Source organism: Mesorhizobium sp. M8A.F.Ca.ET.057.01.1.1 (assembly GCF_003952565.1).
Lineage (GTDB): Bacteria > Pseudomonadota > Alphaproteobacteria > Rhizobiales > Rhizobiaceae > Mesorhizobium.
The window spans coordinates 5,806,573-5,864,243 of the sequence record NZ_CP034454.1; the positions used below are offsets into that span (position 1 = coordinate 5,806,573).

The following is a 57,671-nucleotide window of genomic DNA, read 5'->3' on the forward strand; positions in this document are numbered from 1 at the left end:
CGCGCACGGCATTGGTGCGGCTGCGGAAACTGGTGCAAACCTTCAAACCCGATACGGTCATCGTCGAGGGGACCGGCCTGTTCAAGCTGCTGCGACATTTGCGGCCGCTGACCAAGCAGCTCATCCTCGACATGCACAATGTCGAATCCGACCTGGCGGCACAGCTGCGGCATATCAGTCCAGCGCGATCCCCGGCGGTGCTTGGCATCCGGCGGCTGGAGAGAAAAGCGCAATCCCTCGTCGACAGGGTGTGGGTCTGCTCGAACCAGGATCGCGAAAGGTTGATGGCAACATCCCGGCACAAGGTGCCGATCGATGTCGTTCCCAATGGAATCCCCAACGCCGAGGACATTCCGAGGGTGCTGCCCGCCGAAGCCGCTACCGACAGCGGTTATCCGACGATCGTGTTTATCGGGCATCTCGGCTATCCGCCGAACGTCGATGCGGCCGAGCGCCTGGCGGGCACCATATTGCCCCGCATTCGGCAGGTCTTGCCGGGCGCAAGACTTACTCTTGCCGGACGCAGCCCCAAGGCAACCGTGCAGGCGCTGACCAGATTGCCTGGTGTGGAGCTTGTCGAAGATCCCGAAAGCGTGGCGCCGCTCCTGTCCGGCGCGCATCTCAGCATCATCCCGCTCAGGGCCGGCGGGGGCACGCGCATCAAGATCCTGGAGGCGATGACTTGGGGGGTGCCGGTGATCGCGACACCGCTCGCTGCCGAGGGGCTGGACATGGTCGAGAATGACCAGGTGATGCTGTCGACCAGCGACGAAGGACTGGCCGACATGGCCATCGAACTCTCTCTCGACCCCGAACGCCGGGCACGGCAGCGCAAGCGCGCGCATCAGGCCGTATGGGCAAGGTTTGGCCCGCAAGCGATCCGGGATGCCGTCCGCGCCGGACTTGCACTGGACAATGACGGCAAGTGACACCAGGCCACCTCCATCACCCCATGAGCCGTCGATGATCCCGCCGATCCTGCACCAGACCTGGAAGACCGACAGCGTTCCCGCACGCTTCCAAGCCTATGCCAATAGCTGGAAGCGGCATAATCCACACTGGACGGTCATGCTCTGGAGCGACCGGATGCTGCTCGAATTCGTGGCCGAGCACTACACGGATTATCTGCCGATGTTCTGTGGCTACACCAACGGCGTGCAGCGGTCGGACGCGGCCCGCTACATGCTTCTGCATCACTTCGGCGGGGTCTATGCCGACATCGACTGCGAATGCGTCGCCCCCTTCGATGCGATCATGAGCGAGACCCGGGTCGTACTGTGCAAGGAGCCGGCTTCGCATGCGGCCGTCCAGGCGGATTTCCGGGGCCTGCCCTACCTTCTGTTCAACGGGACGATAGCGAGCCCGCCGGGTCATCCATTCTGGTTGCATCTCCTGTCGATGATGCCCGGGCTCGCCGCCGCCAAGGACGTGCTCGACGCGACCGGCCCTTGCCTGCTCACCTCCGCGCAGCGCGGGTACAGCGATCAGGCGGCCTTCGCCATTCATCCTTCCGCCCTGTTCGTGCCGGTGACGTCGGCCGGGAGCACGGAGCGCGACGCCGGCGACGACACGGCCGCGCTTTCGATCCACCACTGGGCCGGCACATGGTGGACCCCGGAGCCGCCGCCGAACTGGTGGACCAAGTTTCGCAACCGGGCCTATGGGCTCCGGTATCACCTGACGCGCGGCGCGTATCTGGATGAAGCCGGCGCGAAAGCAGGCGTCGACAAGACAGTCCTGTCGGCACCGCCGCCGCCGCGTCGAAACGTCGCCGTGCTAGTGCCGCTTCGCGATGCCGCCGACCTTATCCAGCCGTTCCTCGATGCGCTGGATGGGCTCGACTATCCTAAGAACAGAATCAAGCTGGTCTTCTGCGAAGGCGACAGCCTGGACGGAAGCTGGGAGCGACTACAGGCCGCAACCGCTGGATTGGCCGGCAAATATCGTGACATCGTCCTGTTGCAAAGACAGGTCGGCACCCGCCTCGACAGGGCAAAACGGGCAAAGCCCAGAATGCAGCGCGTCAGGCGCGGCGCGATCGCCAAGGTGCGAAATTATCTGATCGATCACGGGCTCAGCGAGGACGATGACTGGGCGCTGTGGATCGATATCGACGTCTGGCGCTTTCCCGGCGATGTGCTGAACCGCCTGATCGCCACTGGACATCGCATCGCGGTGCCCAACTGCGTGAAGATCGCCGGTGGCGCCAGTTTCGACCTCAACAGCTTTGTCATCAGGCGGCAGACCAGGGACTATCGCTACTACCGCGAGATACGTGGCGGCCTTCACCAACCTCCGGTGCAAACGCCAAGCCGGTATCATCTCAGCGATGTCAGACATCTCGATATTATCGGGCTCGATGCGGTCGGCGGAACCATGCTCCTGGTCGATGCCGCCCTGCATCGCGGTGGTCTTCGCTTTCCCGAAATTCCTTACCGCGATCTGATCGAGACCGAAGCTTTTGGCCTCCTTGCCAACGACCTCGGCATCCGGCCGGTCGGCCTGCCCAAGCTGGAAATCCTACACGTCCCGTGGTGAGACGACGGCCCGCCGAAGCTCTTCGCGCAGAGGCTGCAGATAGGCTTGCGGGCGCAGACGTCCCCACACATAGTCCCGGTCCGTCAAATGCGCGACCTGCCTGACCCAGCGCCCCGGAGCATCGGGGTACCGAACCTCGCGCCAATCGTCGACGATGATGACAGGCAGGCCTTCGTAAAGCGGATCGAGCGGTGAAGTCTTGGTCACCACGATGCAGCCGAGATAAAGCAGTTCCCATGTCCGGTGACAGTCCAGGCCGTTTCCGGCGGTCGACAGCACGAGCGGATATTGCGAATAGAGCTGCCAGATCGAGCGCTGCGATACGCGTTGGCCTAGAAAATCGACATGCGGGCATCCGTCCAGGGCATCAAGCAATTCCCGACGCTCGCCGGACTCTCTGCAGACGCTGAAATCGCAGAATATCCTGGCCGGACGACGATCCGCACTTCCCTGCCCGCGCAGGGTTTTCAGTTGTCTCACCAGTCCGGCAGGCGTCGCCAGGGAACGTGGGGTGTGGAGATCCAGCCCGATCGGGAACGGCTTGATCCTGGGATGACCGCCGTCGCAGTTCTGGCTGTACCAGGAGACTAGGTAGGGGTTGGCAAGAAGCCGCTCGACAGTGTCCTTGGGCAGATCCGAAGGCACCGAGGAATCACCGTCGGTCGTCAGCAGGACGAAGGGAGCCTTGATGGCAGGCAGGGCTATCCTGGCGAAAGTGTCGAGATCGCAATTTCGCGCAAGTCTGGCCAGGGTGCTCAGCCGCACCCAGACGATGCCATGCGCGCCGCTATAGTGGTCGCGAAAAAAGCCTCGTTTTGCGTCGATTCGGTCGGCGCCCAGCGATACCAATCGGGTCCGGCGAAATCACAGAAGCGCCCGATCCCTTGCGACCATAGCACGGAAGGAACGCTGAAAAACCTCAGCGCCCTGGAACGGACGGCTTTCTTGAGTTTTGCTCGCCAACGCGACATGCCCATGGGCAACCCTTAGCCCAGACGCCGTTATGGCCGCAACGTCCGGCCAGCTTGCTCAGACAGGCCAAGGCGGGCTCGTGGCGTTAGTCGTGCAGGTCCCGCGCAATCGGCGGGCCGACCGAAAATCCGGAGAACGTGACCTCGAAACCCTCACGCTGCGGCGAACAGCACATCATACCGACATCGACCACCTTCGAGATCGGGAAATAGGCGAGCCGCACCGGCTTCCAATGACCGTCGGAAGCGTCGAGGTACTGGACGCGGATCGCCTCGCCATGACGGGTCAGGCGGATCCTGACGCCGTCCGGGCCGGCGGCAATGGCCACCAGCGACCAGTCCGACATGTCGTTGGTGACGACGACGGATAGATAGGCAAGGCCGTCGGTGTATTCGATGCCGGCCTTGATCCAGTGCGTTTCGCTCAGCCGGACCATCAGCCCGGCCTGGTCGTAAAGCACCTCGTAGTCGCCCTTGACGGTGACCTCGGCGGTGAAGTCGCCCTCGACCTGCCGGTAGAGGAAGTGGCCGTTGTCGCGCCAGAAACCATAGAAGGTCTCGCGCCAGAAATCGGTCTCCTTGCCGGTGCGCACGCGCACGGCATCACCGTCGACGGCATGGTGCGGCGGCGGGTTGAGCCAGGTCAGGTCCTGCAGTGTCATCGCACCGGTCCGTTACTCGAGGAGGTGACGGCACGCCGGCCGGTAAGCCGGCGCCGGATCATCCCGCGAACGTGTAAGCGGTCTTTACCGTGGTGTAGAACTCCATGGCATAGCGGCCCTGTTCGCGCGGGCCGAAGCTCGAACCCTTGCGCCCGCCGAAGGGAACATGGAAGTCGACGCCTGCCGTCGGCAGGTTGACCATGACCATGCCGGCTTCGGAATTGCGCTTGAAATGTGTGGCGTGCTTGAGGCTCGTGGTGCAGATGCCCGAGGTCAGGCCGAACGGCGTGTCGTTGGCGACGGCAAGTGCTTCGTCATAGTCCTGGACGCGGATGACACTGGCGACCGGTCCGAAAATCTCCTCGCGCGAACTGCGCATGGCGTTGGTGGCCTCGGTCAGCAGCGCCGGCTTGAGATAGAAACCCGGCGTCTTGCGGTCGAGCCGTTCACCACCGAAAGCAAGCGTGGCTCCTTCCCGGACACCGATGCCGATATAGTCCTCGTCCTGCTTGAGCTGGGTCGCGTCGACCACCGGGCCGATCTGCGTCTGCGCGTCGAGCGCGTCGCCGATCACCAGCTTTTCCATGCGCTCCTTGAGCGCGTCGACGAAACGGTCGTGTATGCCGTTGGTGACGATCAAACGCGACGAGGCCGTGCAGCGCTGGCCGGTCGAGAAGAAGGCGCCGTTTAGCGCGCAATCGACAGCGACCGCGAGATCGGCGTCGTCGAGCACGACCAGCGGGTTCTTGCCGCCCATTTCGAGCTGGAACTTGCGCATGTGCTCGACACTTGCCGCGGCGACGCGCTTGCCGGTTCCCACCGAACCGGTGAAGGAGATGGCGTTGACGTCGGGGCTGTCGAGCATTGCCTGGCCGACCACCGAGCCCTTGCCCATGACCAGGTTCAGCACGCCCTTGGGCAGGCCAGCGCGGTGCAGGATGTCGACAATGGACCAGGCGCTTTCGGGAACGAGTTCGGCCGGCTTGAAGACGACGGTGTTGCCGTGAGCCAGCGCCGGAGCGATCTTCCAGGCGGGGATGGCGATGGGGAAATTCCATGGCGTGATGATGCCGACAACGCCAACCGCTTCGCGCGTGATCTCGACGCCGACACCCGGCCGCACGCTTGGCACCACCTCTCCCGACAGGCGCAATGTTTCGCCGGCAAAGAAATCGAATATCTGGGCGGCGCGGATGGTCTCGCCAATGCCCTCGGCCAGCGTCTTGCCTTCCTCGCGCGCCAGGTTGCGGCCGAGTTCGTCCTTGCGCGCCATGATCTCGTCGGCCGCCTTTTTCAGCACCGCATGGCGCGCCAGCGGGCCGGAGCGGGACCATGCCGGAAACGCCGCCTTGGCCGCCGCGATCGCCTGGTCCGCCTGTTCTACCCCGGCCGAGGCATATTCGCCGACGACGTCGCCGGTATCCGAGGGGTTGATGTTGCGGGATCCGGCATCGCCGACCCATTCGCCATCGATGAGGTTCTTTCGAAACGCTGTCATGTCCTTGCCTTCCCTGGCTGTTGGCCGCGCGGCGGCATCTGTCTGAAGTGGTATTTGCCAGACAATTGCCTTGCGGGAAAGCACGCACTGGGCTCGAAGGCCGCGACAAAAGTCCCCGGGCCTGTGCTCATGCCTTCGGTGCAGCGGCGACAGTGCCGCGTCGACAACCAATCCAGCCAACATCGATGGATAGCTCTCCGGGTCAAGGTCGAATTGCCTTGTACACATATGTCCACAACCTTGATTTGCCTGATCCGGCGTGCCATGCGTCGTGGCGATGGCAGCACTCGAGACGACGATCCAACGTGCCGGCGCCACCGGCAACATCAAGGCCACTCGCGAAGACTGGCTGAAGCTCGCGCTTGAAACCCTGATCTCGGACGGCGTCGAACGCGTCCGCGTGCTGACGCTTGGCCAGCAGCTCGACGTCTCGCGCTCGAGCTTCTACTGGTATTTCAAGAGCCGCCAGGACCTGCTCGACCAGTTGCTGGACCACTGGCGGCAGACCAATACCCGATTCATCGTCGAGCGCGCCGAGCGCCCTTCCGCGACTGTCATTCGCGGGGTGATGAGCATTTTCGAATGCTGGGTGGACGAAAAGCTGTTCGACCCGCGGCTGGATTTCGCGATCCGGGCATGGGCTCGCCGCTCCCCCGCGACAAGGCGCGCGCTGGACGAGGCTGACGAAGAACGAGTCAAAGCCATCCGCGGCATGTTCATGCGTCATGGCTATGAGGAGGAAGACGCGTTCGTGCGAGCCCGAGTGCTCTATTTCATGCAGATCGGCTACTATTCGCTCGAACTCGACGAGCCGATGAGCAGCCGCCTGCCGCATGTTGCCGCGTATCTGCGCAGCTTCACCGGCCAGGAACCTTCAGCGCAGGACGTCGAGGATTTTTCACGCTACGTCGAGAAAACGGTTTCCGGCAACCGGTAATCGAAGACTCCGGAACTCGCCATCCCAAGGTCGGCGCTGCGCGGCATCTGGCCCTCGGCACGTTGGCGTTCAACATACTAGACACATATGTACAATGACGATAGGTTCACTATCTGACCGGGTGGAGTGCGACTGGATGAAATCCCAATACTGGGCGATCGGGATCGGGGGCGGCGTGGTGGGCGCCTCGGTGCTCTATCACGCACGCTGGTGACGCTCGAAATCGACGCGGCCGACGCCGATGCCAGCGGCTACGAACCGAGTTGACAACCCACATCGTCGGCGTCGAAAGAGATGCGCGCGTCATCGCTTCGTCGCCTTACGACCCACAAGGCAAAGCGATGCGGGCATGACCATGCCGTCCGCGCGAATGACCATGCAATGACCAACGCTTATTCCCTCGAAACAGGCCTGCCCGCCACGCCATGACCAGACGCTATTCCGCTTTGTCGCTGTTCAAGGAAGGCCTGGCCGGCCAGACCGGCTGGAAACAGGCCTGGCGCTCGCCCGAGCCGAAGCCGTCCTACGACGCGATCGTCATCGGCGGCGGTGGCCATGGACTGGCGACGGCCTATTACCTGGCCAAGAATCACGGCATCGCCCGGGTGGCCGTGCTGGAAAAGGGCTGGATCGGCGGCGGCAACACCGGCCGCAACACCACCGTGGTGCGCTCAAACTATTATTATCCCCAGAGCGTCGAACTCTACGGGCTGGCGCACCGGCTCTACGAAGGCCTGTCGAAGGAGCTGAATTACAACGTCATGCTGTCGCAGCGCGGCATGGTCAATCTGTGTCACTCGACCGCCGAAATGGAAGTCGGCGCGCGCACCGTCAACGCCATGCAGATCAGCGGTATCGATGCGGAGCTGTTTTCGCCCGAGGATGTTCGGCGCGTCGCGCCGATCTATAATTTCTCAGCCGATGCGCGGTTTCCGGTGTTCGGCGGCATCTGGCAAGGCAGGGCCGGCACGGCGCGCCATGACGCGGTCGCCTGGGGTTATGCACGCGCGGCGAACCGGCTCGGCGTCGACATCATCCAGAATTGCGAGATCACCGATTTCATCATCGAGGGCGGCCGGTGCCGCGGCGTCCAGACGACGCGCGGCACGATCCGTGCCGAGCGCATCGGCATGGCGGTGGCCGGGCACTCCTCGGTTCTGGCTGAAAAAGCCGGCTTCCGGCTGCCGATCAACTCCTACGCGCTGCAAGCCTGCGTTTCCGAACCGGTCAAGCCGATCCTCGACACGGTGGTCCTGTCGCCCGGCACCGGCGTCTACGTCAGCCAGTCGGACAAGGGCGAGATCGTCATTGGCGGCGGGCTCGACCGCATCCCTTCCTATGCACAGCGCGGCAATTTGCCGACGCTGGAGACGGTGATCGCGGGGGTGCTGGAGATGTTCCCGATCTTCGGCCAGCTCAAGCTGATGCGGCAATGGGCGGGCATTGTCGACGTCGTGCCGGATTCCTCGCCGATCATCGGTCCCTCGCCGCTGCCCAACCTGTTCCTCAATTGCGGCTGGGGCACCGGCGGTTTCAAGGCGATCCCCGCCGGCGGCACGTTGCTGGCGAACCTGCTGGCGAACGGCAAGCACAACGACATCAGCCGACCCTTCGATCTTGACCGCTTCGCCAGCGGGCGGCTGATCGACGAAGCGGCCGGCTCCGGCATCGCGCACTGACATGCACAAAGACCAGGACTAGGCGTCATGCAGCTCTTTCCTTGCCCGTTCTGCGGCCCGCGCGACGAAACCGAATTCCACTATGGCGGCGATGCCGGCAATACCAGGCCGGATGGCGCCGATGTGCCGATCGATCGTTGGGCCAACTATCTCTACCTGCGCTCCAATCCGAAAGGCGCGGCGCGCGAAATCTGGGTGCATATGAACTGCGGCGAGTTCTTCGTCATGGAGCGCGACACGCTCACGCACGAGGTGCTGTCCTCGTCCGCGCTGGGCGAGGAGCACGCGGCATGACCGCCTCGCGTCTTGCCACCGGCGGCAGCGCCATCGATCGCTCGCGCCCGCTCCGCTTCAGCTTCGACGGCAAAGCCGTGGACGGCTTTGCCGGCGACACCATTGCCTCCGCGTTGCTCGCCAACGACGTCGCGGTCGTCGGCCGCAGCTTCAAATACCACCGGCCGCGCGGCATCTGGGGTGCCGGCGTCGAGGAACCCAACGCGCTGGTCGATATTGGTGGCTCCCGGGCGACGCCGAACACGCGCGCCACGACCGAGCCGGCACGCGATGGGCTGGCGGCCAAAAGCGTCAATGCGACGCCCAATGCATTGAGCGACCGCAACGCCTTCCTCGACCACTTCTCGCGCTTCATTCCGGCGGCGTTCTATTACAAGACCTTCATGTGGCCGGACTGGCACATGTTCGAGCCGCGCATCCGCGTCATGGCCGGGCTCGGCAAGGTCGACGCGGACTGGAGCTCATCAAGCCCGGCTGACCAGATCAATCATCACTGTGACGTGCTGGTGGTGGGCGCCGGGCCGGCCGGACTGGCGGCGGCCAAGCTCGCGGCTGGGGCGGGCCTCTCTGTGACGCTGGTCGACGACCAGCACAAACCGGGCGGATCGCTCGGCCATCGCGCAGGCGAGATCGACGGCAAACCGGCGCCCCTGTGGATCGAGGAGACGCTCGCGGCGCTTGCCGCCGGCGGCCATCTGATCCTGACCTCGACCACCGCCTTCGGCATCTACGACCACAATCTGGTCGGATTGAACCAGCGCCATTTCGATGGCCGGCCCGACACGCTATGGCGGGTCCGGCCGCGCCGGATCGTGCTGGCTACCGGCGCCATCGAGCGGCCGCTGCCTTTCGCCAACAATGATCTGCCGGGAATCCTGTCGGCCGATGCCGCGCTCGCCTATCTCAGACGCCATGCGGTGCTGGTTGGCAGGCGCGTCGTGGTCGCCACCAACAATGACAGTGCCTATGACGTCGCGGATGCGATCGCCGAGGCCGGCGCCGAAGTGACGCTTATCGACATCAGGCGTGACGGGATGCCCGCCGCGCCCGCCAGGATTCGGTTGTTCCAGGGGCGGGCGCTCGCCTCCGCCACCGGCAGGCTACGCGTTGAAGGCGTGACGCTGGACGACGGCACCAGGCTCGACGCCGATTGCGTGCTGGTCTCGGGCGGTTGGACGCCGACCATTCATCTCTTCGGTCAGGCCAGGGGCAAGCTTGCCTGGAGCGAGGCCCGCGCCGCCTTCCTGCCTGGCAATTCGGTCGACGGCATTTCCGTGGCTGGCGCCGCCGCCGGCGCGGTTTCCTTGTCGGACGTGTTCGCCGGCGCGGAGAAAGCCGTCGCATCGCTCGGCCAGACGAAGGCGGTGACCCCGCGCAGCACCGGTCCGGAAGCGACAGCCGGGATTGCAGCCGCCTGGCCGGTGCCCGGCTCGAAAGGACGAATCTGGATCGACTACCAGAACGACGTCACGGTGAAGGACGTAGAACTGGCGGCCCGCGAAAACTTCGTCTCGGTCGAACATCTGAAGCGCTACACCACGCTCGGCATGGCGACCGATCAGGGCAAGACCTCCAACCTACCCGGACTGGCGCTGATGGCCGGGATCACCGGCCGAACGGTGCCGGAAGTCGGCACCACCACCTACCGCCCGCCCTTCACGCCGGTGCCGTTGGCGAGCTTCGCTGGCGCGCGCGTTGGCGAGTTGATGGCGCCGGTGCGCCGGCTGCCGCTGGAAAACGTCCACCGCGCCAACGGCGCCGTCTTCCAGGAATATGGCGGCTGGTTGCGCCCGGCGCACTATGGCGGCCGCAATGCCGACGCGGGACGCGCCGTCCAGGACGAGGCGTTTCGGGCGCGCCAGTCGGTCGCGCTGTTCGACGGTTCGACGCTCGGCAAGATCGAGGTGATCGGACCGCGGGCCGCCGAATTCGTCGATTTCCTCTACTACAACACCATGTCGACACTGAAGCCGGGCCGCTGCCGCTACGGCTTCATGCTGTCGGAGAACGGCGTGGTCTTCGACGACGGCGTGCTGGTGCGGCTGGACGAGCACCGTTTCGTCGTGTCGTGCTCGTCCTCGCATGTCGCCGCCGTACACGCCCGCCTGGAGGAATGGCGCCAGGATCGGTTCGGGCGCGGCGCCGTCTACATCCACAACGCGACATCGGAGATGGCGACGCTGACCGTCTCCGGGCCGAACGCCCGTAGGCTGCTTGAAACGGTGGGGCTCGGCCTTTCGCTCGACGACGCCGACCTTCCGCATATGGCGACCGGCCACGGCAGCTATGCCGGAGACGGGGTTCGGATTGCCCGCGTCAGTTTCACCGGCGACAGGAGCTACGAGATTTCGATCCGGGCCGACCGCGCCGAACCTCTGTGGGCGCATCTGCGCCAGGCCGGTCAGGCGTTCGATGCCGTTCTCATCGGGCTGGAAGCACTGATGGTCCTGCGTGCCGAGAAGGGCTTCATCGTCATCGGCAAGGACACTGACGGTACCACGTTGCCGCACGATCTCGGTGTGGCGGGTCCACGGACGAAGCGCCAGAGCGAGTTCGTCGGCCGCCGCTCGCTGTTCACGGAGGAGGCTTCGCGCGGCGACCGCCTGCAGCTTGTCGGCCTGACGGTGCCGCAAGGCGAAGCGCCTCTGCCAACCGGCGCACATGGCGTCAAGCGGAGCGATGGCAGACTGCACAGTCAGGGCTTTGTCACCTCCAGTTATCAGAGCCCCACCCTCGGCCAGCCGATTGCGCTTGGCCTGATCGAACGGGGTGCCGCGCGGCACGGCGAAACGATCGAAATCCAACATCTCGGCAAGCTCAGGACGGCGATGATCGCCGCCCCTTGCGCCTACGACCCGTTGGGAGACCGGCTCAATGCGTGATCTCGCGGAAAAATGGTCCGTCGCGCCGGACTGGCCGTCGGCGACCATCAATGCACCCGGCCTCGTGGTGCGCGCTGTCCCTGGCCTCGACCAGATATTGGTCAGCGGCGACCTCGACGCCTGGGCGCGCCTGTCCGGCGGGGACGGAACGGGGGTGGGCGCCTTTGGCACGGCTCAGGGTGACCGCTATGCCGCGCGGCTGGCGCGCGACCGGCTGCTCGTGGTGTCGGACACGCCGCTTGCCATTGCCGCCGGTTGGCACGCGGAAGGCTTCGCGGTGACGGCGATCAGCGCCGGGCTGCAGGTGTTCGAGGCCGACGGCCCGGCACTCGATGCTTTCATCGCGCGTGGAGCGACGCTCGATCCCGCGCAGCCAAGTGCCAGCGCAGCGCTTTCCTTCGCCGGCATCAGCGCCATCGTCTATCGCCATGACGGCAAGCTGCGCATCCATGTCGATCGCGGTCTCGCCGCCTATCTCTGGACGTGGATGGAGACGGCTGCGGCCAACATCGCCGCCGAATCTTCGAGTTAGTTAGTCGGCGACGTTCCGTTCAGAGCGTAAAAGACCAGAACAGGCAGGCCAGCGTCGCGGCGGCGAAGATCACGAAGAACAGGCTGCGCAGCAGCACATTGCGACGCAGCTCGTTCATGACGAAGTGGCAACCGATGATCGCGGCCGCAAACAGGAAGCGCCAGTTCAGCACCGCCCACAAGACATCCCGCTGACCGAAAGCCCATCTGGCGACCAGGCAGCCAAGGATAGCCGCGAACAACACGATGACGGTCCAGAAGATCGCGTCCGCGGCGTTGGTCAGCACAATGCTGGCTGCCCTGATCGGCAGGATCATCATCAGCAGGGCGCTGAAGAAATAGACCGCGGCAAGTGGAATGAACGTGCCGGCATCGGCGATGCCGTCAAGCCGTCTCACACCGATCGCGCCATAGGGATAGCCGTGCCTTGCCACCGCCAGGCTCAGCGCCATGAGCAAGGCGGTCAGCACCGCGACCAGTGCGAAGGATGTGAGGGCTTTGCTCATGATGTTCCTGTCCCGGGCGAATCAGACAGGAACCGGTGTAACCGATGGTCGTAAATTGCGCGTAAGCTTTCCCCGCCACCGGCACCCCGAAGAGGGTAACCGGCAGGGCGAAATCACTTGGCGATGACCGTATCGACGATGGCGCGCGTCCGGCCGCCGGTGGGAAATCAGCTCCAGGCGTGCAGCGGCGGATTCTCGGCATTGAGGAAATATTTGCCGAGGATCGAATATTTCCAGCGCACCGGATCGTGCAGCGTGTGCGTGCGGGCGTTGCGCCAATGGCGGTCGAGATTGTGCTCGGCCAATGTCGAGCGCGTGCCGGCCAGTTCGAACAGCTTGTTCGTCGCCGCAATGGCGATCTCGGTCGACAGGATTTTTGCTTCCGCGGTGACGATCTGGGCGTGCGCCACGGTCTCGGCGGTCGGCTCGGCCACCGCCTTGTCGATGGCGTGGCCAGCCTTTTCGAGCAACGCCTGCGCCGCGTGCAGGCGCAGCGTCAGGTCGCCGATCGCCTGGATGGTGTAGGGATCGTCCCAGGCATTGTCGACGCCGCTGTCGATCCAGGCGCGGCTCCTGGTCCTGACGAAGTGGACCGTCTCGTCGATCGCGGCCTGGGCAATGCCGGTATCTACCGCCACCTGGATGATCTGGAAGATGGCGCCGTCGGCGGTCGGTCTGTCGTAGCCCTTGTAGCCGGGCACCAGATGCGTCTTCGGTACCTTGACGTTGTCGATGATGACGGTGCCCGACAGCGTCGTGCGCTGGCCGAAGCTCGACCAGTCGTCGATGACCGTCAGGCCCGGCGCGCCGCGATCGGCGATAGCATACCAGGCGCGGCCCTCGTCATCGAGCGCCACGATCGGCACCAGATGGGCGAGCAGCGCGCCTGAGGAATAGAATTTGCGGCCATTGACGACGACATGGTCGCCGGCATCGGTGAAGCGGGTTTCGAAATCGGCGGCGCGCTTGGAGCCGAACTCGGAAAAGGCGTTGCCGAACCGCGTGCCCTTCAGCGCCTCGGCGAACAGCAGCTTCTGCTGCTCGATGTCGGAGACGGTGCGGATGGCGGCGACGACGCCGAGATGGTTCTGCGCCACCTGGCCGATCGAGGAATCGGCGGCCGAGATGATCTCGATCACCTTGGCCAGCGTTGCATAGGAGACTTCGGGACCGCCGAATGCCCTGGGCACGTTGATCGACCACAGGCCGCTTTGCGAAAAGGCGTCGAGTTCGGCGACGGGCCAGATTCGCTCGCGGTCGCGCTTCGACGAATCCTTGACGAATTCGGCGGCCAGAGCGTGGGCGACGGCGATCGCTTCGGCGTCGTCCCTGATGATGTGTGCCGGCGCCGAGGGCCTTGCGACCGGCGGTACGGCGGCGGAAGCATGGTCGGTCTTGACGGTCGAGACGGTCATTTCATTGCTCCTTCAAATTTCGGTTCAGGCAACGGCATGGAGATGGGAGGACTTGGCGGCGGGCGCCGGCTGCTGGCCGAGATAGAGCGCCCTGATATCCTCGCGCTGGCGGAGATCGGCGGCTGTGCCGGAGAGCACGGAGACGCCGTTTTCGAGCACGGTGGCGTGGTCGGCATAGCGAAGGGCTACCGCCGAATTCTGCTCGGCGACCAGGATCGACAGGCCGGTCTCGCGGTTGAGTTTCCTCAACGTCTGGAAAATATCCTGCACGATGAGCGGAGCGAGCCCCATCGACGGTTCGTCCAGCACGAGCAGGCGTGGCCGTGACATCAGCGCCCGGCCTATTGCCGTCATCTGCTGTTCGCCGCCAGAGGTCAGGCCCGACAAGGTCCGGCGCTTTTCCTTCAGACGTGGGAAAAAGGCATAGATCCGTTCGAGGTCGGCGCTGATCTCGGCGCGGCGGCCGCTGCGGCCGATGCCGCCGGCGACCAGATTGTCCTCGACGGTGAGGCTCTTGAAGCAGTGGCGGCCTTCCAGTACCGGCACAAGGCCGGCACGCACCAGATCGCCGGGCTTACGGCGCGCGACATCCGAGCCCTCATAGCGGATGGTGCCGGTGTTGACCTGGCCGCGTTCGGCCGACAGCAGGTTGGAGACGGCCTTCAGCGTGGTGGTCTTGCCGGCGCCATTGGCGCCGAGCAGCGCCAGGATCTCACCGCGCCTGATGTCGAAGCTGACGCCGTGCAGCGCCGTGATGGCGTGGTTGTAGGTGGCGTGGACCGCGTCGACAGCAAGGATGATTTCGGTGTCGGGCATGACTGTTTTCCGTACTTGTCGAAACCGAACCGGCCAGGCGCCGCGGAAGGCATCCGCGGCACCCCGGCCTGTTGATCAGTTGGTGGTCACGGCGTTGGCATCGTCGGCGGTGCGCAGCTTGATGCCCTTCTCCTTGGCATAGGCCTCGGCTGATTTCTCGATGATCGGCCGCAGCAGCGCCCAGTCCGGCGCGATCCAGTCGGAGACGACATTCCACTTCTTGCCGTCCCATTGCTGGAAGGTCACGTAGCCCTCGCCCTCATGGTTATCCCAGCTGACGTTGATCGAGTGGAACAGGTCCTTGGCGCCGAGCGCCTCGACCTTGGCCGGATCGAGCTTGAGATGCTCGAAGCCCCAGCGGACCTCGTCGCCGGTCAACGTGCGATGGCCGAACTTCTCCTGGGCGACGCGGATCGCCTCGACGTTGAGGATGCCGTTGACGATGCCGAGATTGTGGTAGACCGAGCCGATGCGGGACTTGTCCTTGAGGTTGCCCTTGCCGGCGTCGTAGACCGTCTTCACGATTTCCTTCACCACCGGATAGGAATTGCCGGAGGCCTGGGTGGTGATGGCGGTGTAGCCCTTGGCGGCGTCGCCGGCGGGAATGACGTCCTCTTCCGAATTCGACCAGACATTGCCGACGATGTGGTCGACGGGATAGCCAACCTTGACCGCCGTCTTCAGCGCCACCGGGTTCATCACGCCCCAGCCGCGCAGGACGACGAAGTCCGGCTTGGCGCGACGAATGGTCAGCCACTGCGACTGCTGTTCGTTGCCGGGATGCGGCACCTCGATCTGCTGGACCGTGAAGCCATATTTCTGGGCCAGCAATTCATAGATCGGGATGGTCTCCTTGCCGTAGGGCGAGCCATGATAGAGCACGACGATCTTCTTGCCCTTGAGCTTGTCGATGCCGCCTTCCTTGGAGGCGATGTAGTTCACGATGCCTGACGTCTCGCTGTAGGGGTTGAGCAGCAACGGGAAGACGTAAGGGAAGACGCGCCCGTCGGTGGAGTCGGTGCGGCCATGGTTGACGGTGATCAGCGGCACCTTGTCGGCGGTGATGCGGTCGATCATGGCATAGGCGATGCCGACCGAGAGCGGGTTCCAGGCGGCTGCACCGGCATGGCTCTTCTGCCGCTCGTAGCATTCGACGCCGCGCTCGACCTCGTATTGGGTCTCGCATTCGTCCCAGGTCAGCTTGACGCCATTGACGCCGCCGTCGCGGATGTTGATGAGGTTGAGATAGTCGATGAAGCCGCCGAAGAAGCCGGTGCCGCCGGCAGCATAAGGCCCGACGCGGTAGCTCTGCAGCGGGAAATATTGTTCGTCGGCATGGGCTGATGGCAAGGCCACCGACACGATCATCGCCGCGGACAAAGCCGCCGCCTTGAGTGTGCTGAGGAAGGTCATGATTGGGGTACTCCCGGTATGGGCCGTCTTGGGTTCGGCCTCTGGTTCATTTTCAGACGTGAATGCGGCGGCTCAGGTCGACTGCCAGGCGAACAGGAGCCGTCTTCGGACCCTGTCCCACAGGGCCACCAGCCCATCGGGTTCCAGGATCAGAAACAGGATGATGAGGGCGCCAAGCACGATGCGCTGGCTCATGTCGAGCACGCCCGAGTCAAAGACGTCGCCAAGCAGGAAGCCGCCAAGGCGAGACAGAGCGAGCGGGAACACGACGATGAGGGCGGCACCGAAGAAGGCGCCACGGATCGAGGCGAGGCCGCCGATGATGATGATGAACAGGATCTGGAACGAGCGGTCGAGGTCGAAGCCATCAGGCTCGACTGTCCTGAGATAAGCGAACGCCCAGATGACACCGGCGACGCCGATGATGAAGGAGGAGATGGCGAAGGCCAGCAGCTTGGTCTTCAGCACCGGAATGCCGATGATGCGGGCGGCGGTTTCATTGTCGCGGATGGCGATGAAGTTTCGTCCCGTCTGCGACGACACCAGCCGGTAGGCGAGGAAGGTGAGAATGCTGACGATGGTCAACGCGAAGAGATAGCGGCCGACGGCGCCATCCAGCGCGAAACCGCCGAGCGACAGTCTCGGCGCGTCGATGACGCCGGAGGCGGAGTTGTTGGAGAACCAGCTGAACTTGGTCAGCGCCCATTGAACGAAGAACTGCGCGGCAAGCGTCGAGACGGCGAGATAGAAACCTTTCAGCCGCAGGCTCGGCAGGCCGAAGAAGATGCCGATCGCGGCAGCGACGATGCCGGCGAGAACGATACTGCCGATCAGCGGCAGGCCCTCGACCCGCAGGTTGAAATTATGGGCGGCGAAGGCGCCGGCCGCCATGAAGGCTGCGCTGCCCAGCGAGACCTGGCCGGCGTAGCCTGTGAGGATGTTCAACCCCACGCCGGCGAGACCGAGCGCCAGGAAGGGCAGCAGTATGGCCTCGAACAGATAGCTCGATCCGATCAGCGGCACGACCCCATAGGCGAAGGCAAGCAACAGGACGGGCGCGATCCATTTCGGCAGCACCGGCGCGGCGGAGAAGTCGGCTGTAATAGCGGCCATGGTTCAGACCCTTTCCACGAGCTTCTGGCCGAACAGGCCGGAGGGACGGATCAAGAGGAAGACCAGCGCGACGACATAGGCGAACCAGCTCTCGATGCCGCCGCCGAAATAGTCGCCGATATAGACCTCGGCGAGCTTCTCGCTGGCGCCGATCAGGAGCCCGCCGACAATGGCGCCAAGGATGGAATCGAAGCCGCCCAGCACCAGCACCGGCAGCGCCTTGAGCACCACCAGCGACAGCGAGAACTGCACGCCGAGGCGGGCACCCCAGAGCAGCCCGGCGACCAAGGCGACCAGGCCGGCCGCCGCCCAGACCGTCGCCCAGATCAGCGGCAGCCTGAGGCCGACCGCAAGCGCGGCGAACTGGTCGTCGGCGACGGCGCGGAAGGCGAGGCCGATGCGGGTGTAGCGGAAGAACAGCGACAACACGACAACCATGCCGGCCGCGACCACCGCCGCGAAGATGTCGAACTGGCTGATCAGCACGCCGCCGATTTCCAGCGGCACGTCCTCGATGCCGAGGTCGAGACCATGGACCTGCGTACCCCAGATCAATTGGGCAGCGCCCTCGATGATGTAGGACAGGCCAAGCGTCGCCATGAACAGGGTAATCGGCGGCTTGTTGGTGAGCGGCCTGAGCACCGTGCGCTCGATGGCGATGCCGATCACCACCATGATGGCGAAGGTTGCCACCAATGCCAGTGCAAACGGAACAGCGCGTTCGACAAGGCTGACGAAAGTCAGCGCGGCGAACAGCAGCATCGCGCCTTGGGCGAAGTTGAGCACGCCCGAGGTCTTGTAGATCAGCACGAAGCCGATCGCGACCAGCGAGTACATGACACCGGACAGCAGGCCGCCGACGAGCACTTCGATGAAGAACTGGTAGTCGAAATCGGCGATCATATGCCCGCCCTTCCTTCATCACAGGAGAGGGCCTCATTGTCGGAGGAGATGCCGAGATAGGCATCGATGACGCGCTGGTCGTTGCGGACCTCTTCGGGGGTGCCGTCAGCGATCTTGCGGCCATAGTCCAGAACGGCGATGCGGTCGGACAGGCCCATGACGACGCCGACATCATGCTCGATCAGGACGACCGTGGTGGCAAAGCGGTCGCGCGCGGCGCGGACGAAATCAGCCATTTCGCTTTTTTCGCTCGCCGTCATGCCGGCCATCGGTTCGTCGAGCAGCAGCAGGCGCGGTTCGGCGACCAGCGCGCGGGCGAGTTCGACCCGTTTCTGCAATCCATAGGGCAGCGTGCCGGCAAGACGATCGCGAACGGCGGTGAGATTGAGGAATTCCAGGATCTGGGCGGAGCGGCCCAGGGCGTCGCGCCGCTCGCCGCGCGAGCGGCCGATGCCGAGCACCTGGCCGGCGAAGTTGGAACGGACTTTGTAGGCGAGGCCGGAGGCAACATTGTCGAGGACGCTGAGGCCCTTGAACAAGGCAAGGTTCTGGAAGGTCCGGGCGACGCCGAGATGCGCCAGCCGCTGCGTCGGCACCTGGGCATAGCCGACGCCGGCGAGCCGGACCTGGCCACGGTCGGGGCGGTAGACGCCGCTGATGACATTGATCAGCGAGCTCTTGCCGGCGCCGTTCGGGCCGATGATGGCGCGGATTTCACCTGATCGAACCGACAGGTCGATATCGGCCAACGCGACGACGCCGCCGAAGGACAGGCCGACGCCCTGAAGCGACAGCAGCGGAGCAGTTGCATTGGCAGTAGATCCGGCCGCTCCAGCGTCGCCTTCGGACGACTGTGCAGGCTGGAGCACGGGGGGCAAGCCGCGCGCAAAGACTTCCGGCGCGTAGACCGAGGCTTCCATCGCTCCTAAGGCATAGCTGGGCAACGGCATTCCAATCGTCCTCGATTTGGCCCGCAGGCGCGCGAATTCTCGATGCCGCCCGAAAATATCGAGCGCGCTTGAAAACCTGTGCTGGCCGGGCAACCCGGCCAGCCTTGCGGGAGATGACTATTCCGCAGCCAGCGACGCTGCCTGCTCGGCGTTTTCCAGCTCGCGAACGAGCGGAATGACGTGCTTGCCGAAATATTCGACCTCCTCCTGGAAGTGCAGGAAGCCGAGCAGGATGAGATCGGCGCCGGCGCGCTTCAGGTCGACGATGCGCTCGGCGATCTGCCTCGGCGTGCCGATCAGGTTCGAACGAAAACCGTCATTGTACTGGACCAGATCGTCGAACGAGGATTTTGCCCAGTTGCCCTCGCCTTCCGGCGACGATTTGCCGGCATTCTTGACCTCATGACCGAAGGCGTTGACGGCCTCGGGGTTGGCCTTGGCGATAATTTCGGCGAGCACCGCCTTGGCTTCTTCCTCGGTCTCGCGGACGATGGCGAAGGCGTTGACGCCGACCTTGACCGAATGGTTGCTGGCCTGTGCCTTGGACTTGAGGTCGTCGACCTGCTTGGCGATCTCGGCCGGCGTGTTGCCGTTGGTGAAGTACCAGTCCGAAACACGCGATGCCATGTCGCGGGCGGCGCGCGAGGAACCGCCCTGGAAGATTTCTGGCAGGGGCTGCGGCGGCTTCGGCTTCAGGGAGTATTCGTTGAAGCGGTAGAAATCACCCCGGAAGGTGAAGCTGTCCTGCGTCCATATTCCGCGCAGCGCGCGGATGAATTCCTCCGAGCGGCGATAGCGCTCGTCATGGTCGAGCCAGTGTTCGCCGATGGCGTGGAATTCGCCACGAAACCAGCCGGAGACGAGGTTGATGGCGACACGGCCATTGGTCAGATAGCTGATGGTGGCAATCTGCTTGGCCGCCAGCGCCGGGTTCCAGGGGCCAGGCAGGATCGCGGCGATGACTTTCAGCGTGGTGGTGGCGGCCAGTAGATCATGGCTGAACGCGACCGATTCATGTTGCTCGTCGGCACCGTAGCCGGCGGTGAAACGGATCTGGCTCAGCGCGTAGTCGAAGCCCGCCTTTTCGGCGATCTGCGCCAGCTTGCGGTTGTACTCGGCCGAATGGTTGGTGCGCTGCTCGATGTTGGAAATCACCAGGCCGCCCGAAACATTGGGCACCCAATAGGCGAATTTGACCGCGTCGGTTCCTGCATGTGCCATGAACTGTCTCCCATTCCAGGCCGTGTCGTTGATCGGTCCGGCGCGCAGCCGGGCTTCCTCAATATTTATTATGTTTATGGAATTTATATACAAAGAAGGATTTTCCGTTTTTGATGCCTTTGCAGGACGGAAATACCAATTTTCTCCGGTCGGGCCGGCTTGCGCTTGTCAGCGCGCGACTGCAACGCTCCCGGCATTGGCGCCAACCGGCTCGGCGGTGGGGAGCCTGTCGAGCAACCCAGCGATTTCGGCCGCGACCCTTTGGGCATGACGAGCGACTTCCGGCAGGCCCATGAGTTCGCCAAAGGTGCCTCGCGCCAACGGACCGGCGACGAAAAGCCCGGCAACCGGCTTGGCATCGCTGCCGATCGCAAGGCTATCAAGGCTGGTCTCGATACCGAGCCCGTATGTGTCGGCCCTGATCAGCCCGGCCTCAGTCAGTGAACGCAGCGCCGGGTTTGACTGGAGCGCCTGGCCATGAGCCGGCCCTGTCGTGTTGATGACGGCATCGAAGCGTGCCGTCTCGATCCGCGTCTGTCCGCGCCGTTGGAAGCTGACCGCGAGGCTCTCGCTCTCGTCGTTCGACGCGACAAGCCTGGCGGCGATGGTGTCGAACGCGCCGTCCGTTTGGCGGCGGTCGAGCACGGCAGCGACCTGGGGGGCGATCCTGAAGCGATGCACGTCCCAGAACACGCGCAGCTGGCGGACCAGCCTTGCCCGCTCCGGCGGAGAAAGGGCCGCCCACAGCGCCGGCCCCTGCAGGCGCAGCTGGTCGAAGACCGACTGCCAGTTGACCCTGGCGGCCCGCGCCGCCGCCAGTGTGCCGCGAATGTTCTTCAGCAGGCCGAGCGCCGATGTGGCCGGTGCCGACGCAAAGTCGCCGAAGGGCTCATGTCTGATATCCGGATGGCCGCGCGAGCGCAGGCCGCGGCGCGACAGTGCCAGGATGCGGCCGCGATGGCCGCGGCGATCAAGCTCGGCCACCATGTCGGCCGAGGTCAGCCCGGAGCCGACGATCAGGACCGACGCGTCCGGCCCGATCCCGGCAAGGGCCGACGGTGCGTAGGGATCGGCGATGAAGCCAGGTGCTTCAGTCAGGGAGGCAAGTGGAGATGGAACCGCCGGCAGAGGATGCGTCGCGGCGAGCACGACGATGTCCGCCGCCATAGGTCCGGCGGAGGTCTGCACGGTCCAGCCCGCGCCGTTGGCCTCTGGTATTACCCGCGTGGCCTGAGCTTCGACATGGCGGACAGCACCGGAGTCGAGCCAGGGTGCAAGGTGCTCGGTGACATAGCGGCCGAACACACGCCGGCGCGGAAACACATCGCCGTTCTTCCACAGGGCATCCGGGTCCCGTTCGATTTCGCCACTGCCGGCCAACCAGCGCGCAAAATGCTGTGGGTCTTCAGGAGCCATGCTCATCCGGACGGCCGGGACGTTGACGCGGTGGGATGGTTCTTCGCTGGAATAGGCAAGGCCGCCGCCAAGCGCGGGACGCGGCTCGATCACCGAGACCGACAGGCGCTCCGGCCGATTTGCCCGCGCAAGGTGCCAGGCCACGCCGGCTCCGGAAAAACCGCCGCCGATGATGGCGATGCGCAATCGGCGGGCCGGAGGCAGCGCGTTCACGAGGCGCTGGCGAGCGACTTCGGCCGATGGTCGCCGGCGATGGTCTCGCCGAACGGTCCGGTGTTGACCGAAGAGCTGGCGGCCTTGACCGGATGATCGGTCGGCAGTTTCGGCAGCACCAGTTCGCCAAAACGGTAGGCTTCCTCCAGATGCGGGTAGCCGGACAGGATGAAGGTATCGATGCCGAGGCGCCGGTATTCGTCGATGCGCTCGGCGACCGTGTCCGGGTCGCCGACCAATGCGGTTCCCGCGCCGCCGCGCACCAGGCCGACGCCGGCCCACAGATTGGGCGCGATCTCGAGCTTGTCGCGGCGGCCGCCATGCAGCGCGCTCATGCGCGCCTGGCCGACCGAATCCATGCGGGCAAAAACCTTCTGTGCCGAGGCGATGGTCGCGTCGTCGAGCCGGCTGATCAGGTTGTCGGCGGCTGCCCAGGCCTGTTCGGTCGTCTCGCGGGCGATGACATGCAGGCGAATGCCGAAGGAGAGTTTGCGGCCGGCCTTTTCGGCCAATTCGCGTACGGCGTCGAGCTTGCGTTCGACATCGGCCGGGGGTTCGCCCCAGGTCAGATATTTATCGATTTCCTGCGCCGCCACTTGCGATCCGGCGTCCGACGAGCCACCGAAATAGAGCGGCGGATACGGCGTCTGCACTGGCGGGAACAGCAGGCGACCGTCCTCGATGCGGAAATGCTTGCCCTGGTGCTCGACCGTCTCGCCGCTCAGCACGCGCTTGTAGATGTGGAGGAATTCCTGCGTCACCTCGTAGCGCTCGGCATGGGAGAGAAAAATGCCGTCGCCCTTGTTCTCCAGCGGATCGCCGCCGGTGACGACGTTGATCAGCAGGCGGCCGTTGGAGATGCGGTCGAGCGTGGCGGTCATGCGCGCGGCAAGCGTTGGGGACTGCAGGCCGGGCCGCACGGCGACGAGGAAACGCAGCCGCTCGGTCAGCGGCGCCAGCGCCGAGGCAATCACCCAGGAATCCTCGCAGGCCCGGCCGGTCGGTAACAGCACGCCGTAATAGCCCAGCGTGTCGGCCGCTTTCGCCACCTGCGTCAGATAGGGCAGGTCAACGGCCCTGCCGCCTTCGGTCGTGCCGAGATAGCGGCTGTCGCCATGTGTCGGCAGGAACCAGAGAACCTTGATGCGGTCGGCGACATCGCGGCTCATGACCTGCCTCCCGCTGGATGGCAGCGGTGACGGCCTAGGTCTGGGGCGGTTGAAGGCAGGCGCAAAAGGTCGGGCATGGCGTGGTCCTGTCCGGGAAACAGATCGCCGATGCAGATTGCTTATTCTATAAATTCTGTAGAGTTAGTTTATTCCAAATCCTCGGCCGCAATTAGAAATTTTCTCCAACCTGGCGGAGCGCGCCGTTTTTGCGCGGTCGAACCGGATTCCAATGATCCGTGGCCCTACTCCTCTGTCACCAGGGATCCGCCCGCATCAGGTGCATCCTGATTTACATTCCAATATGATCTGATCATTTCTGGTGAACGAAGCTACGGATTTGCCATGGACCTGGACCCATCGTCCCTCAACCGGGCTCTGCCGCTCCGCGATCAAATCTATCAGAAGATCCGCAACCTGATCGTCGTCGGACAGATGAAGCCGGGGGAAGTCATCAACGAGGTGGCCATCGCGGAGGCGCTCGGCGTTTCTCGGACCCCCGTGCGGGAGGCGGTCAAGCGCATCAGCGACGAAGGCCTGGTCAAGATCCTGGCGCAGACCGGCACTTATGTCGCGCCGATCAGCCGCGCCGACCTGGAAGAGGCCTATGTCATCCGCCGGGCGCTCGAGATGGAGAGCGCCAGACGCGCGGCCGTGAAGCTCACGCCGGCCGCCGCCGAACTGCTGGAAGACAATATGGCGACCCACCGGCTTGTCATCGCGCGCGGCCGATACGCCACCGCGATCCAGCTCGACGACATCTTCCATCGCACCATCGCCGAGATCTGCGGCCTGCCGATGATCTGGCGGGCCGTCGACATTTCCAAGGCGCAGATGGACCGCGGCCGCTACCTCGTCATTCCCAAGCCCGGTTATGGCGAACAGACGATCGAGCAGCACGGAGCCATTGTCGACGCGCTCAAGCGACACGATGCCGAGGGCGCCGCGCGGGCGATGGAACACCACCTCGAGACGTCGTTGCGCAACACGCTCGAAGTCGCGGCTGACCTTCTCGGCTGAATCCCGCAACTGAACCCTACCAGCAGACGTGGAGAACGAGGCTCTGTATCGGCCTGAAGGCCGCGTCGAGAGCCGGTTCTATCCCGGCAATCGCCCCAGATGGTCGGCGAAGCGCTGCACCATCGCAAGCCCGGTCTCGTTTGGCCGCATCGCTGGCGCGCGGTCGTGAATCTGGATACCGGCGCGGGCGCCGAACAGCCGCTTGCCGTAGCAGATCAGGTTCTCGATGCCTTGCATGACGAAGACCGCCGCCGGCAGCATTTTTTCGTACGCCGCCTCGGCCGCTGCTTCGTCTTCGGCGCGGAACGCCTCATAGGCGCGCACGGCGTGGTCGATGCCATCAGGCGCCAGGATCATGCCACGGCAACCGATGCGGAAATTGTCGGTCAATTCCAGCCCGCCCCGCCCGTTGAAGACGGGGATGCGGCCTTCGGTGCGCTCGATCAGGCCGGCAATGTCGGTGACCGGGCCTTCGCCCTTGATCAGCCTTATGTTGGGGTGGAGGGTGACGAGTTCGCGAATCTCGTCCGATGTCAGGCCACGGCCGAAAAAGGCCGGCGCATTCTGGATCGCCACCGGCAGGCCGGTTGCCTCGGCGACGCGGCCAAAAAAACTGACGTATTCGGGCGCTCCATAGGATCCAACTGGCGGCGGCTGCAGGATCACCCAATCGGCGCCGACGCTTTCCGCATGCCTGACCTGCGATTTCTGCTCGGCAACGGAAGACCCGAAGATGGTGAAGGCGAGCGGTACCTTGCCGGCGGTATCCTGCGCCGTCCAGTCCATGATCGTGCGGCGCTCCGCCTCGGTCAGCTTGGCGACTTCTGTCGCGAGGCCAAGCGCGGCCATCCCATGCACGCCGCTCGCCAGGCAGATCTCGACCTGCCTGCGCATCGCCGCGCGGTCGAGTTTTTCCTGGGCGTCGAACAGGGCGTAGAGGATGGCGTGAATGCCGTGGAAATCATCGGGCTGGAATTTTGGCATCGGCCTCAATGGCTTTCGCGCGGAATGGCGTGGCCACGGTTGCCGACCAGAAAGTCGAGATCGGCGCCACGGTCGGCCTGCAGGACATGGTCGACATAGAGGCCCTGATAGCCGCCGTGCATCGCCGGCTCGGGCGGCTGCCAGGATTGACGCCGCCGCGCCAGCTCCTGTTCCGACACGTCGAGATGCAGCTTCCGCGCCTCGACATCGAGTTCGATCATGTCGCCGCTCCTGACCAGCGCCAGCGGACCACCGACGGCGGCTTCGGGTGCGGCATGCAGCACGACCGTGCCGAAGGCGGTGCCGGACATGCGGGCGTCGGAAATGCGGATCATGTCGCGGACGCCCTTTTTCAGGAGCTTTTGCGGCAGCGCCATGTTGCCGACCTCGGCCATGCCCGGATAGCCTTTGGGGCCGCAATTCCTGAGCACCATGATCGAGGCCTCGTCGATGTCGAGTGCGGGATCGTCGATGCGCGCCTTGTAGTCGTCGATGTCCTCGAAGACGACGGCGCGGCCGCGATGCTTCATCAGGGATGGCGAGGCGGCCGACGGTTTGATGATGGCGCCATCGGGTGCCAGATTGCCACGCAGCACCGCGATACCGCCGTGCGGCGTCAGCGCCCTGTCGCGCGGACGGATGACCTCGGGATTGTCATTCCGGGCGTCGGCGATGTTGTCGCGTACGCTCTTGCCGGTGACCGTCAGTGCGTCGAGATCGAGCATGTCGGCGATCTCTTTCATGACAGCCGGAATGCCGCCGGCGTAGCAGAAATCCTCCATCAGGAAGCGGCCTGATGGCATCAGGTCGAGGATGGTCGGCACATCGCGACCTAAGGCATCCCAATCATCGAGGCTGAGTTCGGTGCCGACGCGGCCGGCAATCGCCAGCAGATGCACGACCGCATTGGTCGAGCCGCCGATGGCGCCATTGACGCGGATGGCGTTGCCGAAAGCCTGCTTGGTAAGAATGGCCGACGGGCGCAGATCGTCATTGACCATCTCGACGATACGCCGCCCGGTCATGCGGGCGATGCGATTGCGGCGTGCGTCGACGGCGGGATAGGCGGCGTTGCCGGGCAACGCCAGCCCGAGCGCTTCGACCATCGAGGCCATGGTCGAGGCCGTGCCCATGGTCATGCAGTGCCCAGGCGAGCGCGACATGGCGCTCTCGGCATTGGCGAAATCCTGCTCGCTCATTATGCCGGCTCGCACATCCTCGGAGAATTTCCATACATCGGTGCCGGAGCCGATCTGACGACCCTGGAAGCGGCCATTGAGCATCGGCCCACCGGAAATGACGATCGACGGCAGGTCGCAGGAGGCGGCCCCCATGACCAGCGACGGCGTGGTCTTGTCGCATCCGGCCATCAGCACGACGCCGTCCATCGGATTGCCGCGGATCGCCTCCTCGACATCCATCGAGGCGAGGTTGCGGAACAGCATCGCCGTCGGCCGCAGATTGGATTCGCCGCAGGAGAACACGGGGAATTCCAGAGGCAGGCCGCCGGCCTCCAGCACGCCGGCCTTGATGTGCTCGACCAGGGCGCGAAAATGCACATGACACGGGGTGAATTCGGAGAAAGTGTTGCAGATGCCGATCACCGGGCGGCCATCGAAAGCGTCGTCGGGCAGCCCGTTGTTCTTCATCCAGCTGCGGTGGATGAAGGCATCCTTGCCTTGGCCACCGAACCAATGCTGCGATCGTCTCCTGGTCATGGTCTTTTCCCGGTGCTCAGGCGGGATGCTGGAGCTGGCTCAGCCCGCCATCGACGACAAGGGTCGCCGCGTTCATGAACGGGCACTCGTCGGAAATCATGAACACGGCGGCAAGCGCGATCTCGCCCGCCGAGGCAATGCGGCCACCGGGATGCAGCGCCATGGTGTTGGCGCGCGCTGCCGCCGGATCAGGAAAACCGTTCCAGTAATCGATGGCCTTCTGCGTCTCGACATAACCGGGCGCCAGCGCGTTCACGCGCACGCCCTGCCCGGCATATTCGAGCGCCAGCGATTTGGTCAGCCCAAGCAGGGCGTGCTTGGCGACGGGATAGGGGAATGTGTGCGGGATGATGGTGAAGCCGTGGGTCGAAGCGATGTTGAGGATCGCCCCGCCGCCATTCGCCAGCATGCCCGGCAACACCGCCTTGCTGCAGTTCCAGGCACCCTTGACGTTGACGTCGAAATTGCGGTTCCACTCCTCTTCGGTGGCCTCCAGCGGCGTCGAGAAAACGTTCATCCCGGCATTGTTGATCAATGCGTTGATCGGACCAATCTCGGCGTTCGCGCGTACAACGGCTACTTCTATCGCCGCCCCGTCGCTGATGTCGGCTGTCGCATGCCCGACATGCCCCTTGGGCGCCACGAGGCCCGAGACGGTCTTGTCCAGCAACGTGCCGTCCTGGTCGACGAGGAACAATTTGGCACCTTCGGCAAGACAGGCCTCGGCGATGGCCAGCCCAATGCCTTGCGCGGCGCCCGTCAGGAAGATGCGTTTGCCGGACAGGCGCTCAGCCATGGGTGTCCCTCCAGTCGAAGACGGTCAACGCCGGCCCAAGGCCGACGAACGCAGATTATCGAGCAGCACGGCGAGCAGCAGGATCACGCCGCGCACGATGTACTGGTAAAAGGCCGGGATGTTGAGCAGGTTCATGGCGTTCTCGGCGATGCCCATGATCAGCACGCCGACGATGACGCCCGACATTGTGGCGCGGCCGCCGGCAAGCGACACGCCGCCGAGCACGCAAGCCGAGATGACAGAGAGTTCAAGCCCGACCGCCGCGTTGGGCTGTCCGGAGGTGATGCGTGACGCCAGCAGGATCCCGGCGATGCCGCAGACGACGCCTTGCAAGGCGAAAATCCAGATGCGCGTGCGGTCGACATTGACGCCGGCCAGCCGTGACGCTTCGGGATTGCCCCCAATGGCCAGCGTGTTCTTGCCGAACACGGTGCGGTTGAGCACGAAGCCAAAAATGCCGAACAGAACCGCCAGCACCCAGACGGGCGTCGGTATGCCGAGGAATTTCGACAGCGCGAGCTGATAGAAATCCGGGCTGTTGATGCCCACGGCGCGTCCGTCGGATGCGATGAGTGCAAAGCCGCGCACGATCTGCATGGTCGCCAGCGTCGTGATCAGCGCGTTGATGCGGAATTTGGCGATGACGACACCGTTGATGAAGCCGACGAAGGCACCGCAGGCGATCGCCGCCAGCAGCCCGAGCAGGATCGAACCTGTGTAGTTCGATGCCATCACCGCGACCATGCCGGCGAAGGCAACGATGGAGCCAACCGACAGGTCGAAGTCGCGCGCCGCGAGACAGAACATCATGGTGCAGGCAACGATGCCGACGGTAACCACCGACTGCAGCAGGCCAAGCATGTTGCGGTCGGTGAGGAAATTGGGAACCAGCAGCGAGACCAGTGCGAAGGCAACGACGAAGATGACGACGAGCCCCTGTTCGCCGAGCAGGATCTTCTTCAGCTGATCGGTCATGTCAGGTCCTCAGGATGCGATGGCGTCGGGGGTTTTGGTGTCGGGAAGTGCCGCGGCCAGGATCGCCTTCTCGGCAAACTGGTTGCGCGCAAGCTCGGCATTGATGCGCCCGCCGCACATCACCAGGATGCGGTCGCAAATGCCCATCACCTCCGGCAGTTCGGACGAGACGACGACGATCGCCATGCCATCCTCGGCAAGCTGGTAGAGCAGTTCGTAGATCTCCGACTTGGCGCCGACGTCGATGCCGCGTGTCGGCTCGTCGACGATGAGGACGCGTACGCCCTGCTCCGACAGCCAGCGGCCAAGGATGACCTTCTGCTGGTTGCCGCCGGAAAGGTTGATAATGTCCTGCTTGCGCGATGGCGTGCGCACCTTGAGCTTCTTGATGAAGGTTTCGGCCGTGGCGATCTCGCTGGCGCGGTTCAGGATGCCGAAGCGCGCGTGATGGCGCCGCGACGAGATGTTGATGTTCTCCTCGATCGAGCGGCCCTGGATGATGCCGTCATGCTTGCGGTCTTCCGAACACAGCACGATGCCGGCGCGGATCGCGCCATGCGGATCGGCGGCGTGGATCGCCTTGCCATCCACCGTGATGGTGCCGCCCGAGCGCGGGTCGGCGCCGAAGACCAGCCGCATCAGTTCCGAGCGGCCGGCACCGATGAGGCCGAAGAAGCCGACGATCTCGCCGGCCCTTGCCTCGAAACTGGCCGGCGTCTTCAGTTTTGCGCCGGAGATAGCTTCGACCTTCAGCCTGATGTCGCCGGCCTTGCGTGGTCGAAAACCCCAGATGTCGGAGATTTCGCGACCGACCATTTCGGCGACGACCTGGTCGCGGGTGACGCCTTTCAGGGATGCGTGGTGCGCCGCGAGTTTGCCGTCGCGCAGCACGGTCAGGCTATCGCAGAGGCGGAACACCTCGTCGAGTCGATGCGAGACATAGATGATGACCTTGCCCTCGCCGCGCAGGCGGTCGATCAGGGCAAACAGGATTTCGCTTTCGCGCGACGACAGCGACGAGGTCGGCTCGTCCAGCGCAATGACGCGCGCATCGAGCATGATCGCCTTGGCGATCTCGATCATCTGGCGTTCGCCGATCGACAGCGTCTTGACCTTGCGGCTGATATCAATGTCGATGCCGGCCGATTTCAGCTTGGCGCCGACATCCTCCAGCATCTTGCCGCGCGCGATGACGCCGGCGCTGGCGGGAAAGCGACCGAGGCTGAGGTTCTCGGCGACGGTGAGTTCCGGAACGAGCTGCAGTTCCTGATGAATGACGATGACGCCATTGTCGAAGGCATCCCTTGTCGAGGCATAGGCCTGGACCTTGCCGTCGATGCGGATCTCGCCTTCATCCGCATGCTGGTCGCCTGACAGGATCTTGATCAGGGTCGATTTACCGGCGCCGTTTTCGCCCATCAGGCCATGCACGGCGCCCCTGTCGACGCCGAACGAGACGTCCGACAGCGCCTTGACACCCGGATAGGTCTTGGTGATGCGCGAGAAGTCGAGAAACGACACGGGCGTCGATCCTTTTTATGCCACGGCAAACCGGCGGCGGCATGAGCTGCCGCCTGTTTGTACAGGGAGGATTATTCGATGCCGAGACCCTGGCGGACCTTCTGGTAGTCGTCGCGTTTGGCCAGCGCGCCGGAGGTCAGGATCAGCTTCTCCGGTTCCTTGTTGTTGGCGACCCAGTCATACATGTTGAGCGCCGTCTCGTAGCCATGGCGCTTCGGCGAGATGATCACGGTGCCGACGAAGCCGGTGGCCGTCGGCTTCTTGAATTCGTTGATCGCCGAATCCGCGCCGCCGATGCCAACGCCGATCATGCCGTCCGCAGGAATGCCGACGCTTTCGGATGCGCGCACGGCGCCGAGTACCGCTTCGTCGTTGAGGCCGAAAGAGATCCACTTCTTGATGTCGGCATGGGCGTTGAGCACCACCGTCGCGGCATTGAGGGCTGCTTCGGTGTCGGTCTTGGCCTGGGGAGCGTCGAAGATGTTCTCGGCCTTGAAGCCGTTGGCCTTCAGCACCGAAATGGCACCTTCGACACGGTCGACGGCGGTCGGCAACTGGTCATAGGAAACGCGGATCGCGCCAACTTCGTCGGCCTTCCAGCCGCGCGCCTTCATCTCATCGACGATCGCCTGGCCGACGGCCTCGCCGATCTTGGTGGCCGAGATGCCCATATGCGGCACGTCTTCGAGCGCCTTGCCGTCGGCGCCGACCAGACGGTCGTCGACGGTCATCAGCTTGAGATTGTTGGCGGTGGCCTTGGCGACGATGCCGGGGCCGAGCTTTACGTCCGGCGTGCAGACGATGAAGCCCTGGGCGCCTTGCGCGCCGAGATTGTCGATCGCCGACATCAGCTTCTCACCGTCCTCGGCGCCGATCTTGACGAGGGTAAAACCCTTTTCCTTGGCGGCCTGGTCGGCGAACTTCCATTCGTCCTGGAACCACGGCTCCTCGGGCTGTTTGACGATGAAGCCGATCTTGGTGTCCTGAGCATATGCAGCGATGGTCGTGACGGACAGCACGGCAAGTGCGCCCGCGACGAGCGCGGTCTTCAGAAGTCGCATGATTACCTCCCAGCGATGGCCGGGCGCTCAGCCCGGATGCAGGAGTCTCTAATTGTTTTTATCATACTCGTCAATTGATCTGGTATGATAATTAAGATACATGCTCTGACCAAGGATCGCTGGCGCAAATCATCCACATCCGGTAAGGCCGGGCCGGTTGTGCGAAATCAGTGGGTTCGCCGCCTTGGAGGAGGGCTGAGGTGACCGAAACGTCTAAGAAGGTTTCAGCCGACACGGCCACGCGCCGCCCGCGCGTCATGCCCGATGTGACGAAGGCGATCGCCTCCGACATCTTTTCCGGGCGCTATCCGGCCGGATCGTCCCTGCCCACCGAAAACGAGCTCGGCGTCGAGTACGGCGTCAGCCGCACCGTCATTCGCGAAGCCCTGAAGGTGCTGGCCGCCAAGGGCCTGGTGCTGTCGCGGCCGCGCGTCGGTACCATCGTGTGCAACGAAGACGACTGGAACATCATCGACCCGCAAGTGCTGGCCTGGCATGCGCCGCATGCATTGGACGACAAGCTGTTCGATGCCATCCTGGAGACACGCCGGGCCATCGAGCCGCTGGTCGCCGAGCTTGCCGCCACGCGCGCGACACTGCAGGAGATCGCCAATCTGGAAGCCGCGTGGCGCGGCATGGCTGATGCCGGCGAGGACCTTGCCGCCTTCTCGCGCAGCGACATCGCTTTCCACCAGATCGTCTATGCCGCCAGCCACAATCCGATCTTCCGCCAGATCGGCAATCTGATCGACACCGGGCTGAAATTCTCGCTGGAAGCGACGGCAACCATCTCGTTCGACCGCCGCATGGAAGCCGTGGCGGCGCACCGCGAAGTGGTGGAAGCGCTGCGCATGCGCGACGCCGAGGCGGCGCGTGGTGCCGCCAATCGGATCCTCGACCTTGCGGCGCGCGACCTCGTCAGCGCCAAGAAACTCAAGAACAACTGAGACCGCGCATGAAAATCATCTCGCTCACCACCTACATCGTTCCGCCACGCTGGCTGTTCCTGAAGATAGAGACAGATGCCGGCGTCACCGGCTGGGGCGAGCCGGTGGTCGAGGGCCGCGCGTTGACCGTCGAAGCGGCGGTCAAGGAGCTTGGCGATTATCTCATCGGCAAGGATCCTCGCCTGATCGAGGATCATTGGACGGTGATGCATCGCGGCGGCTTCTACCGCGGCGGGCCGATCCTGATGAGCGCCATTGCCGGCATCGACCAGGCGCTGTGGGACATCAAGGGCAAGGCGCTCGGCGTGCCCGTGCATGAACTGCTCGGCGGCAGACTGCGCGACACCATCAAGGTCTATTCCTGGATCGGCGGCGACCGGCCGGCGGAAGTGGCGGCTGGCGCCAGGGAAGTCGTGGCCCGCGGCTTCCTGGCGCTCAAGATGAACGGCACGGAGGAACTGCAGATCGTCGACAGCCACGACAGAATAGATGCCGCCGTCGAACGCGTCGCGATGGTGCGCGAGGCGGTCGGGCCCAATATCGGCATCGCCGTCGATTTCCATGGCCGCGTGCACCGGCCGATGGCCCGCATCCTCGTCAAGGAACTGGAGCCCTACAGGCTGATGTTCATCGAGGAGCCGGTGCTCAGCGAAAACCGCGAGGCGCTGAAGGAGATCGCCGCCCTTGGCTCGACGCCGATCGCGCTCGGCGAGCGGCTCTACAGCCGCTGGGACTTCAAATCCGTGTTCGAGGAAGGCGTCGTCGACATCATCCAGCCCGATCTGTCGCATGCCGGCGGCATCACCGAGTGCCGCAAGATCGCGGCTATGGCGGAGGCCTATGACGTGGCGGTGGCGCCGCACTGCCCGCTCGGACCGATCGCGCTCGCCGCCTGCCTGCAGCTCGATGCCGTGAGCTACAACTGTTTCATCCAGGAGCAGAGCCTCGGCATCCACTACAACGCCGCCAACGACCTGCTCGACTACGCCGCCAACAAGGACGTCTTCCGCTACGAGGATGGCTATGTCGCCATCCCAGACGGCCCGGGGCTCGGCATCGAGATCGACGAGGACTATGTCAAGGAGCGGGCCAAGGAAGGCCACCGCTGGCGCAACCCGATCTGGCGCCACAAGGACGGCTCCTTCGCCGAGTGGTGACGGGAGGGGTCCTGATCATCCATGGAGCAGCGAGGTAGCCGCCAAGCTATCACATGAACAAACGTTCGATCCCACTGACACAACCATGGAACTTCATCCGTTCGCACGTTTCGCTGATATGGGCAATTGCACACGTCTTCGCCAGTCGGCGCTGCCCTCGCCTCGATCGCCTCTGGCGGGCTACCGTGGCCAGGAACCATATTCACCCCTTTGCGTTGTAGGCAATGCTTCTCCACGACCACATCAGCATGGCGCGACGCCACGTTCTGGATGGCGAGCGGCATATCGTCCGTCAGCATGAACGAATAAACCGACTGCGGTCCAACAATCTCCCGACAGCGGACGCTTTGAAGTTCCTGGATCTGTTGGAACAAGTTCACGCCCTCCAGCGGCAACACCTATCACAGCTATTGTCGGAACCGGACCTGTCGCAGGTGCTGCAGGGTCCGACGGAGGGCGTGCTCTCGATTTCTCATCCAATCGTCCAGCTTGCGCTAGAGCTTCAGAACGAAATCAGATTGAGGCTGGTAGTTAAGCCTCCGAAGAGCACGCTTCACTAGCTGCCTACTCATTGGCTGCCATCATGCAGCGCCGAAGCGTCCGGCACGCTCTTGCGCCTGCCTGTGCGCTCAATGGTGGGCCAGCAATGTGCGGCAATGCGGATTCGGTCGAGCGCTTCCTGCCGAGCCCGCTCCCGCTCGAGCCTGAACTTGTCGGGCAGCGGCCAGTCGGCCGGCTTCCGCTTTCATGCACCATTTCTGGCCGGTGGATGTTGCATAAGCGGCGACTTATTCGCAAGTGGAGACCTTGAAAGCAGGATCCGAGAATCACTGACCAAGCGAGCGCTCTTTGCGATCACTTCGTGGGTATTGCGCAACAGTGCGGCGTGCCGCTCTTCGTGCTCCCGTAGATTGTCGAGCAAGGCGGTCATTCGCACGTGTTGAGGCGAGCCTTCCATGGTTGCGCAACACACCATGGCACGACTTGTTCCCTCACGGGCTCGGCGTCCAGCCCTTCCGTTGCTCAGGCGTCACCGCATGGTTTGTGAACTTGAGGTTCCGACCGCCTGCCCAGTGCGGCGACGTCGACCACTGCCCTACGCCTTCAAGCCAAATCATCGCGAATAATATGCCAATGAGCTAGGCCCCGGCCTGCAAGACCGATGTGACACAGGATTCGCAGGCCGAGCCTAGCGCCCCGCAGGAAGGGCTTTTGGGGGCACCTTGGGCAGGTCGGGGCGAACGGAACATTGCGCCCTATCAGCTGGCAGCGCTTTAATGCATGTTATCGAGCGAGCAAAATTAGAGGTTGTTTGATTAAGCTGCCGCTCGCGCCAGTGTTATGGCATGGCGACCGGCGACATCAAGGTAGGCGACACTGTCGCCATCACGGCAACTGTGCGGAGCGCGTCACCGAGGACAGGGTAGGCCTGCTGATCCCGTCATATCACCAACCGTACTCGATCGTGGACACGTCGCCGAACATCAGCAGTGGGCAGAAAATCGAGCTTGTCGGCGAGGTCACGCGGGTCGACGAGCACACCGTCACAGTCGGCGGCCGGGGTCTGGGGATAGCCGTCAGCCGGGACGCTGTGCGCAAGCGCTAGTGCAACAGCATCGCGCCGACGATGGCTGTGAAAGGCGCTGCCCGAGCCTCGATCGCCCTCTGGCGGGCTTCCCTTGCCATCGCCATGCATTGCAGAGCGAACTACCGATGTTCGCCTCGCAACCTTCTGTCACGATGCACGTTAGAGCGCGGCTGAGGGCTAACCGGAGGAGTGCGATGGACAGGATCGGTAACGGCGGCAATGGTTTTGAGGCGTTCATGGTTTTCATGGTCGGCCTCGCCGCGATAGCCGCCAGCATATCCATCTACGTCACCGGCCTTTAGGCACTCCACGAGCCGAGTCACAGGCAAGGGCGTCCAGAATGGCGGCGGCGCTGGGATGAGGCTGAAAGCGGGAGGCGGCGGGGGAGACAGTGGCGGCTAGTAGAACCCGCTGCCTAGTCGTGAGCGGGCAGCGGGCTATAGTTTCGGTGGGTGGAGGCCCATCGGGCTGCGAATGTGCCGTTCGCTGCCGGCCCCGATGGTTAGCCGCTTTTGCACGGATCAACGCCTTATTGATTCGTAAGGAACATGCCGACGTCAGCGACGTTTGCGCGCATGGCTCTCGTTACCGGATTTGCATCCGCAGTGGTGGTTCTGTTTGTCGTCCTGCTGTTCACGCACGCAGCCCGAGACCTTCAAAGCTCGCCAATCTATCACAGGATATGTCGCCGACTGCGCCGAGTCCTTTAGCGCTTCTTCAGCTTCGGCGTAATGACCTCGACGTTGGCATTTCGGGAAAGGGCGTCCAGCCGTTACGCTTCTGAGGCAATACCCGGCGTCCCCCAGCCATCGGTGCCGAACAGGTCCCGTGGTGTTCCACTGGATTAAACACTCCCGAAAAGGGAAAGTGTCTCAGTTTGAAATTAGCCCCATTTGCGTCCGGTCGGAATGTTACCTCAGCCAAATAGGTCGGCATATTCGTCAATGGCGAGAAACGCCCTGTGGACCAGTTCCGGGTCCAAGCGTTCATCCACAACCAGATAATGGAAGTCCCTGAAAACGCCAGCGAGGCTTTGTGCGCCACGCATCTTGCGGCGAGCTTGTACCAACACCGCGCCCCCCTTGTTGGAGTATCCGTTAGTCCAAGCTACTTGGCCCTCGCCGACCATGCGGCCAACGGCGACTTGGCCGCGCATAGCGGACTCGTCGTCCCATCCGCTCCAAGCTATCAATGCCTCATGCGCCTTCATGGGATTCCCTGTGCTTTGCGGTAAGCGTAGGGCTTCAACGCTCGGGGTTCAAACTCGATCCTGTGGCATCGAAATTTCGAACTGATACCCTAGCCGAAAGGGAGCCGGCTTGCGTGCTCGCAGAGACCAGAAAGCCCGCCATGCTGGCGGGCTTTCCGACCGGCTCGGGCCAGAGAGTGTCACTATGGCCTTTGCCTGGCAATGTGTAGCTCTAACGACGGGCGATCAGCAAGCAAAGTTGCCTCAGATCACGGTCGTAGCTCCCTTCGCTGCTGAGTATGTCGGCGCAGCGCTTCTTCATCCGCGCCAACTGAGTGCCCGACATTTGGGCAACCTTAGCTGTTACGCCCGGCGTAACACCGGGCGGAACACCAAGGGTCCCCGGAGTGACGGGCGTGCCGGGTACAGTCCCGCCGACACCAACCCCGGCAATCACGCCGTTACCCACGCCGACACCTGCTCCGACGCCGACACCGCTGGTGCCCCCGACATTGGCACCAAGGCCGGCAGTGACGCCACCAGTGTCACCGACGTTGGCCCCGGCTCCCGCGTCGATACCGTTGCTGCCGCCAACCGAAGCGCCAAGACCGGCGCTGACGCCGCTTGCTCCGCCAACATTCGCCCCGGCTCCCGCGTCCACGCCGCCCGAACCGCCGATGGATGCGCCTGCACCGGCGCTGATGCCGCCAGAGCCTCCGATCGATGCACCAGCCCCAGCGTTAACGCCTCCGCTCCCGCCCACAGAAGCACCGGCGCCCACGCCGATGCCCCCGGCTGAAACCGGAAGCGACAACGTCAAAATGAATGCGCTGCTAGCCAGAGCTCTGGCGAAGGTCTTCACGAAAGAATTCATGATGCTCTCCTGTTAGCGTTTGCCTCATCCAGCCATTCGGTGGCTGTGTGGCTAGTAACGAGCCTTGGAGCTTATCCGGTTCTTAAGAAGATGCTTATATTCCGGCAAAGGGCTTCTAAAATATAACCACAGTCGATCAAACTTTAATGACCTCCGGCAACGAGCTAGGTCCTCGTCTCTATGCGATCAACCCGGCGGCTATCGGAATACCTTGCCATCGTGACTATGATCGCGGTCGCGCTATGGTTCATAGTTCATAGTTCACAATTGGCCGACCGATATAATGATGTGATCGCGAGGGCGACCGCACTGATGAGCGCGCGCTTTGATTAGCGGCGGCGGCGTTGGTGGCCCAAGTTCCCCGCGGTACCGGTCGATGCTGCCCGTCATGACTGGTCACCTCCGCTCGAAGATGTAAGAGACCGTTCCCTTTCTAGCACTGGCCGACATGCAGGAATGGCCATCGCTGTTTTGGTGGCAGGAATGGGAACCGAGGAACGGCAGGAATGGGAGCTGGGAAGCTATTTTTGATTTGAACGTACCCGATATTCCGCGCGGGGGTGCCGAGGGGGCCAGGCCTTCCAATAGGCCATATGAGCGGCAGAAGCAGCCTTGTTAATTCGCTGTTTTTATTCGGTTAAACTTTGGTGGAGCCAATCGGGATCGAACCGACGACCTCTTGAATGCCATTCAAGCGCTCTCCCAACTGAGCTATGGCCCCACTCCCGGCGGTCTGCCGGCGCCGTTTCCGGCGAGAGATCGGCGCGGGTTGGAAGACCGCGCCGTTAGTGCAGGCGGCTTCTAACCCCGCCTTTCCCAGATATCAAGCCTTCATCGGCGGCTTTTTCTTCACAGGCTGTGAAAGCCGGCAAACGCTTGCGTTCGAGACCTTGTCAGACCTCGTCGTCGTCGTCGCCGACGCCGATCATGTCGGAAACGTCGTCCTCTTCTTCCTCTTCGTCGGCGAGGAACGTATCGTCCTCGTCGTCGCCGAGATCGACATCATCCTCGTCGTCGCCGAGATCGGGAAGATCGTCGCCGCCCTTGGCCTCGTCATCGGCCTCTTCAAGCGAAACGACTTCGGCGCCCTCTTCGTCCTCGGCGTCCACTTCCTTCTCAGCCACTTCCTCCTCCTCCTCGACGGCGGCGATCTTGCCTTCATCGAAATAGGAACGCGGATAGCTCTTGCCGGTATAGGGCGAGACGATCGGGTCTTTGTTCAGGTCGTAGAATTTCCGGCCCGTTTCAGGGTCGATGCGTTTTGTGCCAAGTTCGGTTTTTGCCACGGCAAGCCTCGTCAATAAAAGAGTGGTCCCCTTAACCACTGTTTGCAGCGCTGTCAAAGCGAAAAGCCGGGGTCACAAAACCAAGCATTGAAAGGCCTCGCGCCAAGTGACGACCATGGGGATGACCATTTCGCCTCGCCGTGATACGAGACCGCCGCACCAAATGAAAAGCGCCGGTCTGCCGGCATTCCGTCCAGGGAAATTCCATGTCTCACGCCGCCGCTGCCAAGCCGGCCACCGCCCGCAAATCCCCAGCCCTTTCCGGCACGGCCCGCGTGCCGGGCGACAAGTCGATCTCGCACCGCTCCTTCATGTTCGGGGGCTTGCCTCCGGCGAAACGCGCATCACCGGCCTGCTCGAGGGCGAGGACGTGATGCGCACGGGCGCGGCCATGAAGGCGATGGGCGCGCATATAGAGAAGCGCGGCGCCGAATGGGTGATCCGCGGCACCGGCAACGGCGCGCTGCTGCAGCCGGAAGGCCCGCTCGATTTCGGCAATGCCGGCACCGGCTCGCGGCTGACCATGGGCCTGGTCGGCACCTACGACATGGAAACGACCTTCATCGGCGATGCTTCGCTGTCCGGCCGGCCGATGGGCCGCGTGCTGGAACCGCTGCGCCAGATGGGCGTGCAGGTGCTGAAGGCGACGCCCGGCGACCGCATGCCAATCACGCTGCATGGCCCAAAGCACGCAGCCCCGATCACCTACCGCGTCCCGATGGCGTCGGCGCAGGTGAAGTCGGCGGTGTTGCTGGCTGGTCTCAACACACCGGGCATCACCACCGTGATCGAGCCCGTGATGACCCGCGACCATACCGAAAAGATGCTGAAAGGCTTTGGCGCCAATCTGTCGGTCGAGACCGACGAACGCGGCGTGCGCCACATTTTCATCGAAGGCCAGGGCAGACTGACCGGCCAGACGATCGCCGTGCCCGGCGATCCGTCCTCGGCCGGCTTCCCGCTGGTCGCTGCACTGATCGTGCCGGGTTCGGACATCGTGATCGAAAACGTGCTGATGAACCCGACCCGCACCGGCCTGCTGCTGACGCTGCAGGAAATGGGCGGCCAGATCGACATTTTGAACCCACGCAATGCCGGTGGCGAGGATGTCGCCGATCTGCGCGTGCGCTATTCCGAACTCAAGGGAGTCACCGTGCCGCCGGAGCGGGCGCCGTCGATGATCGACGAGTACCCGGTGCTGGCTGTCGCGGCCAGCTTCGCCGAGGGCGAGACGCTGATGCAGGGGCTGGAAGAATTGCGGGTGAAGGAATCCGATCGGCTGTCAGCGGTGGCCAACGGGCTGAAACTCAACGGCGTCGACTGCACAGAGGGCGAAGCTTCGCTCGCCGTGCTCGGCAGGCCTGGCGGCAAGGGCCTGGGAGGCCATCCCAACGGCCTGGATACGACCGTGCAGACCCATCTCGATCACCGCATCGCCATGAGCTTTCTGGTGATGGGACTGGCGACGGAAAAGCCGGTCACCATCGATGACCAGGCGATGATCGCGACGAGCTTTCCGGAGTTCATGGGGCTGATGACGGGGCTGGGCGCGGAGATTGAGTGATTGTCGATGGCAATTGCAAACCTCGGAGATTGGATGCCGACATCCCTCCCTTCGTCATCCTGGGGCGAAGCAAGGAGCGGAGCGACGCGGCGCAGACCCCAGGATCCATGCCGTGACTTCAACGCTCCACAACGGTGCAATATTCTGCTCCGCGGCATCCTTCGGTTGAGGACACGGCATGGATCCCAGGGTCTCCGCGACGGAGCTTCGCTCCTGCTCCGCCCTAGGATGACGAACGCGTTGGGATCGACGGCCCGCGAATGACCCACCCCTTCACCATCGCCATCGACGGCCCTGCCGGTGCCGGCAAGGGCACCCTCGCCCGCCGTCTGGCCGACCACTACCGGCTGAACCTGCTCGACACCGGCCTCACCTACCGGGCGGTGGCCTATGCGCTGATCCAGCACGCGCTGCCGCTCGACAATGTCTCGGCGGCGGAGACCGCGGCGCGCCAGGTCGACCTGGCTAAGCTCGACCGGTCGGTGCTGTCGGCGCATGCGGTCGGCGAAGCGGCTTCGAAGGTCGCGGTGTTTCCGACGGTGCGGCGCATCCTGGTCGAAAAGCAGCGCGACTTCGCCACGACGCCGCCGGGCGCGGTGCTGGACGGGCGCGACATCGGCACGGTCGTGTGCCCCGATGCCGACATCAAACTCTATGTGACGGCAAGCGCCGAGGTGCGTGCCAAGCGCCGGCTGGCCGAGATCGAAAGCATTGGCGGCACCGCCAATTTCAGTGAAATCCTGGCCGACATCGTGCGCCGCGACGAACGCGACATGGGCCGTGCCGACTCGCCACTGAAGCCCGCCGCCGACGCGCACTTGCTAGATACCAGCGAAATGGCTATAGAAGCCGCGTTTCTCGCGGCCATGGCGATCGTTGACGACGTGCTGGCCAGGAGAAACAAGGCCTGATCCGGGTTTTCTCTCGCGTTTCCGTTGCCGGAAGCACGGAAAACACCCATATCGGGCACGAACCAGCCTGCCAGCATTCTTCATGCGCCGGAATTGCCGCTTAAGAAGCGGCCCAGGGCTTTATTAAGCCCGGAACGCCGGCAGGCCAACGCAACGCTAACCCACGGCGCCCGTCCCGCTCAGAGATGCGGGGCACTCCAGGAGAAAATATGTCAGCTGCAAATCCCACTCGCGATGATTTCGCGAGCCTGCTCGAAGAATCATTCACCACCGGCCACTCCGGCGAAGGTCAGGTCGTCAAGGGCACGATCACCGCGATCGAAAAGGACATGGCCATCATCGACGTCGGCCTCAAGGTCGAAGGCCGCGTGCCGCTGAAGGAATTCGGCGTCAAGGGCAAGGACACCACCCTCAAGGTCGGTGACACCGTCGAAGTCTATGTCGAGCGCATCGAGAACGCGCTTGGCGAAGCCATGCTTTCCCGTGAGAAGGCCCGCCGCGAAGAGAGCTGGGTCCGCCTCGAAGAGAAGTTCACCAAGGGTGAGCGCGTCGAAGGCGTCATCTTCAACCAGGTCAAGGGCGGCTTCACCGTCGACCTCGACGGCGCCGTGGCTTTCCTGCCGCGCAGCCAGGTCGATATCCGCCCGATCCGCGACGTTTCCCCGCTGATGCACAACCCGCAGCCCTTCGAGATCCTCAAGATGGATCGCCGCCGCGGCAACATCGTGGTGTCGCGCCGTACCGTGCTCGAGGAGAGCCGCGCCGAACAGCGTTCGGAAATCGTGCAGAACCTCGAAGAAGGCCAGGTGGTCGAAGGCGTCGTCAAGAACATCACCGACTATGGTGCGTTCGTCGACCTCGGCGGCATCGACGGCCTGCTGCACGTCACCGACATGGCATGGCGCCGCGTCAACCATCCGACCGAAATCCTCAACATCGGTCAGACGGTCAAGGTGCAGATCATCCGCATCAACCAGGAAACCCACCGCATCTCGCTCGGCATGAAGCAGCTCGAGAGCGATCCGTGGTCCGAGATCGGCACCAAGTTCCCGATCGGCAAGAAGATCAAGGGTACCGTCACCAACATCACCGACTACGGCGCGTTCGTCGAGCTGGAGCCCGGCATCGAGGGTCTCATCCACGTTTCGGAAATGTCGTGGACGAAGAAGAACGTGCACCCCGGCAAGATCCTGTCGACGACGCAGGAAGTCGACGTGGTGGTGCTCGAGGTCGATCCGGCCAAGCGCCGCATCTCGCTCGGCCTCAAGCAGACGCTGGAGAATCCGTGGCAGGCTTTCGCCTCGAGCCATCCGGTCGGCAGCCAGGTCGAGGGCGAGGTCAAGAACAAGACCGAGTTCGGCCTGTTCATCGGCCTCGAAGGCGACGTGGACGGCATGGTTCACCTCTCCGATCTCGACTGGACCCGTCCGGGCGAGCAGGTCATCGAAGAGTACAATCGCGGCGATATGGTCAAGGCGCAGGTGCTCGACGTCGACATCGACAAGGAGCGCATCTCGCTCGGGATCAAGCAGCTGGCCAAGGATACGGTCGGCGAAGCGGCGACTTCAGGCGAACTGCGCAAGAACGCCGTCGTCACCTGCGAAGTCATCGGCGTCAAGGATGGTGGTCTGGAAGTGCGGCTGGTCGACAGCGGCATCGAGACCTTCATCAAGCGCTCCGACCTCAGCCGTGATCGCGACGAGCAGCGTCCCGAGCGCTTCACCGTTGGCCAGAAGGTCGATGCCCGCGTCATCGCCTTCGACAAGAAGACCCGCAAGCTGCAGGTCTCGATCAAGGCGCTGGAAATCGCCGAAGAGAAGGAAGCGGTCGCACAGTACGGCTCAACCGACTCCGGCGCTTCGCTGGGCGACATCCTGGGTGCCGCGCTGAAGAAGCAGGGCAACTAAGACCTTCGCAACGCGAAGCTCTTCGCGCAGCCTTAAAAACAAAACCCCGCCGGATCGCTCCGGCGGGGTTTTTCTTTTGAGCGGTTCAGCGTTTGATAGAACCGCCGACCCGCTCTAACTCTTTGTTTTCACGCAATTCCCAAGGGAAAGCGCTACGCGCTTTTCCCGGGAAAACCGTTACACACTTTTCCTGGAATGCTCTAGGCGAATGCTCTTGAAGCTCAGGCCCTGCCGTAGAGCGGCACCAGCGTTCCGCTCATTGCCTGGTTGGTGGGCGAGACGAGATAGGCGATTGCTTCAGCCGCCGCTTCGAGGCTGACCCATTTGGTGAAATCGGCATCCGGCATGTCGGCGCGGTTCGCCGGCGTGTCGAGCGTCGAGGGGGCCACGGCATTGACCAGGATGCCTTTGGCCTTGAGTTCTTCCGCCATGGCCACCGTCATGGCAGCGACCGCCGCTTTGCTGGCGGTGTAGGCGACCATCCCGGCGCCGCGCCTGGGGTCGAGCCCGGCGCGCGCGGTGACATTGACGATGCGGCCGGCAGAGCCCGACGCCAGCATCGAGCGGATAGCCGCGCGGCTGCACAGGAAGGTGGTGCGGGCATTGGTGTCCATCATCTCGGCGAAGGATGCCGATTCGATCTTTTCCACCGGTGCCATGGCAAAGCCGCCCGCCAGATGGATCGATCCCCACAAGGCTGGAACCTGAGAATAGAACGCTTCGACCTTGGCGGAGTCCGACAGGTCGACATTGTGTGCCAGCTTCACATTGTCGTGCGCGGTGAAGGGGAAGTGTGAAGGTGCCGCGGCGTGCGCGTTCGGCACGTGGCAGATCGCGCCCTGCTCCAGCAGCCTGCCGACCACCGCCCCACCGAGCGCGCCGGTTCCACCGGTCACAACGATATGCCTGCCTTCAAGTGTTTCCGTCATCCTGGACCGCTCCTGTCATTTTTATGACTTTTGTCGTTGGTTAGCCGCGCCGACGCGAAGCGTCGCGCCTTTCAGTCGATCACTCAACCGATATCTCGACATGGCAGCCGTCACGTCTTTGCATGCGTCAGGACACCGTCGAATAGCGAAGCCGCCCGGAAGCGCCTCATGCCTTCCAAGACTAAGCCGGCAAATGGTCCGCTTCCGGACGGGGGACGGCTTGGATGGTTCAAACGACCGTGATTTCGATGACGCGTGGCAGTGCCGTTGCCCGGGCGTGCTTCAGCGCCTGTGGCAAGGCGTCGATGTCGGCTAGCCTTTCGGCTGGTATGCCATAGGCTTCGGCGAGCTTGCAGAAATCCGGCGGCGCCGGCGACACGCCGACAGGTTCCACGCCGACATCGAGCATCGAGGTCTCGATCTCGCGATAGCCCCTGTTGTTCCAGACGACAAAGATGACGGGCGCTTCGGAATCCAGCGCTACGGCTATCTCCGGCAAGGTGAACTGGAAGCCGCCGTCGCCGGTCAGGCAGACAACCGGGGCATCGGGCATGGCGAGTGCCGCTCCGATCGCCGCCGGAGGGCCATAGCCCAGCGCGCCGAAGCCGGTCGCGGCATTGAACCAGCCGCCGGGCCGGTCGTGGTCGTAATAGAGGTTGGCGGCGTAAATGGGCTGGGTGGAGTCGCCGACGATGATGGCACCAGGCAAGGCATCGCGGATCATTTCCACGGCATGCACCTGCGCCACATAGGCCGGGCTCAACTCGGCAAAGGCGGCCTTTCGCCCCGCCGCGGCGCGGCCATGGCCGTCTTCGCCGGCGCTGTGGGCGGGATCGATCGCCGCAAGCAGGGCCTCGATCGCCGCGGCGCAATCGGCCTGGATGGCGACCGTCACCGGGCGCCGCGCAAGCTGGTCGGCGCCGATGTCGATACGGATCAGGTTCGAAGGCAGCACAAAGCCGCCGTCGCCATAGCCGTCATAGTCGGTCGGTCCGAATTCAGTGCCGGCGGCGATCACCAGATCGGCCTCGGCCATCAGCGCGCGAACCGCCTTCAGGCTCGGGCTTGCCGGCACGCAAAGCGGATGACCATGCATCAGGCCGCGTGCGTTGGTGGTCTCGACAACCGGCGCGCCCAGCCTTTCGGCAAGCCGCCGCAGTGGGGCTTCGGCCTTCCTGGCGCCGCCACCGGCAAGGATCATCGGACGGCGTGCTACCTTGATTAGCTTTGCCGCCTCGGCAATTGCCCTGGCGTCCGGAGCAGGCGGGGCGGCATTGCTCAGCGCAGCCGCAAGACCGTCGGCAGGCTTCACCATGACGTCGGTCGGAATTTCGATGTGCACCGGTCCTGGACGCGCGGACGAAAACAAGGCGAAGGCACGGGCGAGCGCGCCTGGCAGTTCTGCGGCCTCGGTGATGCGCTCCGAGAACAGCGCTACCTTCTCCATCATGCCGCGCTGGTCGGGCAATTCATGCAGGAAGCCGAACCCCTTGCCGAGCGTGTCGGTGGCGTTGACGCCAGAGATCACCAGCATAGGCACCGAATCGGCGCGCGCCTGGCCCATGGCAGTGATGGTGTTGGTCAACCCCGGCCCGGTAATGACGAAGGCGACGCCCGGCCTGCCGCTGGCGCGGGCATAGCCGTCGGCCATGAAGCCGGCGCCCTGTTCGTGGCGCGGCGTGACATGGCGGATCTTAGACCTTGCCAGGCCGCGATAGAGCTCGACCGTATGGACGCCGGGGATGCCGAAGACGGTGTCGACGCCATGGGCCTCGAGTAGCGAAATGAGCGCTTCGCCGATGGTGGTCATTGGTTTACTTCCCTATTTCTTTGTTTCTTACGCAATTCCCAAGGGAAAGCGCTTCTCACTTTTCCTGGAATTGCTCTAGCGGCGCGAGGCCGAGCTCGGCCTCGACAGCCTTGATGCCAATCGCCGCCAATTCGCCGGGCGAGAACATCTCGCCGGCCAGGCAGCCTTCGATCCAGAGCCCGTCGATGATCGCATTGATCGCGATGGCATGGTGGCGCAGCTCGCCTGCGTCCGGCTTGTGCTGTTCGGCGGCGAGCACTTCGGCCACGACCGCTTCCACCTCGTTGCGAAAGCCAAGGTACCCATCGCGGTGGGCACGCGCCAAGGCAGGATCGGCACCGGCGCGGCCGATGAAGGTTGCCCAGAGCGAAAAAACCCGCGCATCGATGATCGGCGCATTGAGATTGGCGGCGACGAAGGCCGCGAGGCGTTGGCGCGGCGAGGCATCATCCATGACCAATGCCGCTTTCGCCTGCTCGGTCATGCGGCCGACCAGCGCCGTATAGGCTTCCTGCAGCAATTCTTCCTTGCCTGGGAAATAATGCCGGATCAGCCCGGCGGTGACGCCGGCGCGCAATGCGATGGTGCGCAAGGTGGCACCCTGCAGGCCATATTCCGCCACGCTGTCCAGAGTCGCTTCGATCAGATCCTGCCGCCGCCGCCCCTCGCCCTCGCGACGGAACTTACGGCGCGCATTCATTGACGCAGGATCGGTCGCGTCAGGCATGTCGGCCCGCCTTCGCAGGCGATGCAGAGTGCATCCGCCTCGAAGACTTCAACCGTGCAGCCGGCGGCTTCCATGGCCGCCTTGGTCCTGGGAAAGCCCGCGACGGCAATGACCTTGAGCGGGCTGGTCGGCAGTACGTTCAGGCTGAGGCCGTTGGAAGCGGCGAATTCTTCGGCGTCGCCTTCGACCAGCCGGATGCCGCGCGCCTTCAGCGTCTGGTAGAACGGGGCCGGCAAAAGCGGCGAATAGACCAAAGCGAGGTCGTCGGCCAGCGGGCTGATCACCGACATCAGATGCAGGCACGCTTCTTCGCCCTGCCACAGCGGCAGATCAAAGCCGTAGACGGAAATGCCCAGCGGCGTCAGCAGGTTGGAAACCTGCTGGATGCCTTCCTGGTTGGAGCGGACACCGCGCCCGATCGCCAGCGTACGGGCATCCACCCATACACAGTCGCCACCTTCGACCTGGCCAGGAGCCTCGACGCGGCCAAGGATCGGAATGCCCAGTCTTCTGTAGGTTTCCTCATGCAGCGAGGGCTCGCTGGCGCGCAACGGCTTACCCATGGACAGGATCAGCGCGCCACGGTCGGTCATCAGCGACGGGTCGTGCGTGAACACCGAATCCGAAAGTCCGTCGGCCTTGTCCTCGATCCATTCGATCTCGGCGCCGGAAGCCGCCACCAGTTCAGCAAGGACCGCGTGCTGCGAGGCGGCTTTCGCCGGGTTGAATCCCCGGCCATAGTGCCAGGCGGCCCTGTCGGCGTCACGCATGGCGTTGGCCGCCGACCGCATCAGCACGCGCCGCAGCGGCGCCGCCATGGATTGTGATCCGAAAGCGCTCATCGATGCCCTTTTTTAGCTGAAAAAAATCGGAAAAATTTCATGAGAGGTTATTTATACACTTGCACAACAAGGCCGCAAGTGCCGTAATGAGCGGGATTGACGGGCTCGCTCTGTTGAGTCCATGCTTGAAGTCTGGAGCGGGGCAGTACAGCGTATGTTGATTAGCCGGATAGACGTTCGACGAACCGCCGGCGGCCATATGGAGGTCATTTGGTGAGCGCTGTGGCAGCTGCCAAAGTCCCATCAGGCGAGGTGCAGGACGGCGCCGCAGAAGCCATCCATGTCGAGAACCTGCACAAGAAATTCGGTCAACTGCATGTGCTGAAGGGCGTATCGCTGTCGGCGCGCGACGGCGAGGTCATCGCCATCATCGGCGGCTCGGGCTCGGGCAAATCGACGCTGCTGCGCTGCATCAACTGCCTGGAAAATCCGACCAGCGGCATCATCCGGGTCAATGGCGAGGAGATCAAGCTCAAGGCGGACAGCCACGGCCACACCATTCCGGCCGACCGCAGGCAGATCGAACGCATCCGCTCCAAGCTCGGCATGGTGTTCCAGAACTTCAACCTGTGGAGCCATATGACGCTGATCGAAAACGTCATCGAGGTTCCCGTGCACGTGCTGGGCGTCAAGCGCGACCAGGCAATCGCCCAGGCCGAAAAGCTGCTGGCGCGCGTCGGGCTCGCCGAGAAACGCGATGTCTATCCGGCCTATCTCTCCGGTGGCCAGCAGCAGCGCGCCGCGATCGCTCGCGCCTTGGCCATCAATCCGCGCGTCATGCTGTTCGACGAACCGACCTCCGCCCTCGATCCCGAACTGGTCGGCGAAGTGCTGAAGGTGATCGGCGATCTGGCGCGCGAAGGCCGCACCATGGTGCTGGTCACCCACGAAATGAAATTCGCCCGAGAGGTCGCGACCCACGTCGTCTACCTCTACAACGGGCTGGTCGAGGAGGAAGGCCCGCCGGAGCAGATCTTTGGCGCGCCCAAATCCGAAAGGCTCAAGCAGTTCATCCGCAACATCGGCTAGAGACAGGCCGGGACGGAAGAAAACCGGGAACCAACAACAAACTGGGAGTTCTGAAAATGAAGACTGTTCTGAAGACATTCGCCGCGGCACTGCTGCTCGGCGTCGCCGCCATGGGCGTGGCCAAGGCCGATCCGGTCAAGATCGGCGTCGCCGCCGAACCCTACGCGCCCTTCACCTCGCCCGATGCTTCGGGCAAATGGGTCGGCTGGGAAATCGACTTCATCGACGCCGTGTGCGCCGAGGAAAAGCTCGACTGCGTCATCACCCCTGTCGCCTGGGACGGCATCATCCCGGCGCTGACCACCAAGAAGATCGACCTTATCGTCTCGTCGATGTCGATCACCGACGAACGCAAGAAGACCATCGACTTCTCCGACAAGTACTACAACACGCCGACCGCGATCATCGGTCCCAAGGACCAGAAGTTCGGCGCCACGCCCGACGATCTCAAGGGCAAGGTCCTGGGCGTCCAAGTGTCGACGGTGCATGCCGTCTACGCCAAGAAGCACTTCGGCCCGACCGCATCCGAGATCAAGGAATACCAGACGCAGGACGAAGCCAACAACGACCTTGCCGCCGGCCGCCTCGACGCGGTGCAGGCCGATTCCATCGCACTCAAGGAGTTCCTCAAGACCGACCAGGGCAAGGCCTGCTGCGATCTCAAGGGCATGGTGGCCCCTGACGACGAGGTGCTCGGACCGGGCGTCGGCGCCGGCGTGCGCAAGGAAGACACTGATCTGAAAGAGAAGATCAACGCCGGCATCAAGGCGATCCGCGCCAACGGCAAATATGACGAAATCTCGAAGAAATACTTCGATTTCGACATTTACGGCGGCGCCACGCAGTCGAACTGACGACCCTCGCACGGCTGGAGGACAGGGCGTTGACGCCCCCATCCTCCAGCCGGCCTGTCCACGCATGCTTGCCGCCGGCCGCAGGTGCCGGCGGATCGAGCCAGCAATCCGGGGGCGACGCTGATCGAATCCTTTCTCCCGGCCTCGGCGGCCGGCATCGTCGAACTTCTCTCGCCCGCGCCCGTCGGCTGGGGCGGGACGCTCCTAGTCGGGCTCCTGCATTCGCTCGAGATCGCCGTCGGCGCCACCATCGTCGGCCTGCTGATTGGAACCTGGGGTGCCTATGGCAAGCTTTACGGCGGACCGGTGGTGCGCGACCTGTTCGCGGTCTACACCACGGTGGTGCGGGCCGTGCCGGAACTGGTGCTGATCCTGCTGCTCTACTATGCCGGCACCGACCTGATAAACCAGGTGCTGGCCGCCATGGGCTACCAGCGTGTCGACATAAGTGGGCTGGTGGCCGGCATCGCCGTGCTCGGCTTCGTCCAAGGCGCCTATTCGACGGAAGTCATCCGCGGCGCGATCCTCGCCATTCCGCAGGGCCAGATCGAAGCCGCCCGCGCCTTCGGCATGTCTCCCGGCCTTCTGTTGCGGCGCATCACGCTGCCGGCGATGCTGCCTTTCGCCATTCCGGGCCTCGCCAATCTGTGGCTGATCGCCACCAAGGACACCGCACTGCTGGCCGTCGTCGGCTTCTTCGAACTGACGCTGGCGACACGGCAGGCGGCGGGCGTCACCAAGGCCTATCTGATTTTCTTCCTCGCCGCCGGCGTGCTCTATCTCTGTGTGACGCTGGTTTCGAACTTCCTGCTTGGCCGCGCCGAGAAATGGGCGCGGCGCGGCATGCCTTCGATCAAGGAGGCACGTTGATGACCGGTGAAACAGTCATCATCGATACGGCGGCGCGCGCTTCGCTCTGGCTGCAGCCGCATCGCATCGTGCTGATCCTCATCGCGGTGGGCCTGGTGGCGTCGGCCGCCTTCTTCATGCGCTGGGACTGGCTGCCGCAATATTGGGAAATGGGCCTGATGGGCATCTGGCGTGCCCTGTGGATCCTGGCCGTCACCTGCGCGCTCGGCTTCATGATCGCCGTGCCGGTCGGGCTGGCGCAGGCGGCCGGCTCGATCTGGGTCGCGGCTCCGGCGAAAGTCTTCTGCACCATCATTCGCGGCACGCCGCTGCTGCTGCAACTGTGGCTGCTCTATTACGGGCTGGGCTCGCTGTTCCCGCAATATCCATGGATCCGCGAATCCTGGATGTGGCCCTATCTCAGGCAGGCATGGCCATACGGCGTGCTGGCGCTGACCTTGTCCTTCGCCGGTTACGAGGGCGAGGTGATGCGCGGCGCCTTTGCCGGCGTGCCCAAGGGGCAGTTGGAAGCGGCCCGCGCCTTCGGCATGAGCCGCTGGAAGATTTTCCGCCGCATCTGGCTGCCACAGGCCTTTTACCGGGCGCTGCCGACGCTGACCGGCGAGACCGTGCTGCAGTTGAAATCGACGCCGCTGGTGGCGACGATCAGCGTGATCGACATCTTCGCGGTCTCGTCCAAGGTGCGGCAGGACACCTACCTCACCTACGAGCCCCTGCTGCTCTTGGCGTTGATCTATATGGCGATCACCGGCATTCTGGTCTTCGCCTTCAGCCGGATCGAGGCGCGGATCCCGGTCAAGATAGGTTAGGGGAGTAGGGGAGTAGGGGAGTAGGGGAGTAGGGGAGTAGGGGAGTAGGGGAGTAGGGGAGTAGGGGAGTAGGGGAGTATCCGCTCACTTCCGCATTCACATATCCAGCCCTATTCGCTATTCACTGCGCACAATTCCCTTACTCCCTTACTCCCCTACTCCCTTTCCTTAGGACGGCCACCATGCAACTCAGTCTCGACCAGGCAAAAGGACTGTGCCGGATGGCGGCACTTGGCGCCGGCGCCAATGAGGAAGCGGCGCAATCGCTCGCCGCCTCGATCATCGCCGCCGAGGCAGAAGGACTTGCAGCCGTCGGGCTGTCGCATTTCATCGATTATCTCGAAGCGCTCGAGGCCGGGCGCATCGACGGCAATGCCGATCCGGTGATCACCCGGCCGGCGCTGGCCGTCTATCTCTCGGACGCACGCGGGGGGCTGGCGCATACAGGCTTCGACCGCACCATCGACGACCTCGCCAAGGCGGCAAGACTGTTCGGCGTCGCCATCTTCTCACAGAAGAACGCCTATACGTGCGGAGCGCTCGGCTACTTCACCGGCCGGCTGGCGGCGCAGGGGCTGGTCTCCTTTGCCGCCACCAATGGACCGGCCGTGCTGGCCGGCTCGGGCTCGGTCAAGCCGGTCTACTGCACCAATCCGATGTCGTTTGCCGCGCCCGCCGCCGACGGTGCGCCGCTGGTCATCGACCAGTCGTCGAGCGCGACCGCTTTCGTCAACATCCGCAAGGCCGCCGAAGACGGCAAGAAGATCCCCGAAGGCTGGGCGCTGGATGCCAGCGGCAATTCGACGACCGACCCGGCCGCCGCGATGAAGGGCGCCATGCTTGCCTTTGGCGGCCAACGCGGGGCCAACATCGCCCTGATGGTCGAGGTGCTGGCGGCCGGCCTGTCGGGCGCCAACTGGTCGCTCGACGCGCCGTGGTTCAGTGGCGGCCCCGACAGTCCGGGAACCGGCCTGTTCGTGCTCGCGGTCGAGCCCAAGCTGCTCGATCCGGATTTCGAGCAGCGCATGAAAGACCAACTCGACCGGCTGCGCCGGCGCTATGGCGTGCATGTGCCCGGCCGTGCCCGGGCCGAAGCGGCCGAAAAGGCGCAGGCGCGCGGCATCACCGCGCCCAAGGCAGTGATCCAGCGTATCTCCGAATTCGCCGAGCGCTATTCGGCCTGAAGAAATCGGCGATTTTTTTCCGCGCCTCGGTGAACCTTCCCGCGCGTCCCGACGACGAATGGCTGTCCGGGTCGGGTTTGCCCGGTCGGTGTCTTCTGTCGGATGCGTCCAGGGCCGAGGCGGGCGTACTTGCTTCACGCCCATGCTGATACCGTCTCAGGTCAGGCCACCTCGTTGGCCCTGGTTTCGACACGAACTTCACCCGGAAAACCCCGCTTCGGCGGGGTTTTCTGCGTTTGTCGTTGGTGACGCCAAAACATGATTGCAACAGTTAACTTTTGTTAACTTGACTTGGTTGGAACCCTCGGGCGTTTGCGAAAGGCATTATCACAAAAACTGGAGCTCCGATGACCGCGACCACCGACGCCACCCACGGCAAGCTGATCATTCCGGCGCTTGGCCGGCTGTATTCGTCGCTGCATGATGCAGGTGAAACCGTCCTGCGCGTCGTCGCCGGCGCGTTCCTCACCATCCACGGCTCGCAGAAGATCGCCAACCCTTTCGGCGCCGCCGAAATGGTCGAAGGCCTGGGCTTCTATCCCGGCTCCTTCTGGTCGTTGCTTTTGGCCTGTACCGAATTCTTCGGCGGCATCCTGATCGCCGTCGGTCTTCTGACGCGGCCCGCCGCCTTTGCCGGCCTGTTCGTGCTGCTGGTGACCGTCTGGTTCCACTGGGTCACCATGGGCCAGGGCTTCTCGGGCGCTGAAAAATCGCTCCTGTGGGCGGCGATCCTGCTGTTCTTCGTCATTCGCGGCGGCAACCGGTACTCGGTCGATGCCCGCCTCGGCAGGGCATTCTGACACACCCGAAAGAAGGGTGGCAGCGACGACGCGTCACCCTTTGCCTTTGGTGCAAAACGGACTATGAAACGGCTCAGCCAAGCCATCTGGAACGCGCGCCGGAGCCCGCCATGACCGAAATCCTGCAGACCCCAAAGCTCGTCGTCGTCTTTGGCGGGTCAGGCTTTGTCGGCCGTCATGTCGTGCGGGCACTGGCCAAACGCGGCTATCGCATCCGGGTCGCCTGCCGGCGGCCCGATCTTGCCGGCCATCTGCAGCCGCTCGGCAATGTCGGCCAGATCCAGCCGGTGCAGGCCAATGTCCGCGTGCGCTGGTCGGTCGACCGCGCCGTGCAGGGCGCCGACCACGTCGTCAATCTCGTCGCCGTCCTGCATGAGAGCGGCCGGCAGAAATTCTCCGCCGTGCACGAATTCGGTGCTCGCGCGATCGCCGAAGCCGCCCGCTCCGTCGGCGCCGGGCTTACCCATATTTCGGCGCTCGGCGCCGATCTGGACTCCGAATCGGATTATGCGCGCACCAAGGCGCTGGGCGAGAAGGCGGTGCTGGAGACGATCGCCGATGCCGTGATTTTCCGGCCGTCGATCAATTTCGGGCCGGAAGACAGTTTCTTCAACCGCTTCGCCAGCATGGCGCGCTATTCGCCGGTGCTGCCGCTGATCGGCGGCGGCCAGACCAAGTTCCAGCCGGTCTATGTCGGCGACGTCGCAGAGGCGGTGGCGCGCTCGGTCGACGGCCAGATCGATGGCGGCCAGGTCTACGAGCTTGGCGGCCCCAACGTGCTCACCTTCAAGGAGTGCATGCAGGAACTTCTCACCGTGATCGAGCGCAAGCGCATGCTGGTGCCGGTGCCATGGTGGGTGGCCAACCTCCAGGCCTCGATCCTGGGCCTGTTGCCCAATCCGCTGCTGACCAAGGACCAGGTGATGCAGCTGCGCGAGCACAACATCGTTTCAGACGAAGCGGCCAAAACCAACCGGACATTGGCGGGGCTCGGCATCCAGCCGCAATCGATCGCGACGATCCTGCCCAGCTACCTCTGGCGCTTCCGCGCCGCCGGCCAGTTCCAGCAGCGCAAGCCCGCGGTGTGAGGGACGCAACAGCTCCTCGGGAAGCCGGAAGCCGTCGTTCGCAGGCCGGCATCACCTGAATATCGGCACACCTAGCGAGGCGTGACCTGCATCGGCAGACCCCCTTGCGGCTGCGTGGTCAATTTCTGCACCGGCCAGGGTTTTGTTTCGGCCGTCGTGTCGAAGCGGAAGCGGGACAAAAGTATGGCGAGCGCGATGATCGCCTCCTGCATGGCGAAGCTGGCGCCGATGCAGACGCGCGGGCCCGCGCCGAAGGGCAGATACTGGAAGCGGTCGATCTTTTCACGGTTTCCAGGGTGGAAGCGTTCGGGCAGAAAGGCGTCAGGCTTGTCCCACAGCTTCCTGTGGCGGTGAACGACCCACGGCATCACCAGCACGGCGGCGTACTTGGGGATGTAGAGATCCTTCCACATTTCGGGTTCGATCGGCTCGCGATTGATCGACGGCGCCGGCGGATAGAGCCGGAGCGCCTCGTCGAAGGCGGCGCGTGTCAGCGGCATGGCGTCGAGCCACTTCGTCGGATCGGGCTCGCGCGCCAGCACCTGGTCGATCTCCCGTTCGATCCGGTCGCGCTCCCAGGGCGATTCAGCCAGGCAATACAGCGTCCAGCCGAGCGCGCGCGCCGTCGTCTCGTGGCCGGCGCCGATGAAGGTGATGATGTTGTCCTCGACTTCCGGGCGCGTCAGCCCGTCGGGGCCTTCTGCCTTGAGCAGCAACGTCAGGAAATCCTGCGGCACGGCATCGGGGTCGCGCCTGAACTTTTCTTCGCGCATCCTGACCGTGTCGGTCACGATCTTGCGGAAATAGGCCATCGTCTTGCGGCCGCGGATGCGGGTCAACCGCGGCAGCCAGTCGGGCGCGCGCAACAGGTCGAGCGGATCGACGCGGCCCATGGTTTCGAACAGGCGATCGATCTCGTTGGCGAAACTGCCCGGTTTCCCCGCGATCTCGCCGGAAAACAGCGTCTCAGCCAGGATATCGTAGGTCAGCAGCGTCATGTCATGGGCGATGTCCGAGGTGCCGCCCGCCTCGTAACGGGTGACGAATTCCAGCGTGCGTTTCAGCATCGGCTGCGCGAAGCCGAAGATGTGGCGCGGCGTGAACACCGGCGCCATCGCCTTGCGCGACCGCTTCCACACCTCGCCCTCGGCGGTCAGCAGGCCGTCGCGCAGGATCGGCCTCAGGATCTTCTGGCGCACCGTCGCCATCTTGTAGTTCTTGGCGTTGTCGACCAGCACATGGCGGATCAGGCCGGGATCATTGGCGATGACCAGCGGCCCACCAGCGCCGTTGGCCGAAATCCAGGGTTCGTTGTAGGTCGGCTCGCCCCAGAGTTCGAGCGGATTGCGATAGACGATGCGGATCATCTCCAGCGTCGAAGGCGGCGATGTGCGCGGCTTCGGGGCGGGAGGAACGAAGGGGGCGGGCTGAGTATCCATGAAGTGCTCCGCTGCTCACATCAATGTAGTGGCTGGCACACCAGGCGTCCATGTGCCCGAACGGCAGACCGGACCGTGGCAGAAGGAACGCCAGGGCGGACAGTCTGTTCATCCGATCGCGACCGCTCCGCCAGGGTTCTATCTTGTCTGCAGAAACGCTCTGCCGTAGTGACGGTCACCAACGGATACCGCCAGACAAAGGAGCCTGCCTTGAAGCACCAGTTGAACATCATCATCGGCAGCACGCGGCCCGGCCGCGCCGGCCCGGTTTTTGCCGAGTGGCTGGAGACGTTCGTGCGCGAGCACGGAAAATTCGAACCACTGCTGACCGACATTGCCGCGTTCAACCTGCCGGTGCTGGACGAACCGCATCATCCAAGGCTGGGCAACTATCAGAACGACCACACCAAGGCCTGGTCGAAGGCGATCGACGCCGCCGATGCCTTTGTCTTCGTGGCGCCGGAATACAATTATTTCGTGGCACCCGCAATCGTCAACGCGGTCGACTATCTCGCCCGCGAATGGAAATACAAGCCCGCCGCCATCTTCAGCTATGGCGGTGTCTCCGGCGGCCTGCGCGCGGCGCAGGCGCTGAAGCCGCTGCTGACCGCGGTCGGCATCATGCCGATCCCGGAAGGCGTCGCGCTGCCGCTGTACCAGAAACTGCTCGACGACGATGGCGCCTTTGATGCCAGCGAGCAGGTGCGGGGCGGGGCCAAGACCATGCTGGACGAACTGTCGCGTTGGAGCGAGGCGTTGAAACCAATGCGCGCAGCCTGAAGGAGCCGCTCCCAACCCCGGCTTGCTCGTACCACAAAGAGATGGAATGGTCGGCGAATGACTGAGCCGGGGGGCGGTTCGACTTGCGTTTGCTGTTTGCCTTGCTGCTGGTGCTTGCGACCACCGCGATCGCGGTGGCCGAGCGGCGCGTGGCATTGGTCATGGCCGATGACGACTACCGGCTGGTCCGGCCGCTTGCCAACCCCATCCACGACGGCGAAATGATGGAAGCGGCGCTAAAGAAACTTGGTTTCGAGGTGGTGCTCGAAACCAACCGCGATCTCAGGCGCATGCGCCGGGCGCTCGACGATTTCCGCGAAGACGCCAAGGGCGCAGACGTTGCGCTGGTGTATTTCTCAGGCCATGGCGTCGAAATATCGGGCGACAACCGGCTGCTGCCGGTCGATGCCGATGCGTCCTCGCTCGATGCGTTGGATAAGACCAGCCTGCCGCTGGAAGAGGTGCGCGACGCGGTCGCGGCCACCGCGAAAGTCGGGCTGATCGTGCTCGATGCCTGCCGCAGCGATCCGTTCTCGGGGGGTGGCGGCAATGGCCGTGGCGCGACCTCGCTGGCCAAGGATGTCGCCGACAAGGTCAAGCCGGGTCTTGGCCGCATCGGGCGGGCGGAAAACATCCTGTTCGCTTTCTCGGCCGCACCCGGCGAGACGGCTGCCGACGGCACCGGTCAGAACTCACCCTTCACCACGGCGCTGATCAAATATCTCGGCACGGACGGGCTCGAAATCCGCTCGGTGCTGACGCTGGTGCAACAGGAGGTCTACGACCTGTCGCGCGGCAAGCAACTGCCCTATGTCGAGAGCGGCCTGCCGAAACTGTTCTTCGCCGCCGCGGCCAAGCAACCGTTGCCGGAGCGCGAACGGCTGCTGCTGGCCATGGCCGACGTGACGCCGGACATGCGCGGCGAGGTCGAGCGGATCGCCAGCGACGCCGACATGCCGCTGGCGCCGCTCTACGGGGCGTTGATCAGCGCCGACACCAGCCATTTGTCAGCCGAGAGCCTGAATGCCCGGCTGCGCGAGGCGGCCGACGCCTTCGTCAAGGTACGCGCCGAGATGAAGACGCTGGCCGCCGACGATCCGCGTGTGACGGAACTGCGCCGTCAGGCCGAGGAGCAGCTGGCCCTGGGCGCCTTCGGCGCGGCGCAGGCGAAGCTGGCCGAGGCGGTCGATATCGACGAGGTGTCGCGCAAGGCGTTGAAGGTGAATTTCGTCGACCGGACGCTGTCGCAGGCCGCAACGCTGTTCCTGTCGGCGGGAGCGGCGCGCGCCGACCTCAACTATGCCGCGGCCATCAAGGGCTATGAAACCGTTCTGTCGCTGTATGGCGAGGCCGGGCAAATCTCGCTCAACCTGGAACAGGCCGACCGTCAGAGCCGCACGCTGGAGGAACTCGGTATTCTTTATACGACGGTGGGCAATGTCGACGCGGCCGGCCGGGCCTTCGCCGCGCTGTTGGCCAATCTCGAGCAGCGGTCGCGTCAGGAAACCGATCCCAGCGTCAAGCGCGATCTCGCCATCAGCCATATCAAGCTCGCCAACACTGAGATGGCGCAAGGCAACCTGCCAAGCTCGCTCGAAAACTATGAGGCGGCCAGGAGCATGCTGCTGGAGTTGACCGCAAGCGTGCCGGACAAGAAGGACTGGCTCGGTGATCTGGCCATGGCCAATGACAAGATCGGCAACGTACTGGCGACACAAGGCGATGTGGCCGCGGCGGCCCAGGCTTATCAACAAAGCCTGTCGATCAAGCAGAAATTGGCCGACGCCGAGCCGAACAGCGCCTATCTGCTGCGCGACCTGACCATAACCTATGACGAAATCGGCGATCTTGCCCGTACCGCCGGCCAGTTGGACAGCGCCCAGACGGC

Annotated in this window: 48 protein-coding genes, 1 tRNA gene and 1 pseudogene (2 of these 50 only partly in view); 22 read left to right on the forward strand and 28 right to left on the reverse strand. The window is 63.9% G+C overall.

Going from position 1 to position 57,671, the window contains the following annotated elements:
- Both EJ077_RS27575 and EJ077_RS27580 read left to right on the forward strand, forming a co-directional pair.
- Positions 1–929 carry the 3' end of a glycosyltransferase gene (locus EJ077_RS27575; RefSeq protein ID WP_208697809.1) on the forward strand. 1,207 nt of this gene lie to the left of the window's left edge, so 929 of the gene's 2,136 nt are visible here — the last part of the coding sequence; its start codon lies off the left edge, out of view; the stop codon is at positions 927–929.
- Positions 930–963: 34 nt separating this feature from the next.
- The gene (locus EJ077_RS27580; protein ID WP_208697811.1) at positions 964–2,538 is read left to right on the forward strand and encodes a glycosyltransferase; all 1,575 of its coding nucleotides are present in this window, start codon (positions 964–966) and stop codon (positions 2,536–2,538) included.
- On the opposite strand, the gene EJ077_RS27585 is transcribed toward EJ077_RS27580, so the two are convergent.
- The 3 genes from EJ077_RS27585 to EJ077_RS27595 form a co-directional block, all read right to left on the reverse strand.
- Positions 2,521–3,303, reverse strand: coding sequence for a hypothetical protein (locus EJ077_RS27585; RefSeq protein ID WP_245458568.1), 783 nt, complete (start codon positions 3,301–3,303; stop codon positions 2,521–2,523). The genes EJ077_RS27580 and EJ077_RS27585 overlap by 18 nt on opposite strands.
- A 292-nt stretch (positions 3,304–3,595) precedes the next feature.
- Positions 3,596–4,171: a DUF1349 domain-containing protein gene (locus EJ077_RS27590; RefSeq protein WP_208697813.1), complete on the reverse strand. Its 576-nt coding sequence runs from the start codon at positions 4,169–4,171 to the stop codon at positions 3,596–3,598.
- Positions 4,172–4,229: 58 nt separating this feature from the next.
- Positions 4,230–5,669, reverse strand: a complete 1,440-nt coding sequence (locus tag EJ077_RS27595; protein ID WP_208697815.1) for an aldehyde dehydrogenase family protein — start codon at positions 5,667–5,669, stop codon at positions 4,230–4,232.
- A gap of 277 nt (positions 5,670–5,946) precedes the next feature.
- On the opposite strand from EJ077_RS27595, the gene EJ077_RS27600 reads away from it, so the two are divergent.
- The 5 genes from EJ077_RS27600 (at position 5,947) to EJ077_RS27620 (ending at position 11,993) form a co-directional block, all read left to right on the forward strand.
- A complete protein-coding gene (locus tag EJ077_RS27600; protein ID WP_208703145.1) occupies positions 5,947–6,606 on the forward strand; it encodes a TetR/AcrR family transcriptional regulator in 660 nt (219 codons plus the stop codon).
- Positions 6,607–7,031: 425 nt separating this feature from the next.
- Positions 7,032–8,285, forward strand: a complete 1,254-nt coding sequence (locus EJ077_RS27605; RefSeq protein WP_208697817.1) for a sarcosine oxidase subunit beta — start codon at positions 7,032–7,034, stop codon at positions 8,283–8,285.
- A gap of 27 nt (positions 8,286–8,312) precedes the next feature.
- Positions 8,313–8,579, forward strand: a complete 267-nt coding sequence (locus EJ077_RS27610) for a sarcosine oxidase subunit delta (RefSeq protein ID WP_208697818.1) — start codon at positions 8,313–8,315, stop codon at positions 8,577–8,579.
- Positions 8,576–11,461 (forward strand): sarcosine oxidase subunit alpha family protein, encoded by a 2,886-nt coding sequence (locus EJ077_RS27615; RefSeq protein ID WP_208697819.1) that lies wholly within the window; start codon positions 8,576–8,578, stop codon positions 11,459–11,461. The genes EJ077_RS27610 and EJ077_RS27615 overlap by 4 nt, the downstream gene beginning before the upstream one ends.
- Entirely contained in the window at positions 11,454–11,993 is a 540-nt protein-coding gene (locus tag EJ077_RS27620) for a hypothetical protein (RefSeq protein WP_208697820.1), read from the forward strand. Before EJ077_RS27615 ends, EJ077_RS27620 begins: the two co-directional genes overlap by 8 nt.
- Before the next feature lie 19 nt (positions 11,994–12,012).
- Here the strand turns inward: EJ077_RS27620 and EJ077_RS27625 are convergent, their stop codons facing one another.
- From EJ077_RS27625 to ssuD, 10 genes are all read right to left on the reverse strand, one after another.
- Positions 12,013–12,498 carry a hypothetical protein gene (locus tag EJ077_RS27625; protein WP_208697821.1) on the reverse strand — a complete coding sequence of 162 codons (486 nt, stop codon included), beginning with the start codon at positions 12,496–12,498 and terminating at the stop codon, positions 12,013–12,015.
- Positions 12,499–12,665: 167 nt separating this feature from the next.
- Positions 12,666–13,913, reverse strand: a complete 1,248-nt coding sequence (locus EJ077_RS27630) for an SfnB family sulfur acquisition oxidoreductase (protein ID WP_208697822.1) — start codon at positions 13,911–13,913, stop codon at positions 12,666–12,668.
- Between the two features lie 24 nt (positions 13,914–13,937).
- A complete protein-coding gene (locus EJ077_RS27635) occupies positions 13,938–14,729 on the reverse strand; it encodes an ABC transporter ATP-binding protein (protein WP_208697823.1) in 792 nt (263 codons plus the stop codon).
- Positions 14,730–14,804: 75 nt separating this feature from the next.
- Positions 14,805–16,142, reverse strand: a complete 1,338-nt coding sequence (locus EJ077_RS27640) for an ABC transporter substrate-binding protein (protein WP_208697824.1) — start codon at positions 16,140–16,142, stop codon at positions 14,805–14,807.
- A gap of 72 nt (positions 16,143–16,214) precedes the next feature.
- Positions 16,215–17,255: a branched-chain amino acid ABC transporter permease gene (locus EJ077_RS27645; protein ID WP_208697827.1), complete on the reverse strand. Its 1,041-nt coding sequence runs from the start codon at positions 17,253–17,255 to the stop codon at positions 16,215–16,217.
- Between the two features lie 3 nt (positions 17,256–17,258).
- Positions 17,259–18,158, reverse strand: coding sequence for a branched-chain amino acid ABC transporter permease (locus EJ077_RS27650; protein ID WP_208697829.1), 900 nt, complete (start codon positions 18,156–18,158; stop codon positions 17,259–17,261).
- A complete protein-coding gene (locus tag EJ077_RS27655) occupies positions 18,155–19,108 on the reverse strand; it encodes an ABC transporter ATP-binding protein (protein WP_208697831.1) in 954 nt (317 codons plus the stop codon). The genes EJ077_RS27650 and EJ077_RS27655 overlap by 4 nt, the downstream gene beginning before the upstream one ends.
- A 117-nt stretch (positions 19,109–19,225) precedes the next feature.
- Entirely contained in the window at positions 19,226–20,329 is a 1,104-nt protein-coding gene (sfnG, locus tag EJ077_RS27660) for a dimethylsulfone monooxygenase SfnG (RefSeq protein WP_208697833.1), read from the reverse strand.
- Between the two features lie 168 nt (positions 20,330–20,497).
- Positions 20,498–21,958, reverse strand: coding sequence for an FAD/NAD(P)-binding protein (locus EJ077_RS27665; RefSeq protein ID WP_208697835.1), 1,461 nt, complete (start codon positions 21,956–21,958; stop codon positions 20,498–20,500).
- Positions 21,955–23,127 (reverse strand): FMNH2-dependent alkanesulfonate monooxygenase, encoded by a 1,173-nt coding sequence (gene ssuD, locus EJ077_RS27670; protein WP_208697837.1) that lies wholly within the window; start codon positions 23,125–23,127, stop codon positions 21,955–21,957. The genes EJ077_RS27665 and ssuD overlap by 4 nt, the downstream gene beginning before the upstream one ends.
- A 342-nt stretch (positions 23,128–23,469) precedes the next feature.
- On the opposite strand from ssuD, the gene EJ077_RS27675 reads away from it, so the two are divergent.
- Positions 23,470–24,144 (forward strand): GntR family transcriptional regulator, encoded by a 675-nt coding sequence (locus tag EJ077_RS27675; RefSeq protein WP_208697839.1) that lies wholly within the window; start codon positions 23,470–23,472, stop codon positions 24,142–24,144.
- Between the two features lie 78 nt (positions 24,145–24,222).
- Here EJ077_RS27675 and EJ077_RS27680 read toward each other — a convergent pair whose 3' ends face one another.
- The 6 genes from EJ077_RS27680 to EJ077_RS27705 form a co-directional block, all read right to left on the reverse strand.
- Positions 24,223–25,128: a dihydrodipicolinate synthase family protein gene (locus tag EJ077_RS27680; RefSeq protein WP_208697841.1), complete on the reverse strand. Its 906-nt coding sequence runs from the start codon at positions 25,126–25,128 to the stop codon at positions 24,223–24,225.
- Between the two features lie 5 nt (positions 25,129–25,133).
- A complete protein-coding gene (gene araD / locus EJ077_RS27685; RefSeq protein ID WP_208697843.1) occupies positions 25,134–26,846 on the reverse strand; it encodes an L-arabinonate dehydratase in 1,713 nt (570 codons plus the stop codon).
- A 16-nt stretch (positions 26,847–26,862) separates the two neighbouring features.
- Positions 26,863–27,642 carry an SDR family oxidoreductase gene (locus EJ077_RS27690; protein ID WP_208697845.1) on the reverse strand — a complete coding sequence of 260 codons (780 nt, stop codon included), beginning with the start codon at positions 27,640–27,642 and terminating at the stop codon, positions 26,863–26,865.
- Between the two features lie 24 nt (positions 27,643–27,666).
- Positions 27,667–28,617: an L-arabinose ABC transporter permease AraH gene (gene araH, locus EJ077_RS27695; RefSeq protein ID WP_208697848.1), complete on the reverse strand. Its 951-nt coding sequence runs from the start codon at positions 28,615–28,617 to the stop codon at positions 27,667–27,669.
- 9 nt (positions 28,618–28,626) lie between these two features.
- Entirely contained in the window at positions 28,627–30,138 is a 1,512-nt protein-coding gene (gene araG / locus EJ077_RS27700; RefSeq protein WP_208697849.1) for an L-arabinose ABC transporter ATP-binding protein AraG, read from the reverse strand.
- A 71-nt stretch (positions 30,139–30,209) separates the two neighbouring features.
- Positions 30,210–31,199, reverse strand: a complete 990-nt coding sequence (locus tag EJ077_RS27705) for an arabinose ABC transporter substrate-binding protein (RefSeq protein WP_208697851.1) — start codon at positions 31,197–31,199, stop codon at positions 30,210–30,212.
- A 200-nt stretch (positions 31,200–31,399) separates the two neighbouring features.
- Here EJ077_RS27705 and EJ077_RS27710 point away from each other — a divergent pair, with 200 nt between their 5' ends.
- Positions 31,400–32,146 carry a FadR/GntR family transcriptional regulator gene (locus EJ077_RS27710; protein ID WP_208697853.1) on the forward strand — a complete coding sequence of 249 codons (747 nt, stop codon included), beginning with the start codon at positions 31,400–31,402 and terminating at the stop codon, positions 32,144–32,146.
- 8 nt (positions 32,147–32,154) lie between these two features.
- Complete coding sequence (gene dgoD / locus EJ077_RS27715) at positions 32,155–33,303, forward strand: galactonate dehydratase (protein WP_208697854.1); 1,149 nt, start codon at positions 32,155–32,157, stop codon at positions 33,301–33,303.
- Positions 33,304–35,807: 2,504 nt separating this feature from the next.
- Here the strand turns inward: dgoD and EJ077_RS27720 are convergent.
- The 4 genes from EJ077_RS27720 to EJ077_RS27735 all read right to left on the reverse strand — a co-directional run bounded on the left by EJ077_RS27720 (position 35,808) and on the right by EJ077_RS27735 (position 38,240).
- Complete coding sequence (locus EJ077_RS27720) at positions 35,808–36,101, reverse strand: hypothetical protein (RefSeq protein ID WP_208697855.1); 294 nt, start codon at positions 36,099–36,101, stop codon at positions 35,808–35,810.
- Between the two features lie 211 nt (positions 36,102–36,312).
- Entirely contained in the window at positions 36,313–36,954 is a 642-nt protein-coding gene (locus EJ077_RS27725; RefSeq protein ID WP_208697856.1) for a hypothetical protein, read from the reverse strand.
- Positions 36,955–37,599: 645 nt separating this feature from the next.
- Positions 37,600–37,675: transfer RNA gene (locus tag EJ077_RS27730), tRNA-Ala, on the reverse strand.
- Positions 37,676–37,847: 172 nt separating this feature from the next.
- A complete protein-coding gene (locus EJ077_RS27735; protein ID WP_208697857.1) occupies positions 37,848–38,240 on the reverse strand; it encodes a TIGR02300 family protein in 393 nt (130 codons plus the stop codon).
- 206 nt (positions 38,241–38,446) lie between these two features.
- Here EJ077_RS27735 and aroA point away from each other — a divergent pair.
- The 3 genes and pseudogenes from aroA (at position 38,447) to rpsA (ending at position 42,622) form a co-directional block, all read left to right on the forward strand.
- Positions 38,447–39,804: pseudogene (gene aroA / locus EJ077_RS27740) on the forward strand (3-phosphoshikimate 1-carboxyvinyltransferase).
- 260 nt (positions 39,805–40,064) lie between these two features.
- Positions 40,065–40,715, forward strand: a complete 651-nt coding sequence (gene cmk, locus EJ077_RS27745) for a (d)CMP kinase (protein ID WP_208697858.1) — start codon at positions 40,065–40,067, stop codon at positions 40,713–40,715.
- A gap of 209 nt (positions 40,716–40,924) precedes the next feature.
- Positions 40,925–42,622, forward strand: coding sequence for a 30S ribosomal protein S1 (gene rpsA / locus EJ077_RS27750; RefSeq protein WP_127275816.1), 1,698 nt, complete (start codon positions 40,925–40,927; stop codon positions 42,620–42,622).
- A gap of 221 nt (positions 42,623–42,843) precedes the next feature.
- Here rpsA and EJ077_RS27755 read toward each other — a convergent pair whose 3' ends face one another.
- The 4 genes from EJ077_RS27755 to EJ077_RS27770 form a co-directional block, all read right to left on the reverse strand.
- On the reverse strand, positions 42,844–43,551 hold the full coding sequence (locus EJ077_RS27755; RefSeq protein WP_208697859.1) for an SDR family NAD(P)-dependent oxidoreductase: 708 nt from the start codon (positions 43,549–43,551) through the stop codon (positions 42,844–42,846).
- 229 nt (positions 43,552–43,780) lie between these two features.
- The gene (locus EJ077_RS27760; protein WP_208697860.1) at positions 43,781–45,361 is read right to left on the reverse strand and encodes a 5-guanidino-2-oxopentanoate decarboxylase; all 1,581 of its coding nucleotides are present in this window, start codon (positions 45,359–45,361) and stop codon (positions 43,781–43,783) included.
- A gap of 55 nt (positions 45,362–45,416) precedes the next feature.
- The gene (locus EJ077_RS27765) at positions 45,417–46,088 is read right to left on the reverse strand and encodes a TetR family transcriptional regulator C-terminal domain-containing protein (protein WP_208697862.1); all 672 of its coding nucleotides are present in this window, start codon (positions 46,086–46,088) and stop codon (positions 45,417–45,419) included.
- Positions 46,058–46,930: a dimethylarginine dimethylaminohydrolase family protein gene (locus EJ077_RS27770; protein WP_208697864.1), complete on the reverse strand. Its 873-nt coding sequence runs from the start codon at positions 46,928–46,930 to the stop codon at positions 46,058–46,060. Before EJ077_RS27770 ends, EJ077_RS27765 begins: the two co-directional genes overlap by 31 nt.
- Positions 46,931–47,143: 213 nt before the next feature.
- Between EJ077_RS27770 and EJ077_RS27775 the strand changes: the two genes are divergently transcribed.
- The 7 genes from EJ077_RS27775 (at position 47,144) to EJ077_RS27805 (ending at position 53,564) form a co-directional block, all read left to right on the forward strand.
- The gene (locus tag EJ077_RS27775; RefSeq protein WP_281040184.1) at positions 47,144–47,959 is read left to right on the forward strand and encodes an ABC transporter ATP-binding protein; all 816 of its coding nucleotides are present in this window, start codon (positions 47,144–47,146) and stop codon (positions 47,957–47,959) included.
- A 56-nt stretch (positions 47,960–48,015) separates the two neighbouring features.
- Positions 48,016–48,813, forward strand: a complete 798-nt coding sequence (locus EJ077_RS27780; protein WP_135883722.1) for a transporter substrate-binding domain-containing protein — start codon at positions 48,016–48,018, stop codon at positions 48,811–48,813.
- A 156-nt stretch (positions 48,814–48,969) separates the two neighbouring features.
- Positions 48,970–49,683, forward strand: coding sequence for an ABC transporter permease (locus EJ077_RS27785; RefSeq protein WP_208703147.1), 714 nt, complete (start codon positions 48,970–48,972; stop codon positions 49,681–49,683).
- Positions 49,683–50,492: an ABC transporter permease gene (locus EJ077_RS27790; protein WP_127275824.1), complete on the forward strand. Its 810-nt coding sequence runs from the start codon at positions 49,683–49,685 to the stop codon at positions 50,490–50,492. Before EJ077_RS27785 ends, EJ077_RS27790 begins: the two co-directional genes overlap by 1 nt.
- Positions 50,493–50,674: 182 nt before the next feature.
- Positions 50,675–51,676, forward strand: a complete 1,002-nt coding sequence (locus tag EJ077_RS27795; RefSeq protein ID WP_208697866.1) for an Ldh family oxidoreductase — start codon at positions 50,675–50,677, stop codon at positions 51,674–51,676.
- 347 nt (positions 51,677–52,023) lie between these two features.
- Positions 52,024–52,476, forward strand: coding sequence for a DoxX family protein (locus EJ077_RS27800; RefSeq protein ID WP_208697867.1), 453 nt, complete (start codon positions 52,024–52,026; stop codon positions 52,474–52,476).
- Between the two features lie 110 nt (positions 52,477–52,586).
- Positions 52,587–53,564, forward strand: coding sequence for a complex I NDUFA9 subunit family protein (locus tag EJ077_RS27805; protein WP_208697868.1), 978 nt, complete (start codon positions 52,587–52,589; stop codon positions 53,562–53,564).
- Positions 53,565–53,635: 71 nt separating this feature from the next.
- Here EJ077_RS27805 and EJ077_RS27810 read toward each other — a convergent pair whose 3' ends face one another.
- Positions 53,636–55,003 (reverse strand): cytochrome P450, encoded by a 1,368-nt coding sequence (locus tag EJ077_RS27810; protein WP_208697869.1) that lies wholly within the window; start codon positions 55,001–55,003, stop codon positions 53,636–53,638.
- A 210-nt stretch (positions 55,004–55,213) separates the two neighbouring features.
- On the opposite strand from EJ077_RS27810, the gene EJ077_RS27815 reads away from it, so the two are divergent.
- Positions 55,214–55,783: an NADPH-dependent FMN reductase gene (locus EJ077_RS27815; RefSeq protein WP_208697870.1), complete on the forward strand. Its 570-nt coding sequence runs from the start codon at positions 55,214–55,216 to the stop codon at positions 55,781–55,783.
- 83 nt (positions 55,784–55,866) lie between these two features.
- Positions 55,867–57,671: the 5' portion of a caspase family protein gene (locus EJ077_RS27820; protein ID WP_208697871.1), read on the forward strand. The gene runs 826 nt beyond the window's last position; only the first 1,805 of its 2,631 coding nucleotides appear in the window; the start codon lies at positions 55,867–55,869; its stop codon lies beyond the right edge, outside the window.

Bases quoted from the DNA above. Each gene is read 5' to 3' on its own strand.
- araH (WP_208697848.1), bottom strand. From the start codon at position 28,617: ATGACCGATCAGCTGAAGAAGATCCTGCTCGGCGAACAGGGGCTCGTC.
- araD (WP_208697843.1), bottom strand. From the start codon at position 26,846: ATGACCAGGAGACGATCGCAGCATTGGTTCGGTGGCCAAGGCAAGGAT.
- EJ077_RS27800 (WP_208697867.1), top strand. From the start codon at position 52,024: ATGACCGCGACCACCGACGCCACCCACGGCAAGCTGATCATTCCGGCG.
- dgoD (WP_208697854.1), top strand. From the start codon at position 32,155: ATGAAAATCATCTCGCTCACCACCTACATCGTTCCGCCACGCTGGCTG.
- EJ077_RS27645 (WP_208697827.1), bottom strand. From the start codon at position 17,255: ATGGCCGCTATTACAGCCGACTTCTCCGCCGCGCCGGTGCTGCCGAAA.
- sfnG (WP_208697833.1), bottom strand. From the start codon at position 20,329: ATGGCACATGCAGGAACCGACGCGGTCAAATTCGCCTATTGGGTGCCC.
- EJ077_RS27620 (WP_208697820.1), top strand. From the start codon at position 11,454: ATGCGTGATCTCGCGGAAAAATGGTCCGTCGCGCCGGACTGGCCGTCG.
- EJ077_RS27680 (WP_208697841.1), bottom strand. From the start codon at position 25,128: ATGCCAAAATTCCAGCCCGATGATTTCCACGGCATTCACGCCATCCTC.
- EJ077_RS27810 (WP_208697869.1), bottom strand. From the start codon at position 55,003: ATGGATACTCAGCCCGCCCCCTTCGTTCCTCCCGCCCCGAAGCCGCGC.
- EJ077_RS27675 (WP_208697839.1), top strand. From the start codon at position 23,470: ATGGACCTGGACCCATCGTCCCTCAACCGGGCTCTGCCGCTCCGCGAT.
- ssuD (WP_208697837.1), bottom strand. From the start codon at position 23,127: ATGAGCCGCGATGTCGCCGACCGCATCAAGGTTCTCTGGTTCCTGCCG.
- EJ077_RS27625 (WP_208697821.1), bottom strand. From the start codon at position 12,498: ATGAGCAAAGCCCTCACATCCTTCGCACTGGTCGCGGTGCTGACCGCC.
- EJ077_RS27705 (WP_208697851.1), bottom strand. From the start codon at position 31,199: ATGCGACTTCTGAAGACCGCGCTCGTCGCGGGCGCACTTGCCGTGCTG.
- EJ077_RS27580 (WP_208697811.1), top strand. From the start codon at position 964: ATGATCCCGCCGATCCTGCACCAGACCTGGAAGACCGACAGCGTTCCC.
- EJ077_RS27690 (WP_208697845.1), bottom strand. From the start codon at position 27,642: ATGGCTGAGCGCCTGTCCGGCAAACGCATCTTCCTGACGGGCGCCGCG.
- rpsA (WP_127275816.1), top strand. From the start codon at position 40,925: ATGTCAGCTGCAAATCCCACTCGCGATGATTTCGCGAGCCTGCTCGAA.
- EJ077_RS27635 (WP_208697823.1), bottom strand. From the start codon at position 14,729: ATGCCCGACACCGAAATCATCCTTGCTGTCGACGCGGTCCACGCCACC.
- EJ077_RS27755 (WP_208697859.1), bottom strand. From the start codon at position 43,551: ATGACGGAAACACTTGAAGGCAGGCATATCGTTGTGACCGGTGGAACC.
- EJ077_RS27630 (WP_208697822.1), bottom strand. From the start codon at position 13,913: ATGACCGTCTCGACCGTCAAGACCGACCATGCTTCCGCCGCCGTACCG.
- EJ077_RS27655 (WP_208697831.1), bottom strand. From the start codon at position 19,108: ATGCCGTTGCCCAGCTATGCCTTAGGAGCGATGGAAGCCTCGGTCTAC.
- EJ077_RS27590 (WP_208697813.1), bottom strand. From the start codon at position 4,171: ATGACACTGCAGGACCTGACCTGGCTCAACCCGCCGCCGCACCATGCC.
- EJ077_RS27780 (WP_135883722.1), top strand. From the start codon at position 48,016: ATGAAGACTGTTCTGAAGACATTCGCCGCGGCACTGCTGCTCGGCGTC.
- EJ077_RS27725 (WP_208697856.1), bottom strand. From the start codon at position 36,954: ATGAATTCTTTCGTGAAGACCTTCGCCAGAGCTCTGGCTAGCAGCGCA.
- EJ077_RS27805 (WP_208697868.1), top strand. From the start codon at position 52,587: ATGACCGAAATCCTGCAGACCCCAAAGCTCGTCGTCGTCTTTGGCGGG.
- EJ077_RS27640 (WP_208697824.1), bottom strand. From the start codon at position 16,142: ATGACCTTCCTCAGCACACTCAAGGCGGCGGCTTTGTCCGCGGCGATG.
- EJ077_RS27770 (WP_208697864.1), bottom strand. From the start codon at position 46,930: ATGAGCGCTTTCGGATCACAATCCATGGCGGCGCCGCTGCGGCGCGTG.
- EJ077_RS27795 (WP_208697866.1), top strand. From the start codon at position 50,675: ATGCAACTCAGTCTCGACCAGGCAAAAGGACTGTGCCGGATGGCGGCA.
- EJ077_RS27605 (WP_208697817.1), top strand. From the start codon at position 7,032: ATGACCAGACGCTATTCCGCTTTGTCGCTGTTCAAGGAAGGCCTGGCC.
- EJ077_RS27615 (WP_208697819.1), top strand. From the start codon at position 8,576: ATGACCGCCTCGCGTCTTGCCACCGGCGGCAGCGCCATCGATCGCTCG.
- EJ077_RS27765 (WP_208697862.1), bottom strand. From the start codon at position 46,088: ATGCCTGACGCGACCGATCCTGCGTCAATGAATGCGCGCCGTAAGTTC.
- cmk (WP_208697858.1), top strand. From the start codon at position 40,065: ATGACCCACCCCTTCACCATCGCCATCGACGGCCCTGCCGGTGCCGGC.
- EJ077_RS27600 (WP_208703145.1), top strand. From the start codon at position 5,947: ATGGCAGCACTCGAGACGACGATCCAACGTGCCGGCGCCACCGGCAAC.
- EJ077_RS27610 (WP_208697818.1), top strand. From the start codon at position 8,313: ATGCAGCTCTTTCCTTGCCCGTTCTGCGGCCCGCGCGACGAAACCGAA.
- EJ077_RS27760 (WP_208697860.1), bottom strand. From the start codon at position 45,361: ATGACCACCATCGGCGAAGCGCTCATTTCGCTACTCGAGGCCCATGGC.
- EJ077_RS27720 (WP_208697855.1), bottom strand. From the start codon at position 36,101: ATGAAGGCGCATGAGGCATTGATAGCTTGGAGCGGATGGGACGACGAG.
- EJ077_RS27595 (WP_208697815.1), bottom strand. From the start codon at position 5,669: ATGACAGCGTTTCGAAAGAACCTCATCGATGGCGAATGGGTCGGCGAT.
- EJ077_RS27650 (WP_208697829.1), bottom strand. From the start codon at position 18,158: ATGATCGCCGATTTCGACTACCAGTTCTTCATCGAAGTGCTCGTCGGC.
- EJ077_RS27790 (WP_127275824.1), top strand. From the start codon at position 49,683: ATGACCGGTGAAACAGTCATCATCGATACGGCGGCGCGCGCTTCGCTC.